This window comes from Actinospongiicola halichondriae (assembly GCF_049103745.1).
Classification (GTDB): Bacteria; Actinomycetota; Acidimicrobiia; order Acidimicrobiales; family Salinilacustritrichaceae; genus Salinilacustrithrix; species Salinilacustrithrix halichondriae.
Map to the genome: position 1 here is coordinate 3959055 of NZ_CP171622.1, position 57483 is coordinate 4016537.

Here is a 57483-nt window from a genome sequence, read left to right on the forward strand (position 1 = left end):
ACCGAGTTCCGGCTGCTGCGGTACCTGTTGTTGAACGCAGACCGCGTGTTGTCGAAGGCGCAGATCCTCGACCACGTCTGGCAGTACGACTACGATGGAAACGCCAGCGTGGTGGAGACCTACATCTCGTACCTCCGAGCGAAGGTCGATGCCCACGAGCCGAGGCTCATCCGGACCGTGCGCGGCGTCGGCTACACGTTGCGCGACTCGGACTGACCGATGTCGACAGCTCGGAGAATCCAACTCGGGATCCTGCTCACGGTCTTCATCGTGATGGTGACCTGCGGCGTCGGCATCCTGGTCACCGTGCGGTCGGAGTTGGTGGACCAGATCGACGACCAACTCGAGACGGGAGCGGAGACGCTCGGTCGCCTCGACGACCCGATCGACGCGCTGGGACTCGTCGAGACCGTGGCCATGCAGCCCGATCGCGAGAGCGCGTTGCTGGTGTTCGGTCCGAGTGGGGATCTCGTTGCGAGCGTGTCGAGTGGGACCGGAGAGGGCGACGCGCTTCCCGACATCGGTCGTGTGGGCATCACCGGTCTGCAGGAGCGGGAAGGGCGGACGATCCAACTCCCCGCGGTCGACGACTCCGTGGAGTACCGGGTCGTGGCGGTCGAGGTCGGCGACTCGGTTCTCGTCATCGCATCGCCGCTCGACGAGGTCCACGACACGATGGGCCGGGTGACGGTCGCGCTGATGGTGGCCGCAGGGTTCGCCGTCGCCGCCATCGGCGTGGTGACGACGATCGTGATCCGGCGAGCGATCAGTCCCATCGACGACATGATCGACACCGCCGCAGCGATCGGTGATGGCGACCTCTCCCACCGAATCGACACGTCGTCGCACGATCCCGAGGTCCTGCGCCTCAGTGGAGCGCTCAATGACATGCTCCACCAGATCGAGGACGCGTTCGCCGAGAAGGAGACCTCGGAGCGGCGACTGCGTCAGTTCGTCGCTGATGCATCGCATGAGTTGCGGACACCGTTGTCGTCGATCCGCGGATACTCGGAGTTGTACCTGACCGGTGCGGCGACCGACGAGCACGCAGTCGGCCGAGCGATGACCCGCATCCAGTCCGAGGCGATCCGGACCGGTGGGCTCGTGGAGGACCTCCTCCTGTTGGCGCGCCTCGACCAGGGTCGCGAGATCCAGCGCGAGGAGGTCGATCTCACCCGCGTTGTCTCCGACGCCGTCGCCGATGCCAAGGCGATCGAACCGGAGCGTGACCTGGCTCTCGCGCTGCCGGATCAGTCCGTGTCGTTGCTCGGTGACGAGGGGCGGCTGCGTCAGGTCGTCACCAACCTCCTGGCCAACACCCGAGCGCATGCGCCGGGGACCAGGGTCGAGGTGCAGTTGATGCAGGACGGAGGCGTCGTGACGCTCGTCGTGCGGGACGAAGGGCCGGGACTCGACGACGATCAGGCTGCGCGCGTGTTCGACCGGTTCTGGCGGGCCGACGAGACGAGAAACCGCCGGACAGGCGGGAGTGGGCTGGGGCTGTCGATCATCGAGTCGATCGTCGAGGCGCACGGTGGCACTATCGAACTGGAGACGGCTCCGGGCCAAGGGGCGACCTTCTCGGTATGGCTACCGATCCGGGGCGGCGTTCCCGAGCCGTGAAGTCGCGGCCCGTCGACATGGATGCGAACCGTAGATTGGCGCCATGAAGGAACTCGTGTACCACCGCATGCTCCTCCCGGCGATCGCCGACTACCCCGACAAGGTGGGATTCATCGACGGCGAGCGGCGGTTCACCTACCGAGAGCACGGCGACCGGGTGTTCCGCCTGGTGCATGCGCTGCGCAACCAGCTGGGCATCGAGCCCGGCGACCGCTTCGCCGTGATGTCGGCGAACTGCCACGAGTTCCTCGAGCTCTACCACGCCGCGTTCCTGGGTGGCGGTGTGATCAACCCGCTGAACCTCCGTCTCGCCGGCAAGGAGCTCGACTACATCCTGCGCGACTCGGGCACCGAGGTCGTGTTCGTCGACCCCCTCTTCGCCGGCCACCTGGCCCAGGCGTTGGCGAGCTCCGGCGAACCGAGCCCGGTCAAGCACGTGGTGCTGATCGGTGATCCGGCGATCATGGGCGGCGCCGAGGTGCCCCACGATCTCCGCTACGACGACGTGCTGGCTGCCGCCGAACCGGTCGAACCGCCGGAGCCCGACGAGGACGATCCCGCCGTGCTCATGTACACGGGCGGGACCACGGGACTGCCCAAGGGCGTGCTGGTCGAGCACCGGGCCGAGATGCTGAACCTCTACCACATCGCCATGGTGATCTCGTTCGACGACTCGAGCGTCTACCTGCACCAGACACCCATGTTCCACGCCGCATCGATGGGCGGGATCATGGGCACGCCGGCCAGCGGCGGGACGACCGTGTACCAACCGATGTTCGATCCGGGCGGGGCGCTCGCGCTCATCGAGGAGCACTCGGTGACCCAGACGATGATGGTCCCGACGATGATCGCGATGGCGCTCGACCATCCCGACTTCGCGCCCGAGAAGCTGTCGTCCCTCACGCAGCTGACCTACGGCGCGTCGCCGATGCCGGCGGCGCTGCTCGACCGCCTCATCGCGCTGTACCCCGATCTCGACATCTCGCAGGGTTACGGCATGACCGAGTGCTCGTCGCTGCTGACCTGGCTCGATCCCGGCGACCACCGCGCCGGCGGACCGCGCCTGCGGTCGGCGGGCAAGCCCGTTGCCGGCGTCCGTCTGAGCATCCAGGACGAGTCGGGCAACATCCTCCCCCGGGGCGAGACCGGCGAGGTCTGCGCACGGGCCGGCAACTTCATGCGGGAGTACTGGAACAAGCCCGACGCCACCGACGAGGCGTTCCGCGACGGCTGGTATCACACCGGTGACGCCGGCTATCTCGACGAGGGCGGCTACCTCTTCCTCGTCGACCGGGTGAAGGACATGATCGTCACCGGTGGCGAGAACGTGTACTCGGCCGAGGTCGAGTCGGCGATCTCGCGCCACCCGGCGGTGGCCCAGGTCGCGGTCATCGGGATCCCGCACGACACGTGGGGCGAACAGGTCCATGCCGTGGTCGTGTTGCACGACGGGGCGACGGCGACCGAGGAGGAGATCCAGGAGCAGGCGCGCGGCGAGATCGCCGGCTACAAGGTCCCGAAGTCGGTCGAGTTCCGGACCGAGCCGCTCCCGTTGTCCGGTGCGATGAAGGTCCTCAAGAAGGACCTGCGCGCGCCGTACTGGGATGGGCAGGACCGCGCCGTCAACTGACGTTCCGCGCGACGGCACCAACAGGGGGACGCGGCCGTGCGGCTGCTGTACATCGACATCGACACCCTCCGCCCAGACCACCTGGGCTGCTACGGGTACCACCGCGACACGTCGCCCAACATCGACGCGGTGGCGGCTCGTGGGGTGCGCTTCGACGGGGTCTACGCGTCGGACACCCCGTGTCTGCCGTCGCGCTCGGCGTTGATCTCCGGTCAGTTCGGCATCCACAACGGGGTCGTCGGCCACGGCGGTTCGGCGGCCGAGCCGTTCCGCGAGGGCGTATCACGTGGGTTCTGGTCGAAGCTGGCGATGACGTCGTGGGCACGTCAGCTGCGCAATGCGGGGATCCGCACGACGACCATCTCGACCTTCGCCGAGCGGCACGCCGCCTATCACTGGCTGGCGGGGTTCAGCGAGAACATCAACGTCGGCCTCGGAGGTCTCGAGACCGCCGACCAGGTTTCGACCGAGTTCCTGTCGTGGGCCGACCGCCATGCCCGTGAGGACGACTGGTTCTGCCATGTCCACGTGTGGGACCCCCACACGCCCTATCGGTCGCCGGCCGAGTACGGCGACCCGTTCGCCGACGAGCCGATTCCGTCCTGGCTCACCGAGGAGGTCCGTGCCGAGCACTGGGACCTGCCGGGTCCGCATTCTGCCCAGGAGATGATCGGGTTCGGCGGCGGTCGGGGCCACGACCGGTTCCCACGCCAGCCGTTGGAGGCGACCGACCTGTCACAGGTCCGTCGGATGTTCGACGGCTACGACACCGGCATCCGCTACGCCGACGACCACGTCGGCCGGTGGCTCAACGCGCTCGCCGACGCGGGCGTCCTCGACGACACCGCGGTCATGATCTCGGCCGATCACGGCGAGACCCTCGGCGAACTGGGCACGTACTGCGACCACCACTTCGCCGACGAGCACACCAGCCACCTTCCGATGATCCTGCACTGGCCCGGCGTCGCTGGTGCCGAGGGCGGTCGCGTCGCCGGCGGCCTGCACTACCAACTCGACGTCGCCGCGTCGGTCGTCGAGTTGGCCGGTGGTCGTGTGGCGCCGGGATGGGACGGCGAGTCGTTCGCCGACGCGCTGCGCGCCGGAGACGCGCCGACCGGCCGGGAGCACCTGGTGCTGTCGCACGGGGCGTGGACGGCGCAGCGCGGGGTCCGCACCACCGACCACCTCTACCTGCGGACGTTCCACGACGGGTTCCACGGGTTCGCCGACCAGATGCTCTTCGACCTCTCGACCGACCCGCACGAGCAACACGACCTGGCCGATGCCGATCCGGCGCAGTGCCGTGCGCTCGACGATCTGTTGGCGTCGTGGCGTGACGACTGCCTCGCGTCGTCCTCGACCGGCATCGATCCCCTCGACACCGTCCTCGACGAGGGCGGGCCGTGGCACGTCCGTGGCCGCCTGCTCGAGTACGCGGACCGACTCCGGTCCACGGGCCGAGGGGCGTGGGCCGACACCCTCCTCGCCCGCCATCCCCGAGAGGCGTCGGGCGAACTTCCCCGGTCGGGCTTCTGAACGCAGTCGTAGGCTCGGCGCATGGCCCTCGATCGTCGTCAGTTCCTGCTCGCCACGATCGCGACCGCAGCGGTGGGGGCGTGCTCGTCCGACGACGATGACAGTGGCGCGAGAGCGTCGTCGTCCACGACGACGACCGAGGCCGGCCCCTCGCTGGCCTCCGACCCGTTCACGCTCGGCGTCGCGTCGGGTGATCCGCTCCCGGGCGGGGTGATCCTCTGGACGCGGCTGGTGATGGACGCCACCGAAGCCGACGGAGCCATGCCGACCGACGACGTGCCGGTCGCCTGGCAGGTCGCCACCGACGCCGCCTTCGAGTCCATCGCGGCCGAGGGGTCCGCGACGGCGCTCGCAGCCCTCGGGCACTCCGTGCACGTCGACGCCGACGGTCTCGACCCCGACACCGAGTACCACTACCGATTCACCGCCGGTGGCCACACCAGCCCGGTCGGCGTCACCCGGACGTTCCCGGCCGACGACGCCTCGCCCGGCCGGTTCCGGTTCGCCGTCGCCACGTGCCAGGACCTGCAGTTCGGTCGCTATGGCGCCTGGGCCCACGCCGCCGCCGACGGTGACTTCGACGCCGTGCTCTTCATGGGCGACTACGTCTACGAGTTGCCGCCCTTCGACGTGTCACCCGAACAGGACGGCAGTCGGATGTGGCGGGTCGACACCGCGGTCAGCGTCGACGACTTCCGCATCCGCTACGCCCAGGTGCGTGAGGACCCGGCGCTCCAGGCTGCCCACGCCATGGCCCCGTGGATCGTGATGTGGGACGACCACGAGGTCACCGACAACTACACCGGCGACACGTCGTACACCGATCCCGATCCTGACGACCTCCGCGCCGCGAGGGCCGCGGCGTACCAGGTCTGGTACGAGCACATGCCGGTCCGCCTGCCCGCACCCGCCGACATCACCGACGGGGAGACGTACCCCGTCTACCGGGCCTACCGCTACGGCGACCTCGTCGACCTGGCCACCCTCGACTCGCGCCAGTACGCCGACCCGACCCCGTGTCGTGAGACCTCGTCGGGTGACCGGGGCCCTGGGTGCGAGGAGCGACTGGACCCGGACCGGACGCTGCTCGGCGCAGAGCAGTTCGCCTGGCTCGCCGACCGACTCGGAGCGAGCACGGCGCGTTGGTCGGTGCTGGGCAACCCGGTCATGTTGTCGGGGTTCGACGCCAACGCCGGCGAGGGCGAACCCGAGTACTACCTCGAGTCGTGGGACGGCTACGTCGCCGAGCGCGATCGGCTGCTCGCGTTGCTGGCCGACGTCGAGTCACCGATCGTGCTGACCGGCGACTTCCACGCCAGCTTCGTGCTCGACGCCAGGGACGCCTCGGGCGTCGACGTGGCGCCGGAGTTCCTGGTCACCGGGATCTCGTCGTTGCCCTTCGACGCGCCGACGGCGGGCAACCCGCAGGTCCGCTATGCCGAGGCCGGCAACGGCTACCTGGTCTGCGAGGTCACGCCGGAGCGCTGGACCACCGAGTTCCGCCATGTCGTCGACGTCTGGGATCCGGCGTCTGCGGTCGACGCCGGTCCCGTGTGGACCGTCGAACACGGCCAGCGGGTGGCGACCGAGGCGTAGCCCGCCCGCCGCAGCGCTAGCTCCAGTGGCTGCGACCAGCGTCGGCCATCTCGGGTGCCGGCTCGGTCGGGTCGAGGACACGGATCACCTCGCTCGCGGCGAAGAACACCCCGCCGAGGATCAACAGGACCGCGCCGACGCCAGCCCAGATCAGGTACGGGGTGGTGTTGATCACCTCGAACTCGGAGGAGGAGCCGGCGGTCATCGCGGCGACCGACAGCGTCAGCGCGCACAGGACGCCACCGCCCACGAGGAGCCAGGTTCCGGTCCGACGCATGTTCATCCCCCTGCCGTTCAGGACTCGTGCGGCCGTGACCGGCGCCGAGCCGACGCCGCACTGCTGGCGATGCTGACGGAATCGACGGTGCTTGTCCACCGTTCCGGCATTCGCACGGAGGTGTCGCCCGATGGTGGTGCCCGGAGTGCAGTGTCGGAGCGACAACCGCCGCCCGCGATTCCCAGAAGCGAGGCCGGGTCCGCCGTCCCGGAGGGACGGTGGCGGAGGGAGTGGGATTCGAACCCACGGAACCCGCGAGGGGCTCGACGGTTTTCAAGACCGTTCCATTCGTCCGCTCTGGCATCCCTCCAGCGGCCATCCGGGCCGGCCGGTCGAACTCGCTCGGGAGCGAACTCGAAGCCGGCCAACCCGTCTGGACTGGCGGAGAGAGAGGGATTTGAACCCTCGGAGGACTTGCGCCCTCACTTCCTTAGCAGGGAAGCACCATCGGCCTGACTCGGTCATCTCTCCGTGCGATCGGCGAGCCTAGCGGGCGCCTCCCGACAGTCGGCAGCCCAGTTCGCGAAGGCCCCGCGACCATCCACCACGCATCATCCGTCATGCGGTATGTGCAACTGCAGCAAGCGTTCGTGACGAATATCACAAGCTCGAATGTTGCGTTTGGTTTACGAACCGTCCAGGCTTTGTCACATCACACCAGATGAATAGCGACGGTCGCGCACTTCGCGGCATCCCCCACTGAGGGATGTGCAGTGTGCGATCGGGTCCGGATTCGGCACTCCCCCCGGCTGGCTCCACCACCTGCGTCTCCATCCCCTCCGACGCGTTGCTTTCTCCCCAACACCGGCTCAGCGGCTTCGTCGCGTCTGGTGGAAAGGACACGCACCACAATGCGCAACAAACTGATCCCCGCACTGGCCGGTCTCGGCCTCGCACTCCTCCTGGCGGTCACCGCGACCGTCGGCGCAGGAGCCACCGACGCCCCCGAGGGCGGAGACAACGAGGAGGTGGTCGCAGCGAGCGTCTTCGGTGCCGCCATCACCGTCCCCCTCGTCGAGGCGCCCGCACCGTCGATGGACGACGTCGACGCCTTCCGCCCCGCTCCCGGCCCCACCGCCGAGGAGATGGACGCCTACTTCGCCGGCATCGAGCGAGCGAAGGCCGAGGCTGCCGCCGCAGAAGCGGCCGCTGCCGCCGAGGCCGCCGAGGCGAAGGCCGCTGCCGCGGTCGTGCCCGCCGCGGCGCCCGGTTCCGTCCAGGACATCATCGCTCGCTACTTCGGGTCACAGACCCAGAAGGCGCTCGCCGTCGCTCGCTGTGAGTCGGGTCTCAACCCCGGCGCCATGAGCCCCGGTGGCGGCAACCACGGCCTGTTCCAGATCAACAACGTCCACAGCGGTCACTTCCAGTCGGTCACGGGTGCCCCGTGGTCGGCCCGCTACGACGCCGAGATGAACACCCGGTTCGCCCACTGGCTCTACAGCCAGCAGGGCTGGGGACCGTGGGCCTGCGCCTGACACCCCGCAACGCACGGGAGTCCTGAGGACCCCGGCGAAGAACGGAGACCATCGGCCACGTCGCGCGAGCATGCGACGTGGCCGATGGTCGTTTTGCCCCCAGCCCGACCGGTCCCCTCCACGTCGGGAACCTGCGCACCGCGTTGCTGGCATGGCTCTTCGCGCGGGTCGACGGCGGCCGGTTCCTCGTCCGGGTCGAGGATCTCGATCCGGTGGCGAGCCGCGAGGCACACGTCGAGTCACATCTCGCCGACCTCGTTGCGCTCGGCCTCGATCACGACGGCGACATCATCCGCCAGTCCGACCCTGCGGTCCGGGAGCGGCACGAGGCGGCGGTGCAACGACTCGACGACGACGGACTCCTCTATCCGTGCTTCTGCTCGCGCCGTGAGGTGGCCGAGGCCGTCGCCGCAGCGCACGGCCCGCTCCCGGAAGGCGCGTACCCGGGGACGTGTCGCGACCTGACCGACGACGAGCGCGCCGGACGGGCGGAGCGACGGACGGATCGCGGACCTGCGTTGCGGGTCCGAGCCGACCTGGCCGAGATCACGATCGTCGACCGCCTCCACGGCAGCCACACGGGTCTGGTCGACGACTTCGTGGTCCGTCGTGGCGACGGCGTGCCGGCGTACAACGTCGCGGTCGTCGTCGACGACGCTGCGCAGGGGATCGCCGAGGTCGTGCGCGGCGACGACCTGCTCGAGGGCACGCCTCGCCAGGTGTGGCTCCACGGCGTGCTCGGTCTCCCGACCCCGGCCTACGCCCACGTTCCGCTGGTGCTCGGACCCGACGGGGAACGACTCGCGAAGCGCCACGGCTCCGTGACCCGGGCCGAGCTCGAAGCCGAGGGGTGGTCGGCGGCTCGTCTGCTCGGTGTCCTCGGTGCGTCCATCGGCCTGGCGGGGGATCGCGACGAGGTCACGGCAGCGACGCTGCTCGAACGCTTCGACCCCGACGCCGTGCCGACCCAGCCGTGGGTGTTCGACCCGACCAGCGGCTGACCGGGATCAGAGCGTGCGCAGGCCGTCGACGATGAGTCCGGCGCCGACGATGATCGTCCCCGCGCCGATGAGACGGACACCGGCCGTCGCCAACGCGACGGGGACCGAGCGACGCAGGTAGACGCCGGTCGCTCCCAGCACGATCGAGATGCCGGCCGCCACGAGCACCGTGAGCGTGCCCTCCTCGGCGCCGGCGGAGATCGCGAGCACGGCTGCCGCCGGGGTGAACAGGGTGGGGAACGCCACGAAGCCGGCGAGGCGCAGGTCGGTCTCGGGTTCGATGGCATCGCGGGGCGCTCCGGCGAAGAGCCAGCGGAGGCCGGCGGCCACGAGGACGGCACCGGCACCCACGCGGAAGGTGCCGAGGTTCACGTCGAGCGCGTCGAGGATCGACTGCGAGGCGGCGGCGGCGAGGACGAGCGTCGTCAGCGCGGCGGTGGCGCCGGCGATCACGGGGAGCGGTCGGTCGGTGCGGCGGTCGTGGGCCAGGGCGACCAGCGCGGCGGCCGGGTTGCACGCGGCGACGAAGGCGATGATGGCAGCGATCAACGAGAACTCAACTCCGGGAGGGCTTCGGGGGGCGGGCGATCATCGCAGGACGGATCATGGCAGCACGGGCTCGGCGCCGAGCATCCCCGACGCAGCGTGTTGTTGGTCGTCCATGCGGGTGAAGTCGTCGTAGAACCACGCACCGGCCTCCTGTGGTGGGGTCGACGACGTGGCCGGGACCTGATCGGCGGCGAGGCGGGCGGCGCCACAGGCCAGTGCCTCGCCGGCGCCGTCGGACAGGTCGGCCATGCGAGCATCGACCTCGGTCATGGTCTGCAGCGCGGCCAGGCCTTCGATCCACGTGCCGAACCCCGACCCGCGCGGCGCAGGTCCGTGGGTCAACGATCCGTACGACGTCCCGCGTTGGGCGTCGAAGCGGACGAACGAGGCGTAGCGGTGGAGGAGACCACGGGCGTAGTCGATGTGGTGGTCCTCGAGGCCCCACTCGACCATCTCGGCCAGCGAGTACGCGGCCCACTGGTCGGGCCAGGGCTGGGGGAAGAAGTCCTCGTCGACGTCGCGCTGTGTCGTGAGGTAGTCGAGGGTCGAGATGGCCGGCGCCCGGTAGCCCTCGAGCGGGAACGCCTCGTGCACCAAGGCCATCGCCCAGAGCGCTTCGCCCGTCGCGTACACCGAGGTCTCGTCGGGGACGGGTGCCTGCTGCTCGATGTCGTAGCGGTTGAGCATCGAGCCGTCGGAGCGTTGCTGGCCGGCGAGGAACCGGGTCACGGCCAGCAGCGTCTCGTCGTACGAGGTGTCGTCGGTGGCGAGTCGCCGCTGCGCGAGCGAGACCGCGAGCAGCGCGCTCGCTCCGAGCTTGGCGCTGGCGCTCTCGGTGAACGCCAGGCCGTCGCCCGCCGGTTCGAGACGGTCGAGCATCCACTCCAGGCCGCGGTCGGCCGGGTCGAGGTAGTCGATCTCTCCGGCCCGCGTGAGTTGGTAGAGGCTCATGGTGACACCGGCGTGACGGACCAGGTTGTAGTCGTCGGCCGAGGTCGCGTCGTCACGGTTCCACCCGTAGAGGTAGTGGCCGCTCGGCTCCTGGTTGGCGACGATCCAGTCGCCGGCGGCGACCGCCGTCGCCCGTGCACCGGTCGATGTCAGCGGTGGACACACCTCTGGTGCCCAGAAGGTCACGCGGAGCACGGCGGCACCGACCGTCCACGCCAACAGCGAGCGCCGAAGCCGTCTCGACGCGCTCATCGCGACCGGTTCCGGACGAACGCGACCGGTGCCGCGACGAAGAACGTCAGCGGCAGACGGGTCCAGACCATCCGGAGAGCATCGCGCCCCGAGCGCGTGCTGCCGTCGCGCTCGGTCAATCGCTCGGTCGTACCGGGCTGTACCCGGACGTCGAAGCGGGCCAACCAGTCCAGTCGACGGATCCGTCGCGCCGTGCGTTCGTCGGGGACGACCACCACCCGGTCGCGGGTCGACGGCGTCGCCCAGATCGCGAGCGCGGCGATCGCCGCCAGGCTGAAGACCTCGACCGAGGCGGAGAGTTCGATGGAGAGATGGAACAACACCGCCACCCAGACCGCGGGGATGCGGGTGCGGCCGAACCACAGGCCGACGCCGATGAACAGCTCCATCGCCACGGCCATGGGCGAGGTGACGGTGTGGACCCAGCGCTGGGTGACGACGTCGACGACCCATCCGGCGATCGGCTCGGGAACGCGCGTCGCCACGAGGTGTTGGTGACGCACGGCCCGGTCCCAGAGGACGAGGCCGCCCGACCAGTCGGGGTCGATCAGCTTGGAGAAGCCGGACGCCAGGTACACCGATGACGCCACGATCCGGACCAGCCACAGGGGCCACAGCGTGGAGCGGTCGTCGCGGGGAGGATCACGGCGCGCGTCGAGTGACAAGACCCGTCCGCTGTCGGAGAGCGCGACGGCGGTCAGCAGGATGAGCAGGAACGCCCGGTTGTGGCGGAAGTGGGTCTGCGACAGGAAGAAGTTGGCGGCCACGCAGAACGTGGTGAGGGGCGCCGCGAGGCGGACGTGCCAGCCGACGCCCATCGCCACCGCAGCGATCGCTCCGACCCACACGAGGACCACCTGCACCACGCCGGGGACCTGGGGGAGGAACGTGAACCACGGTTCGTTGAAGTGGTCGAGGTAGGTCTCGCCGGTCACGGCGTCGACGAGGAACGGCCACAGGTGCACGACCACGACCGGCGCGAGGACGATGCGCAGGACGGCCATCGACCGGATCGAGCCGGGCTCGTCGAACACGTCGTCGACGGTCGTCGGCGCGATGAGCGTCACCGCGCCTCCTCTCGGTCGTCGCTGCGCAGCGTGCGTCGCTCGGGGCCGCGGGTGTTGCGGAAGCCGGTCACGTCGGCCTCGAGATAGAGCGTCTCGGTGTCGCCGGGCGTGTGGTCGGCGACCCAGTCGAGCGATTCGGCGAAGAAGTCGAGTGAGGCGTCGAGGCCGGAGTACGCGTGCTTGGTGCGTTCCGGGTGCTGGACGACGCCCCACCCCACGAGCTCGTCCCAGTCGTAGCCGCCCGGCCACGGTTCGTCGATGGGGATGCGTCGGCCGTCGACGGTGACCCGCACGACGTCGGCCTGCCAGGTCGACGACTCGTTGAAGGGCTGGAACCCGAAGAAGTTGTGCGGGTCGTCGTAGCTGCGCACCAGCAGGACCGCTTGCGCGAGCAGCACCGCGGCGAACACGCCGCGGACGAGCCTGGCTCGCCAACGCGGACGCTCGATCCTCGGTGCCCCGGTCACCTCCACCTCCGCAGTGTGACGCGCGACGCAGTGGATAGGTTCCCGCTGTGCCGACCTCCGACCAGCCATGGTGGAAGACCGCGGTCTTCTACCAGATCTATCCCCGATCCTTCGCCGACGGGAACGGCGACGGCGTGGGCGATCTGGCGGGCATCGCGTCGCACCTCGACCATCTCGTCGATCTCGGGATCGACGCCGTCTGGTTGTCGCCGTTCTACGAGTCGCCGATGCGTGACTACGGCTACGACATCAGCGATCACTGCGCGGTCGATCCGGTCTTCGGCGACCTCGACGACTTCGATCGGGTCCTCGTCGGACTCCACGACCGCGGCATCAAGGTGATCGTCGACTTCGTGCCCAACCACGTGTCGAGCGATCACCCGTGGTTCGTCGAGGCTCGTTCGGACCGAGCGTCCGCGAAGCGCGACTGGTTCATCTGGGCCGACCCGAAGCCCGACGGCGGACCGCCGACCAACTGGACGGCGTCGTTCACCGACGAGTCGGCCTGGGAGTTCGACGAGTCGACCGGGCAGTACTACCTGCACCTGTTCCTGCCTGAACAGCCCGACGTCAACTGGGAGAACCCCGACGCCGAGGCGGCGCAGCACGACGTGCTCCGCTTCTGGCTCGACCGTGGCGTCGACGGATTCCGCATGGACGTGCTGAACGCGATCGGCAAGGACCCCGAGCCGCGCGACGTCCCCGACTCGATCGTCGGGTTGCCGCACGTCGTGCTGACCCATCACGAGACCGCCATGCCGCTGATCCGCCGGATCCGCGACACCGTCGACGCAGCCGGCGACACGTTCGTCATCGGCGAGATCGTCACCGGCGACGTCGAACTGCAGGCGTCGTACCAGGGCGACGGCGACGGGGTGCACTGCAGCGTCAACTTCGCGTCGGTGTGGGCGCCCTGGGAACGCTCGGCCTGGTTCGACCTGATCACGTCGACCGAGGCGGCCTATCCCCACGACGGTCCACGATGGCCGTCGTACGTGCTCTCGAACCACGACAACCCTCGGCACCGGACCCGCTTCGGGGGCTACGAATCCCGTGCCCGGGCCGCCGCCGTCCTGCTGTTGACGTTGCGGGGGACACCGTTCCTCTACGCAGGCGAGGAGCTCGGGCTCGAGGACGCCGAGATCCCCGAGGACCGCGTGGTCGACCCCGGCGGCCGCGACGGTTGTCGCGCGCCGATCCCCTGGGTGGGCGACCCTGGTCACGGCTGGGGGCCGGATGCGTGGTTGCCGTTCCCACCTGATGCCGGCATCCGCAACGCCGAGGCCCAGAAGGCCGGAGAGGTCACGATGTTCGACCTGTACCGCTCGGTCCTCGCTGCCCGGCGTGCCTCCCCGGCTCTGCAGGCCGGCTCCCTCGAACTCCTGGATCTCCACCCGGAGGTGTTGTCGTTCCGGCGCGTGTCGGACGACGACCAGCGGATGGTGCACGTCAACTTCAGCGACGACGTGGCCGAGATCGAGGCGTCGGGCGAGCTCGTCGTGTCGGCAGCCGGAGCGACGTCCGGGACGTTCGACGGTCACCTTCCTGGCGGAGCGGCCCTGGTGGTCCGGCCATGAGCGTCACGGTCACGACCGAAGGGCCGGTGGTCACGCTGACCCTGGACCGACCCGAGAAGCTCAATGCGCTCGACGAGTCGGTGCGCCTCGGGCTCGCCGACGCGCTGACGGCGTTGGAGGACGACCCCGACACGCGTGTGGTCGTGCTCGAAGGGGCGGGGCGGGCGTTCTCGGCCGGCGCCGACCTCGGGGGCGGCGCCTACGCCGACCTCGACGTCGACTGGGCCACGCGCCGCCACCGGACCGGCAACTGGCAGCGTCTGCTCGACCAGTTCGGCCGGATCCCGCAGGCCACGGTCGCTCGGCTGCACAGCCACGTGATCGGTGGCGCGGCGTTGTTGGCTGCCGCGTGCGACATCCGTGTCGCGTCCGACGACACCGTCGTGAAGATCCCCGAGCTGGCCATCGGCATCCCGCTGACGTGGGCCGGCGTCCCCCTCCTCGTCCGCGAGATCGGCCTGCCGCTCACACGTGACTGGGTCATGACCGGGCGTTCGGTCGCAGCCGACGAACTCCTTCGGTCGGGGTTCGCCCAGCGGGTCGTCGCGCGGGAGGAACTGGACGGGGCGGTCGCGCAGTGCGTCGCCGAGCTGACCGACATGCCGGCGGGACCGCTGGCCATGACCCGAGCACTCACCGCGGCGATCGGCCGCACCACGCCGGCGATGGTGGCGGGTTGGGCCGACCCCGACGCCCTCCAGTGGTCGTTCCGCGAACCCGAGGGTCGTAGCGCTGCCGCCGACTACGACCAGCGGCGTCGCTCGTAGTCGTCCCCGGTCGTCAATCGGTGGCGGTGACGGGGACGTTCTGTTCTTCGATGTCGTGCAGCTCGTCCTCGACCGCTCGTGGAGTCGACTCCACGAAGCTGGCGAACACGAGGGCGGCGACGCCGAGGCCGGCACCCACCAGGTAGGCGGTGAAGAAGTCGGCCGCCTTCTCCGTCCCGCCGTAGATCGACGTCAGCACGGTGATGCCCATCGCCGATCCGACCTGGAACGTCATGCGCTGGGCCGCAGCGGCGATCCCGAGGTCGGCTTCGTCCACGGAGTTCGACAGCGTCGCGGTGATGGTCGGTTGAGCGGTGCCGTTGCCGATGCCCTGGAGGACGAGGGCGAAGACGACGAGCAGCACCATCTCGGCCCGGGCGCCCACACCGAGGAGGAGCAGCGCGACCGCGATCGCGAGGGAGCCGAACATGGCCACGGGCCGCTCGCCGATGCGCGTCGCGACGGACCCTCCGACGGGCGACGTGGCCGAGAACGACAGAGGGCGAACCAGCATCACCAACGACGTGGTCGACACCGAGAACGCGAAGACCGACTGCAACAGCAGGGGAGCGAGGATGAAACCGCCCATGTACGCCGCGCCAGAGAACAGGGCAGCGAGCAACGAGGCCGTGAAGTTGCGGCGCCGGAAGAACGACAGCGGCAGCAGTGGGAAGGCCACGCGCGACTCGACGTAGACGAAGGCCGCGAGGCCGAGCACGCCGACCGTGATCGCCGTGACGACGAACCCATCGAGTCCGCGGTCGGGGGCCTGGTTGAGTGCGAGCATCAGTCCGCCGGCGCCGAGAGCGAGGGTCAGCGCACCGAGTACGTCGAAACCGACGTCGGTCCGACGGGTCGTCTCGCGCAGCACGAGGAACGCGGTGATCACCGGCACGATCGACAGGGCCGCCTGGATGCCGAACATGGGTCGCCACCCGACGGCATCGATGAGCGGTCCGCCGATGACGAGACCGATGGCGGGGGAGCCTGCGGCCACGAGCGACCACCAGCCCATGGCCTTGGCCCGCTCGGTGGGTGCGTGGACGCTGTTGATGAGCGCCATCGACGACGGGATGGTGGCGGCACCGATCACGACCGCCAGGCCGCGCATGGCGATGAGCGAGTACGGGTCCCAGGCGACGACGGTGAACGCGGTGACGATGGTCGAGATGGTGAAGCCGGTCAGGAACACGCGGCGATGGCCGTAGAGATCGCCGAGCTTGCCGAGGATCGGGAGTGCCACGGCGCTGGCGAGCAGCGGTCCCGAGATGACCCACGCGATCAGCGTCTCGCTGGCGTCGAAGTCGTCGGCGATGGTCGGCAGGCTGACCGCGAGCAGCGTCACCGGGAAGGTGGTGGCGAACATGCCGGTCAGGGCGGTGAGGAGCACCCAGCGGGGATAGCGGCCGGAAGCGGTCAGTCGCTCCTGGACGTCGTGCCGCTTGGCGGCGATGGCGCTGGTGGCGTCGGGCACCGGATCGACCATACCGGCGTGGCCGTAACGTTCATTATCCGACGGACGGATGTCACGTCGTCGGCCCCGTTCTGCCGGTCGCGCTGGCCGGATTCTGCGGTAGAAACGCCCCATGGCACAGACCGCACTCCGTGGAAACCCCATCAACACCAGTGGCGACCTGCCGGCACCCGGCTCCAAGGCGCCCGAGTTCGACCTGGTGAAGTCCGACCTCTCGCCGGTGACGTCCGGCGACCTGTCCGGCCAACGGGTCATCCTCAACATCTTCCCGAGCGTCGACACCCCGACGTGCGCCACCTCGGTCCGGACGTTCAACGAACGCGCCGCCGGCCTCGACAACACGTCGGTCCTCTGCGTGTCCGCAGACCTTCCCTTCGCCGCCGGTCGCTTCTGCGGCGCCGAGGGCATCGACAACGTGATGACCGGCTCGACGTTCCGGGGCAGCTTCCTCGACGACTACGGCGTGCGGATGACTGACGGACCCCTCGCCGGTGTCGCAGCGCGAGCGGTGGTGGTCGTCGACGGCGACGGCACCGTCCTCCACACCGAACTCGTCCCCGAGATCGCCGACGAACCCGACTACGACGCTGCCATCAGCGCCCTGGCGTAGTCCATGGCCCGCGCGTCGAGGTCGTCCAGGCGTTCGATCGGGCTCGTCCTCGGCGCGGGTGGGATCGCCGGGGCGGCCTGGCACGCCGCCGCCCTCACCGCGTTGGCCGACCTCGGGTGGGACGCCCGCGTCTCGGATCTGATCGTCGGCACGTCGGCGGGTTCGGGAACCGCCAGCATCCTCCGCCTCGGCGTCCCGTCACACGACCTCCTGGCCGGGACGCTGGGCGAACCGATGAGCCCGATCGGCGCCGGCTACGCGGCGAAGGCCGGGCCGCCGGCCGACATCCCGATGCCCGAGATCGGTGGGCGCATCCCGATCCCGGCGTCGCCGGCGATGGCGCTGCGTTCGCTCGCGGCGCCATGGCGGCTCCGCCCGATGAAGCTGGCCGCCGGGCTGCTCCCTGCCGGGCGCGCGTCGACCGCGTTCATCGGTGACCGCATCCGCAACACCCACGACCTCCCCTGGCCCGAGCGACCGACCTGGGTCTGCGCTGTCCGACTCTCCGACGGCGAGCGTGTCGTGTTCGGCCGTGATGTCGACGACGCGCACATCGCCACTGCGGTCGAGGCGTCGTCGGCCATCCCCGCGTTCTTCGCCCCGGTCGAACACGACGGCGATCTCTACGTCGACGGTGGCGCACACTCGCCGACCAACGCCGACCTCGTCGCCGGACTCGGCTTCGACGCCGTCGTGGTCTCCAGTCCGATGTCGGGCACGACCGAGGCCCTCCGCCGACCCAAGTGGACCGGAGGACGAGCACTCCACCGACAGACCCTCGAACGCGAGCTGCGAGCGATCCGAGCCGACGGGACCCCGGTGCTGGTCCTCCAACCCGACGCCGCCGTGGTCGACGCCATCGGCCCCAACTCGATGGACCCGTCCCGGCGGGCCGACATCGGTCGCATCGCCCACGAGTCGGTGTCGGCCTACCTGGCGACCGATGGCGTGGCCGACCGTCTCGCCGCCCTCGGGATCGCCTGACCCCACCCAACCCCGAAACTCGACGTCCTCGTCGTTGGGGGCCGACGCTCAGGACGTCGAGTTCGTGGTGGGCCTAGGGTCCGGACCATGAGCACGGCATCGATGGACGGCCTCCTCGCCGAGGCGAACGAACTGCTTCCCGAGACGGTCGAGTACCGCCGGCGCATGCACCGCCGCCCCGAGCTGGGGTTGCACCTCCCGGAGACGCAGGCCACGGTGCTCGAGGCCATCGACGGTCTCGATCTCGAGATCGAGACCGGCGACGAGTGCTCGTGGGTCGTCGCCACCCTGGACTCCGGCACGCCGGGCCCGACGATGCTCCTGCGCGGCGACATGGACGCGCTGCCGATGCCCGAGGACACGGGACTCCCGTACGCGTCGGAGATCGACGGCGCCATGCATGCCTGTGGACACGACGCGCACACTGCGATGCTCGCCAGTTCGGCCAAGGTCCTGGCCGGCCGCCGCGACGAGCTCACCGGCAAGGTCGTCTTCATGTTCCAGCCGGGCGAGGAAGGATTCGCCGGCGCCAAGGTCATGATCGACGAAGGTCTGCTCGATGGCCGCAACGTCACCCGGGCCTTCGCCATCCACCAGTCGACATCGGCGCCGTCGGGCTTCGTCGGCACCAAGCCCGGACCGCTGCTCGCATCGGCCGACTTCTTCGAGCTCACGGTCACCGGCAAGGGCGGCCACGCCTCGATGCCGCACTTCGCCGTCGACCCCATCCCGATCGCATGCGAGATGGTCGGTGCTTTCCAGACGATGATCACGCGCAAGGTCGAGGCGTTCAATCCCGCAGTCGTGACCGTGGCCAAGATCCGGGCCGGTACGACGACGAACGTCATCCCGGAGACGGCGATGATGGCGGGCACCATCCGTTCGGTGTCGGAGAAGAGCCGAGCGTTGGTCATCGCCGAGATGGAGCGCATCGCCACGCACATCGCCCTCGCACACGGCGCGACGGCGACGCTCGACGTCCAGACCGACGGCTACCCCGTGACCATCAACGACGCCGATGCGGCGGCATGGGTGCTCGACGTCGCGGGACGGCTCGTGGGCGACCAGGCGATGGAGATGCCCGACCCGGTGATGGGGGCTGAGGACTGGAGCTACGTCCTCCAGCAGGTCCCCGGTGCCATGGCGTTCCTCGGCACCTGCCCACCCGACATCCCGCTGGCCGAGTCGGCGCCCAACCACTCGAACCGCATGATCATCCATGAAGACGCGATGGCGGTCGGGACGGCGTTGTACGCGGCCGTTGCGCTCGACGAGTGCGCCGCCCCCTGATCCGTCCGGCGGGCTCGGGCGGAGACGCACCCTCCTTCCCTTTCGCGGCTTTCCGGTCGGTTGTGTGAGCAGTTTCGGTACCGTTGACCCCGGAAAGGGGTTGGCGTGGCGACAGAGTTCGCGGGGTCGGCAACAGCGGGAATCGATCTCCGTCCCTTCGTCCCGCGCCTGACTCTCGACTGGGTGAGCGACACCCCGGGCGTTGCGCACCGTCGCATCGACTCGTCGATGGTCTTCGTCGACATCTCCGGCTTCACGGCGCTGTCCGAACGCCTCGCCGCGTTCGGGCGCGTCGGTGCCGAAGCGATCACGGACCTGCTGCAGGAGGTCTTCGCCCGTCTGCTCGCCGTCGCGTACGACAACGATGGAAGCCTGCTGAAGTTCGGTGGCGACGCACTGCTGCTCCTCTTCGTCGGTCCGGGCCACGAGGCACGCGCGGCGAACTCGGCCGACGGCATGCGTCGGGAGCTCCTCGGTCTGGGTGAACTCGAGTCGATGGCGGGCAAGGTCCGGCTCGGGATGACGGTGGGCGCCCACTGCGGGGCGTTCGACTTCTTCCTCGTCGGCGACAGCCACCAGGAGCTCCTCGTGGCCGGGCCGGAAGCGAGTCGCGTGGTCGAGCTCGAAGGTACGGCAGAGAGCGGTGAGGTCATGATCTCGCGCGAACTGGCCGCGCACCTCGATCCGGATCTCGTCGTGCCCGGCCGCTCCGGCGGGTGCCTGCTCACGGGGACGCCCGCCGCCGCCGGCGTGTCGGCGAGCTCGTTCGGTGACAAGGATCGGTCGCGGGCTTCGCGCGCCCTGCCGACGGCCGTACGCCGCTTCCTCGAGGCCGGTGGCGAGGGAGCAGAGCACCGACAGGCCGTGGTGGCGTTCCTCGCCTTCGACGGCACCGACGATCTGCTCGAGCGAAACGGTGCGGACGCTTGCGCAGCGGCCCTCGACGACCTCGTGACCCGGACCGCCACCGTGTGCGACGAGCACGACATCGCGTTCCTCGGCTCCGACGTCGCCCCCAACGGGGGAAAGCTGATCCTCGTCGCCGGAGCTCCGGTCGGCCACGACGACGACGGCGAGCGGATCCTGCGGGTCGCTCGGGCGGTCACCGCGGAGCCCTCGGCGTTGGCGGTGCGGGTCGGTGTGAACCCGGGCCCGTTGTTCGCCGGCGTGGTCGGTCCCCCGTACCGGCTGACCTACACCGTCATGGGCGACACGGTGAACCTGGCGGCGCGGCTGGCCTACCAGGCAGGCGACGGCGAGGTCCTCGCGACGCTCGAACTCCTCGAGCGAACCCGATCCCGCTTCGATTCGTCTCCCGTCGTGCCGTTCCTGGTCAAGGGCAAGTCGCAGCCGATCGAGGCGGCCGTGGTGGGTCAGCCCCGTGGGCAGCAGTTCACCGACGGTCTCCGGCTTCCCTTGGCGGGTCGACAGCGAGAACTCTCCCTGCTCGAAGAACTGCTCGAGGCAACCCGGGAGCGCGGGCGTGTGGTCGAGGTGACCGGGCCGCCGGGCATCGGCAAGTCGCGTCTGCTCGAGGAGCTCCGCGAGCGGCACCCGCAGCGCCGTCTGCGGTACGGAGGATGCACCACCTACGAGTCGGGAACGCCGTACTTCCCGTTCCGCGGGCTGTTGCGGTTCGTGCTCGACCTCGACCCCGACGCCGACGCCGACGTCGTGCTGGCTCGTCTGCGAGACCGTGCCCCGGAGTCGGTGCCCTGGGCTTCGTTGATCGGGACGGTCGTCGACATCGACATCGAACCCTCGCCGGCCGAGCGCGACCTCGATCCGCGCTACCGCGGGCGGCGCCTGCGGACGGCGGTGGGCGATCTGCTGGTGGACCTCCTTCCCGATGAGGCGATCCTGCGGATCGAGGACGTCCACTGGATCGACGACGCCTCACGTGGGTTGGTCGAGCACCTCGCATCGGTGGTCGTGCCATCGACCGGGTGGATGATGGTCCTGACGTCTCGTTCAACGACGTTCGGCAGCGTCGCCGACGAGGTGATCGACCTCGCCCCGCTGGGAGATGATGCCGTCGAATCGCTGGCCCACCAGGCCGCAGCGCGCGGGTTGGTGACGCTCGACGTGGCGCGCGACCTCGCGGACCGCTCGCAGGGGAACCCGCTGTTCCTGGAGGAGCTGCTCGCGTACGCGCACACCGGCGACGAGGTCCCGGACTCCGTCGAGCGGTTGATCGCCGCTCGTATCGACCGGCTCGACCCTCGGCACCGAGACCTCCTCCGCCGAGCGGCGCTGCTCGGTTCGTCGTTCGACCTGGAGCTGTTGCGTTCGATCACCGGCGAGGAGATCACCGACGCCGACGTCGACGTGCTCGAGGCCTTCGTCGCACGCGACCCCTCGGGTCAATACGTCTTCGAGCACGACCTGTATCGCGAGGTGGCCTACACGGGACTGCCGTACCGTCGCCGTCGCGAGCTGCACGAGGTCGCTGGACGAGTGATCGAGACCCGTCACGCGGGCCGCACCGAGGAGGTCGCGGAGCTCCTCGCCCTCCACTACCACCGAGCGGGGATGCATCGTCGATCGTGGGAGCACAACCGTGTCGCCGCCGCTCGCGCCAAGGGGAGCCACGCGCTCGCCGACGCAGCGAGGTTCCTGCGGTGGGGGCTGGAGGACGCCCGTCACGACCAGACGATCGCGCCGACCGATCGTGCGATCGCCTGGGCCGAACTCGGTGACGTCCTCGAGGTGCTGGGCAACTACCCCGCCGCCGCCGATGCGTACGAGCGGGCGCGCCGCCTCACCCCTGACGCAGACGCTCCCTCGCTGTGGCATCGAACGGGCATCGTGCGCGAGCGCGCGGGACGTCTGACACAGGCACTGCGCTGGTACGGCCGTGCGGAGCGGGCGTTGACCGGTCGCCCCGATCCCGACGACCAACTCCTCGCAGTTCGCGTGCGGCTGCGCAAGGCCGAGGTGCGGCTCCTCCAGGGCCGCAGTCGTTCGGTCGTCGAACTCATCCGAGAGCTGGTCGAACAGGCCGACCACCTCGGTGCGCCCGAACTGCGCGCCCGTGCGAACTTCGCGCTCGCGTGGGCGCTCGGGAACGATCCCGAGGCAGCGGGACCGCGCGCCCGTGCACTCGAGCTCTATGCCCAGACCGGTGACCTGATCGGCCAGGCCAACGTGCATCTCGATGCCGGCGTCTGGCTGCACTACGCGTCGCGTGACTGGTCCGATGTCGTGCGCCACTACGCATCGGCGCGCGAGCTGAAAGCCGCAGCCGGCGACGAGGTCGGTGCCGCCATCGCGTCGGCGAACCTGGGTGAGGTCCTGTCCGACCAGGGTCGCTTCGACGCTGGACGCGAGGCGCTCGAGCGCGGCCTCGTCGTCTTCGAGGCCTCCAGCTTCCTGGTGGGTGTGGCCAACACTGCCTGCTACCTGGCCCGACTCCATGCTCGGGCGGGAGCGTTCGACGAGTCGCATCGGGTCTTCGCGCTCGCCACCGATGCGGCGAACGAGGCGCAACTCGGGGGCGTTCGGCTCGAGATCCTGGCGCGCCAGGCCGAGTTGGCGTTGTTCGAGCGTCGACTCGACGATGCAGTCGAGCTCGCGGGTCAGGTCCTCGGTGAGTCCGATGGCTCCCCGAAGACCGTCGGGGCTGCTCGCACACGCGGCTCGGCCTTGGGTCTGTCCGGCGACACGACATCGGCCGAGCACGAACTCCGCGCCGCGCGAACGCAGGCGGACCGTTCCGGTGTCGGCTACGAGGTGGCGCTGATCGACGCAGCCCGCGCGTGGTTCCTCGAAGCGGCTGATCCGTCGATGGCATCGACGCTGCGCGCCGGTGTCGACGAGGTCCGGGAGCGTCTCGCCCTCGAGGTCGACCCCCTGGTTCTCGCGCTGGGGAGCGTCAGCTCCGCTTCGCCGGAGCCTTGACCACGAACTGGAAGTAGGCGTGGTGGATCGTCCCGTCGACCAGGGTCAGATCGAACCGATGACAGGACGAGTAGAACGAGTCGGGCACGGCCGCGTTGTACCCCTGCAGCCGGTAGCGCGACCAGGTCCAGACGCCGCCTCCGTCCCACGACGCGGCGTGCACTGGCGATGAGCCGTCCGGGATCGCGTCCTCCTGGCGGACCGCACAGGTCACGCGCTGCCACTCGGTGTCCGCGATGAGACCGGGATCCGACTGCCACACGCCATCGCGGTAGAGCCGCCAGACGAAGGGAACGACACGACCCCATGGATCGTCGGCGTCACGATCCGACTCGACCTCGACGCGGTTCCATGCGGTGTTGTCGACCGGCCAGTAGAACCCGACGAAGTCGATGGGCGCCTCCTCGACCGTGAACGACACGGATGCCGATCCGGTGTTGCCGGCACTGTCGGTCGTCGTGACCGAGAACGTGTGGGTGCCGGGCCCGGGCTCCAGCGTCGCACCGGCGTCGGCGTCGCCAGCGCACGTCGCGAGACCCGAGGGTCCGCGGTCGGCGCACACGAAGTCGGCGACGATCTCGGCGTCGTGGGCGTAGGTGGCGCCGTCGACCGGGCTCTCGATGACGATCTCGGGTGCCGCCGTGTCGATGGCGACGACGATCCCCGTCGCGGTCTGGGCCCCGTCGCTCGTACGCACCTCGAAGCGGTGGATGCCGTCGGTGTCGACGGTGAACGAGTTGCCGGGGAAGGGCTCGAACGGCGAGTCCGGGCCGCTCCGCCGCTCGTAGTCGGGACCGTCGGGGAACTCGACGGTCACCGGCCCACGGAACCAACCGTTCTCGCCCACGGCGTCGCTGTGCAGCTCGTGCGAGAGCTCGGACGGGTTCACGATCGGGACGAGGTCGCCCTTGTTGGCGCTGTGGGCATGGTTGCCGCTGGCAGTCCAGACGTCGATCGCAACCTCGATCGGAGTGTCGTCGGTTCCCGGGAGCGGTCCGACGCCTGCCCAGGTGGTTCCGCCGTCGCCAGTGACAAGGTCCGATCGTCGCCAGGTCCCGAACTGGTCGCGGTACAAGGCACTCACACCGACGGCCGGTTCACCGTCGCCGGGCCGGACGGCCACGTCGAACGCCACGCCCGAGCCCTGGCGGCGCGCCGACCAGGTCTCCACGCCAGGCCGGGCGAACCCGTCGTCGGTGGAGGTCATCAGGCGGATCGTCAGTTCGCTGTCGAGGCGGAGGTTGCCGACGATCCTCCCCGCGTCGTCCTCACCGGTCGCGCGGAACGCCCATGGCAGCACCGTCAGGTAGGTGCGACCCGATGTCACATCGGTGTCGACCTCGACCGTGCGGAGCGGGTACACGGTGTCCGAGGCCTGGGGTTCGGTGGAGCCGGCATGGTCTCGCAGTGCCGGCGACGCGAACACGGGATCGAAGTCGGCCAGGTCGACGCCGGTCGTCCGACTGCGGACCGTGGCGCCGTGGGCGCGATGCCCCGGTGGGACCAGGTGGCTGACGTCGATCGACAGCCGCGGTCCGATGGGTTCACCTGCCGCCGTGACCGTCCCGAAGCTGTCGGGCCCCTCGGCCGTGTAGTACTCGCCGTCACCGCGACCGGAGGCCACCCGCCGCAAGCACGTCTCGCCTGGCGGGCAACTCTGCGTGCCCTCCAGCACCGTGAGATGGACGTCGAGGTCGGCGGTCGCCGCCGTGTCTGTCGTGGCCGGCGCCGACTCCGGGATCGTGGGGGCAGTTGCCTCGTCGGACGTGTGGATGCGGTACATCGGGAGGCCATAGGTCACGACACCCTGGATCGACTTGAAGACCTCGCTGCTCTGGCCCTTGTCCCGGGCGAAGAGCTCGGTGACGGTCGCCGAGGCGGCTTCGCCGACCGAGCTGGTGCCGTCGAGATGCTGGGCGAACACCTGCATGTACAGCTCGCCGGCGCCGACGGTCTCGGTGTCGCCGTAGTTGTAGCCGGTGTCGGCGAGCAGGATGCCCTGGTTGGCCGCCACTGCGTCGGCCCAGTCGACGATCTCGCCGTTGGCCGGGGTCGGCAGGTCGAGGCCGAAGTGGCAGCCCATCGACAGCACGAGGCTGCCCAACGGGAGCCCGCCGAGGTCGGTCGCCTCGAGCAGGTCGTCCTGCTCGCCAGTGCTGTTGCCCAGCGCCGGCAGGAAGCGTGACTGGTCGGAGTGGCCGTTGAGGCTGACCACGGCATCGCGGTCGTCGGCATCGAACGTGAGCAGGTCCTCGATGTCGCTGCGGCTGTGGTCCTCGGAGATGAGCCTGCGAGCCGACGGGGTCAGGTTCGCATCCAGGGCATCGGCGACGGCTTCGGCACCATCGGCCAAGTGGTCGTAGCCCGTGACCGCAGTGGCCGTCGGGTCGAGCACTGTGGGATCGAGTTCGCCGTCGCTCTCGATGAACTGCTGCATTGCTTCGACCATGGTCTCGGGTTCGCCGACCAGTCGGCCGATCGCCGCGTCGGGGAGCCAGTAGGCGGCGTCGAGCCACTCCGCGGCCTGCGACGAGGCCATCGGCGTGTCGGCCAGGAACAGACCTTGGAGGAGCGCAGACGTCAACGGCGTCCCGTTCGCGGGCTGGAGACCGTTGCTCGGATCGCCGTCGACGTCTGCGATCCCCATCTCGGCGACGATGGCCGAGACGAAGGTGCGCTCGTTCCCGATGGCGGCGTCGTCGCGCAGGCGGGTGAAGGGGATCTGGTCGTCGTCGCCGATGACCACGATGTGGTCGATGTCGACCTGATCCCGGTAGTCCATCACCAGGTCGCGGATCTCGAACGCCACTCGGTTGGCCGCGGCGGGACTGCACCGATCTGCATCCCATGCCGCGTAGGCCGCAGCGACCTCGGGGTCGGCGCCGACGGGGACGACGAGTCCGTTGACGTCGACGTCGGCGGCGTCCACCGCGTCGATCTGATCGAGGACCGACTGTGTCCCGGCACCGTCGAAGCGTGCGTCCATGCGCTCGGGGGCCATGAGATACAACGTGTTCGTCGACGGATCGATCGCCTCCGGATCAGGGAGTTCTCCTGCGTCCGCCGGGTCGGCCGTGAACGGCGCGGCCTGGCACTCGCCGAGGTGGACCTGTTCGGGGTGGACGACGTGATAGCGCAACACGAAGGGATCGGGACCGGCGTCGCCGTTGAAGCCCGAGACCTGCACGAAGTAGAAGCCCGATTCGCCTTCGCGGGAGACGAGATCGATCGACTCGGTGGTGCCGGCGCCTCGCTCGATGCTGACCGCTCGAAGCCCGTGTTCGCGGAGGACGGGGGTGTCGAGCGGAACGTCCTGGAGGGGCTGTGGCGACGAGTTCGAAGCGCCGTTCGCTTCCCACTGAGCGCTCTCCGACGGGATCGCCGGGTTGTGCTGGAACCCGTTGTGTTGGAATCCGTTGTGTTGGAATCCGTTGTGCTGGAACCCGTTGTGTTGGAAACCGCTGGAAGCGATGGCATCGACGGTGGCGCCACTCACCGCCAGGTCGTAGTCGCCTTCCATCTGGCTGAGGACGAGGCGGACTTCCGAACCCGGCTGCGTGGGCACCGGGATCTTCACGACGTCGACGTCGCCTGGTTCGGCGATGTGCGACACGAACAGGCTGTCCTCGACCAAGGTCGGGTAGTCGGCGTCGGGGTCGGCGGAGCCGTCGGGCTCGTGGGCTTGCTCGAGCGCGACGGGTGCCGTCGGCTCGGTTGATGCCGTGTGGACGCCCACCAGGTCGGTGCCGTCGACACGGCCGATGGCCCGGTGCAGGCCGATGGTTCGTGCGTTGACGGCCTCGACCGTCAGGGTGACCGAATCGCCGTGCGGTACATGGAGATCGGTGGACCAGCGCACGATCTGTTGGCGGAACCCGTCGGCCACGCCGGTGTCGATCGTCGGGGTTCCGAGGACGGCGAGTTCGTCGCCGGCATCCAGCGTCGCGGTCTCGGCGACCACGGCGAAGTCGGGTGGGAGGGTGATCGACAGTGTGGGGTCGACGAGCGACGCATGGAGGTCATCAGCGGTGACGGTCAGCGCGTAGGTCGTTCGGGGCCCGTCCTGCGCGATCGAGCCGAGCAGGACACTGTCGAGGTCCGCAGACTCGAGCGGGAGCGACCCGATGGTGTGGACCATGCCGAGGATCGCGGTGCCGAGATCGGCGGCGGCGAGGACGTCGGTGGGGAGGGCGGCCACCAGGTCGCGGAAGTGGGCGCCGGGTTCGAAGGCGTTTGCGGCAGAGACCTCGGCCAACGTGGCAGTGCCGTCGCAGAGTCCGGTGTCGCAACGGACGACACCCCCGAAGCCGTCGCTGCCGACGGCGACGTCGGCCCAACTGGTGCGTCGTGCGTCGAAGCCCGGCAGCGTCGAGCCGGTGTACAGCGGGGCAGCGGCCAGGGGCGAGTCCGGATGCAGCGCGACCCGATCGAGCGTCAGTTCGCCGAACGGCACGCGGTCCATGTCGAGGCCGAGCAGGTTCACGGTGACGAGCGTGTCGACCGAGGTGTCGATGTCGTTGGTTGCGCAGTCGATGCCGTTGGCTGCGAGGAGATCGCACCACGGCATGCCGATCGGGAGGCCGTCGAGCGGTGTCGCGCCGGTCGCGACGGAGGCCCAGGTGAGGGCGGCGAGTCCGCTGTCGGCGATGTCGAGTTCGGCGAAGGTGATCGCGGGAACGGGCGCAGGGTCCAACGTCATCGCGTCGAGGAGCGACAGATCGTTGAGCGGCACGTGGTCGAGCGGCGTGCTCCCGCCCTGGGCGCGGACCACGTCGCCATGGGTTCGGAAGACGGCCGTCCAGCCGCCCTCGCGGATGAGGTCGACGCTCGTGAGGTCGATGTCGTCGAGCACCGAGAGTGGCGCGCCGTAGAGGAACGAGGTGGTGTTCGCCGCACCGGTGTGCCGCTGGTTGGGATCGGCGGGGTTGTGCTGGAACCCGTTCTCGGAGAGCGTCCCTCCGAGCAACGGATTGTGTTGGAACCCGTTGTGCTGGAACCCGTTGTGTTGGAACCCGTTGTGTTGGAAGCCGTTGGCCTCGATCCCGGTCGTTCCGAACGACATCGTCGCGAACGGCAGGTCGTGGATCGGGACCTGGTCCACCCCGGTGGTTCCCACCGGCGATGCTGCAGCCAGGTCGATCGCGCTGATCGACGCCTCGTCGCATCCGGTGAGCTTGGCCGCAGTGTCCGCGGTGTTGTCGCTCTCGTCGGTCTCGACCACGACGTCGGTGTCGTCGACGGTGAGCCGGAGGACGACCCGGCCATCGTGGTCACCCAGGTCATCGGCGTCGAGGAGGAGCGAGATGGGGATCCGGGTGCTCGCACCGGGGCCGAGCGGTGGGATCTCGACCGGACCGGTTGCGTCCGCCGTGGAACTGCCGCCGATCACGTCGACGTGCGCGGTCGATGCGCGGACCGAGGCGGTGCCGTCGTTGGTCACTCGGATGGCTGCGTCGAACGGACGGGTGCGGCACAGATGGCGCGGAGCATCGAGCAGCGAGCCCTCGAGGTCCGCCGTCGTCGACGTCCAGGTGCGGAAGGCGAAGTCGGTGCGTGCCGGATAGCCGATGGCGTTCCCGTCGGGATACTGGTCGACGGGCGAGTCGGCTGCGCAGCCTCCGAAGATCGGCTGGGCCGTGCAGGTGGCGCGCCACTGCATCACCAGTACAGACGGCCGACCGGAGCCACCGGGCCCTTCGAGTTGGAGTACGTAGCGCTCGCCGGGCGTCAACCCGAGATCGGTCCCGAACGAGACCGTTTCGAAGCGGCTCTCGCTGCCTGCGTCTCGGGTGGCGGTTCCTTCGCCGCGTCCGATCGCATCGCCCTCGGGGACCCCGTTGTCGTCGGATGCGTAGATGGCGACGCTGAAGGAGCTGGTGAAGTTGGCGGTCAGGCAGACATCGATCTCGACCAGATCACTTCGCGATGCGCGGAACGTCTGGCTCTCGGGGGTGCCGCCGAGCAGGGATCGCCGCCCGGGATACTCGGTCGTGCTGCACGTCTGGCGTTCGCCGTCGGCGGGGTACGCGTCGTTGGCCAGTTGTTGGTCGAGGTGGCGTCCGGGTGCTTCCTGCGCCGCCACTGGCGTTGCCGCGGGCACGACCGCGAGGGCCGTGCTCAGGAGCGCCAGCACCCACAGGTGCCCCGTCCACACACTTCTGGCCCGATTCCTGCGTTGCGACATCGGTTGTTCCCCCCTGCCCGTCTGCATCGGGCGCGAGGCTCCGACGTTCCCAGCTGTCGACTCGACCACGACGACCCCATGTGTCATGGCAATTGGTGCGAATCGGACTCCAGTATCCCCCAGATCGCGGCGGCATGGGGCGTGACAGTTGTCTCGGTGCCGCTCTCCACCCGCAACCCGAACTCGACGTCCTCAGCGTCGGCCCCCGACGCTCGGAGCGTCGAGTTCGGGTTGCGGGGTACGGTGCATCGTTCATCAACGGCGAAGACCGGGCGGACCGGCGGAAACAGGAGTGACAATGCGGGCAAGAACCAGGCGACTGGTCGGTATCGGCGCGACTGCGGCGGCATCGATGGCGACGATCTCGATGATCGTGCCGATGCACACGGCGGGAGCCGGTGTGCCGGCGACCATCAACGTCGACACCACGGACGACGAGGTCAACGACGACGGGGACTGCTCGCTGCGCGAAGCCGTGATCTCGGCCAACGACAACGTTGCGATCGACGACTGCGAGAAGGGCGAAGACGCCGACATCATCGTCATCCCGGCCGGTACCTATGTCTTGGGGATCACCCAGGACTCCGACGGAGACGACGACGTGAAGGGCGACCTCGACGTCTACGACGCCGTCACCCTGCAGGGTGCCGGCGCGGCATCGACGGTCATCGACGCCAACGGCATCGACCGGGTCATCGAAACCAATGGTGACGGCATCATCGAGGTCGTCATCGATGGTCTGACCATCACCGGCGGCGACACCACCGAGTTCGGCGGCGGAAGCGGCGGCGGTATCGCCGCCAACGACACGGCGCTGACCGTGCGTGATTCGGTGGTGACCGAGAACGAGGCCAATGGGGGCGGCGGTGGCATCGACAGCGACAACGACGACAGCGGCCTGCTACTCGAACGATCGGTCGTGAGCAACAACACCGCGAGCTCCGAGGGCGGAGGCATCCGCCAGGACAACGACGACACGTCGTTGACCGTCGTCGACAGCACGATCAGCGGGAACACGGCCGCTCGGGGTGGCGGCGTCCATGTCGACAACTTCGCAGTCGTGTCGATCGAGGGTTCCACGATCTCCGGCAACTCGGCGACGGGGGACTTCGGCGACACCCAGAGATTCCGCGGCGACGGACCCGAGTGCGGCTACGGCGGCGGGTTCAGCCAGGACGACGGCGACTCCGAGGGCAACACCATCGTGAACTCGACGTTCAGTGGCAACGTCGCAGACTGCGGCGGCGGCGGCCTGCACATGGTCGCCACGACCCAACTGACCAACGTCACGATCTTCGGAAACTCCTCGCCCGATGCTGGCAACGTGCTCTTCGAGCCGTGGGACGACGCAAAGGCGACGTTCGTCAACTCGATCGTGGCCGAGCCCCTGCTCGGCGACGACTGTCTCACCATGGACGATGCCATCGTCTCGGCTGGCGGCAACATCCAGTCCGACGACACGTGCGGGTTCGATGAAGCGTCGGATCAGACCGTCGCCGACGTGATGCTCGGCGCCCTCGCCGACAACGGCGGCGCCACGATGACGCACCTCCCCCTCGAGGGTTCGGCCGCCATCGACGGAGCGCTCGACGATCCGTGCCCCGAGGTCGACCAGCGCGACCTCTCCCGTCCGATCGACGGTGATGCCGACGGCACGACGGCCTGTGACGTCGGCGCGGTCGAGGTGCGGACTCCGGTCCCGGACACCACGCCGACCACCGAGCCCGACGGCGACGTCGGCGCCAACGCAGAGACGCCGGCCGCCCAGCCGACCGTGGCATCGCCCGTCTACACCGGCTGATGTCGTGACCTGAGCCCGGCGGCGGAGTCGCCGCCGGGCCCTCAGGTCGATCCAGGTCAGATACGGAGGGTGACGGTGGTCTCGACCGGTTCGGCGTCACCGTCCGGCGCCTCGTCGGCGTCGGACGTCTCCGCTCGTTCCGCCTGTCGCAGCAGACGCCAGATGCCTCGACCCAACAGGTCGAGTTCGGTCGAGGTGTAGCGCTCGCCCCCGAAGCGTCGAGCAGTCGCCGTCTGGGCGGCGAGCATGTCTGCGTCCTGGCGCATGATCTTGGGACCGCGGGCCCGTACGACGGCCCCGGCGATCGATGCGGGGAGTGGCGACGAGTAGTCGAGGACGAACCACGCTCGCGTCCGGAACGGGGCCATGGGTAGATGCAGGATCGTGTTGAAGATCCGGATCCAGCCGTCGACGCCGTACTCGATCTGCGCGATGCCCGGCAGGAAGAAGCGGTCCCAATGATCGAAGGTCTTCTCGGTCTGCGAGCGGTCGAGTGTCAGGGGACCGAAGCCGAGCGGTTCGCCGACGTATTGGACCTCGAGTCCGTCGGGCAGTTCCCGCCGGATCGCCGTGATCTCCCGTGGCTCCTTGCGGCCCCGGAAGATCCCGCCGTGCAGGAACGCGGTGTGGGGGACGTCGAGTGCGTTCTCGATCGAGGCGTGCATGGTCGACTCGACATCGCACACGAACACCGTCCGGCCCACGCGCCGATCGTCGAGGGCGGGGAGGGCGAACGGCCGTCCGGCGGGTTCGCCACCCGGCTCGCCCCAGATCCAGACGAAGCCATCCGACTCGGTCACCGCGAAGGACGGAACCGCACGGTTGGGTGCGGCGGCGTCGGCATCGAGACCCGGCACGTCGGTGCACGTCCCGGCACCGTCGAAGCACCACCCGTGGTAGCCGCACTGGAGTGAACCGTCGCTCGCGACGCGACCGAGGCTGAGCGGTGCGTTGCGGTGCGGGCATCGGTCGACGAGCGCGTGCGGCGCGCCGGCGCCGTCGCGGAACACGACGACCGGCGTCTCCATCAACTCGACGGCGAGCGGCTTCGACCCGAGATCCGACGACTGGCACGCGGGGTACCAGTGCCGACGCGGGAAGGCGACGGAGTAGCGACCCTCAGCATCCATGGGTGACCATTGTGGAGCACACCGGCCGACAACGTCACGGGAGACCGCCATGTCCGCAGTCAAGGACGCCATCGCCAAGGGCTTCAACGTCTTCCACCGCACCCTCTACGACCTGTCGAAGGGCAAGGTCGGCGGCACCGGGTTGGGCATGCCGGTCCTCAAGCTGACCACCACGGGTGCGAAGTCGGGCCAGAAGCGCACGGTCATGCTCACCAGCCCGATCGAGGTCGACGGGAACCCGGTCATCGTCGCCAGTTACGGCGGCGACGACCGCAGCCCCGCCTGGTTCCACAACCTCAAGGCCGACCCGGCGTGCGAGGTGACGATCCACGGCCAGACCACGACGATGACGGCCCGCATCCCGGACTCCGTCGAGCGCGACGACCTCTGGATGCGGTTGACGGAGAAGCACGACAACTACGCCGGCTACCAGACCAAGACCGACCGTACGATCCCGGTGGTCGTCCTCGAGTCGTGATGCTCCTAGCCTCGTCGAGATGACGGGCACCAAGACCACCCCCTCCGGCATCGAGTTCCTCCGGACCCCCGACGAACGGTTCGCCGAACTCCCGGGCTACCCGTTCCCGGCCAACTTCGTCAGCGTCGACGGACTCCGCATGCACTTCGTCGACGAGGGCCCGTCCGACGGTCCGGTGGTGTTGCTGCTCCACGGCGAGCCGTCGTGGTCGTATCTCTACCGCCACATGATCCCGGTGTTGACCGCAGCGGGCTACCACTGCATCGCTCCCGACCTCATCGGCTTCGGCAAATCGGACAAGCCGGTCGACCGGTCGGCGTACACGTACGACGGACACGTCGCCTGGTTGCGGTCCTTCGTCGAGGCTCTCGATCTCCGCGAGATCACGCTGTTCTGCCAGGACTGGGGCGGGCTCCTCGGTCTGCGACTGGTGGCGGAGACCGACCGCTTCGCGCGTGTGGTCGCCGCCAACACCACGCTGCCGGTCCTGCGTGGGGTCGAGTTCCCACCGTTCGACCCGGACCCCGATGCAATGGTCGACTTCTCGGGTTTCCTCGAGTGGGTCGCCTACAGTCAGTCGGCCGTCGAGCTCGACGTCGGCGCCGTGATCCAGGCGGGCACCGCCACCGACCTGTCGCCCGCAGTGATGGCGGCCTACGACGCCCCGTTCCCCGACGAGTCGTACCGCGCCGGCGCACGTCAGTTCCCCTTGCTGGTGCCGACCGCACCCGATGCCAACGAGGCGGCCTGGGCGGTGCTCGACGAGTTCGACGGGCCCTTCCTCACGATCTGGGCGACGGCCGATCCGGTCGTGCCGAGCGACCTCGCCGCCCAACTCGTCGAGCGCATCCCCGGAGCGAAGGGACAGCCGCACTCGACGGTCGACGACGCGTTCCACTTCCTGCAGGAGGACCAGGGCGCCGAGATCGCCCGGCGGATGGTCGACTGGCTCAGATGACGGGGGAGCGGCCGCCGCTGGCTCGTTCGGCGGCTGCCAGCAGATCGTCACGGAAGTCGGGGTGGGCGATCGCGGCGAGGGCCTCGCCACGTTGGTGAACCGTGAGGCCCTGGAGTTCGGCGACGCCGTATTCGGTGACGATCGCGTCGACCTGGTGGCGCGGTGTCGTGATCACGGTGCCGGCCTCGAACCACGGCACGATCCGTGAATGAACGGCCTCGCCCGCTCGGTAGGTCGACGGCAGACACAGGATCGATCGGTCGCTGAGCTGGAGCCCGGCCCCGGCCACGAAGTCCTCGTGGCCACCGATCCCCGAGAATTGCTCACCGCTCCGCGTGTCGGCGACGACCTGGCCGTGGATGTCGATGGCGAGGGCGGCGTTGATGCTGATCATGGTGTCGTTCTTGCTGATGATCTCGGGCGAGTTCACGACGTCGACCGGCAAGAACGCGACATCGCGGTTCTCGTGTAGCCAGTCGTAGAGCTCCCGCGTGCCGCCGGCGAACGTCGTGACCGACACTCCGGAGAACTGCCCCTTGTCGGTGTTGGAGACCTTGCCCGCCTCGTGGAGGCGCATGAGTCCGTTGGTGAACATCTCGGAGTGGACGCCGTAGCCGCCGCCGTCGCCTTCCGCGAGGAGCGTGGCGACGACGTTGGGCACCGCGCCGATGCCGGTCTGGAGCGTGGCACCGTCGGGGATCATCTCCGAGACGAAGCGTGCGATCGCCTCCTCGGTCGGGCCTGCGGGTGCGTCCTCGAGCTCGTACGGCATGGCCTCGGACTCGATCAGCACGTCGATCTCGTCGACGTGGAGACGGTGGTGGTGCTCGCCGAACCCGTACGTGACGGGATAGTTGTCGTTGACCTCGACCACGAGGAGCCGATCGGGGTCGGCGCCGGCAGCGTGGTGTTCGGCGACGTTGGCGCCGGCGTGGATCGACAGCGAGCAGTAGCCGTCGGCATCGGGAGGCGCCGCCGCGGTGGCCATCACCCGGGGGGCGATCGATGCCAGCAGCGGCGCGAATCGACGGAAGTCGGCGGGCGCGAACCCGACGTTGGCACCGGCGTCACGCAGCAGTCGTTCGAGCGGCCCGAAGAACCCCGACAGGTAGTGGACGTTGGGATGGTTGAAGAGCTCGGAGAGCACCGTCACCAACGCGCCGAACACGCGGAGGTCTTCCCAGTCCTTCCTCGTCCCCATCGCCTCGAGGAGACCCGCTGGCTGCGCCGGACCGAGCGGCAGCCCGAGACTGTCGGTGGGTCGGAAGAGCTCGATGGCTTCGATGGGCGTGGCTCGGCGCATGGCATCCGGTCTACCCGAACCAGGCCGTCCGGAGTTCTCGTCACCCCTGGTCGACATGATGGGCTGATGGCGATGACGACGGATCCGGCCACCGGCCCAGCCGACGGCGTGCTGCACAAGGTGCGGTCGTTGTTGGCCAAGGCCGAGTCCACCACGTTTCCCGACGAGGCCGAGGCGCTCACCGCCAAGGCCCAGGAGTTGATGGATCGACACGCCATCGATCAGGCGATGGTGTCGGCGGCCGGTGGCGACTCGTCGGCACCGGAGGGTCGCAGGGTGACCATCGAGTCGCCGTACGCACGCGAGAAGTTCCTGCTGCTGGGGGCCACGGCCCGGGCCAACCGGAGCCGAGCTGTGTTCACGCAGCACGAGGGCGTGGCCACGGTCATCGGGTACCCCGAGGACCAGGAGACGATCGAACTGCTCTACACGTCGCTGCTCCTGCAGGCGACCTCCGCGATGTTGCACCGCGGCGACCGCCCGGCAACCCGCACTCGTCGCTACCGCCAGTCGTTCCTCGTGGCGTTCGCGACCCGAGTCGGCCAGCGTCTGGCCGAGGCCGACGCCTCGGTGGTGGCCGATGCCGACCGTGACCACGGAGGGTCGGTGCTCCCGGTGCTCGCCAGCCGCGAGTCGGCGGTCGAGCAACACCTCGCCCGCGAGTTCCCCGACCTGCGCCATCGACAGGTGGTCGTACGTGATGCGGTCGGATGGGGACACGGCACCGCTGCGGCCGAACGCGCCAGCCTGGGCCGCGATGCGCCGTTGCGGGGCAACCGGCGTCGCCGACTCCGACGCGGCTGACCCGCAATGCGTGGCGGTCAGCACGAGCGCGATCGCGTCGACCTCCGGCACGGTCGAAAGCTCGGGTGGCAACATGGCAGCAGATGGATGACTTCCGAGGCTTCCCCGTCGACGAATTGATCGACGATTTCCGCCTGGCCTGCACGTCTCGCGCCATCGACGACCGCGAGATGGCCCTCCAGAAGCACAGCAAGGTCTTCTTCCAGATCTCCGGTGCTGGCCACGAGGCGTTGCTGTTGGCCCTGGCCCGCATGCTGCGTCCGGGGTCGGACTGGTTCTTCCCGTACTACCGCGACCTCGCGCTGGTCCTCGGCCTGGGGGTCACACCGACCGAGGTCCTGATGCAGGCCGTCGGTTCGGCCGACGACCCGGCATCGGGTGGCCGGCAGATGCCCGCCCACTGGGGGCATCGCGACAAGCACATCGTCACGCAGTCGAGCCCCACCGGGAGCCAGTGCATCCCCGCCGTCGGGTGTGCCGAAGCAGGTCGCTACATCGGGCGCACGCCGGACCTCGGCCACCTGGCAGCGGTCGGCGACGAGGTCACCTATGTCTCGCTCGGTGAGGGCGCCACCTCGGAGGGCGAGTTCTGGGAGTCGTTGAACACGGCGTGCACGTTGCACCTCCCGGTCGTCTACGTCGTCGCCGACAACGGGTTCGCGATCTCGGTCCCGGTCTCGGACCAGTCGCCGGCGCCGGTGTCGGAGATGGTCCGGGGGATGCGAGGACTCGAGGTCCTGCGTCTCGACGGCACCGACTACTTCGAGGTGCGCGAGCGCGCGGCCGACGGCATCGCCCACGTCCGGGCCGGCGTCGGGCCGTTGCTGATCCACGCCGACGTGACCCGGCCCTACTCCCACTCCGCCGCCGACACGCAGTCCAAGTACCGCTCCGAACGCGAACTCGCCGACGAGGCCGAGCGCGACCCGATCGGCCGACTCGAGCACGCGCTGGTCCACGGCGGCGTCCTCAGCCCGACCGAAGCGTCCGACATCCGGACCGAGGCTCGCGACACGGTCGCCGCTGCTGCGAAGGAAGCGCTCGCCGCGGCACGTCCCGACCCGGCGACGATCACCGACCACGTGGTCGCCATGCCCGAGATCCCCGTCCCGGCCGACCCGCCGGCGGAGGGTGAGCCGGTGGCGATGGGCGCGGCCATCGGCGCGGTGCTCCACGAGCAGATGGCATCGAACTCCCGCATCCGGGTGTTCGGTGAAGACGTCGCCGACGCCCGCGAGGTCGTGCTGGCCAACGTCGAGGGCAAGGGCGGCGTGTTCGGCACGACGCACGGCCTCCAGCGGGAGTTCGGCATGGCCCGCTGCTACAACACGCCGCTCGCCGAGGCGAACATCATCGGGCGTGCCGTCGGCCAGGCCGTGCGTGGACTCCACCCCGCCCCGGAGATCCAGTTCTTCGACTACATCTGGCCCGCCATGCAACAGATCAAGAGCGAAGCGGCCACGGTCCGCTGGCGCTCGAATGGTGCGTGGTCGGCCCCGATGGTGATCCGGGTCCCCATCGGCGGCTACCTCACCGGCGGATCGATCTGGCACAGCCAGTGCGGCGAGTCGATCTTCGCCCACGTCCCCGGGCTGCTCATCGCGTTCCCGTCACGAGCGCGGGATGCTGCCGGCCTGTTGCGCGGAGCGTTCCTCCACGACGACCCCGTCCTCTTCCTCGAACACAAGCATCTTCTCCGCCAGCCCTACGCCAAGGACCCCCTGCCGCCGGTCGACTACGTCCTGCCGTTCGGCAAGGGCGACATCCGGCGCGCCGGCGACGACCTGACGATCATCTCGTGGGGAGCGACCGTCCAGAAGTCGCTCGTCGCCGCGGCGCAGGTGACCGAGGAGACGGGTCGCACGATCGAGGTCATCGACCTGCGCACCATCACCCCCTGGGATCAGGAGTTGGTCGCCGAGTCGATCGCCAAGACCAGCCGGGCGTTGGTCGTCCACGAAGACGTGATGACGGCCGGCTTCGGCGCCGAGATCGCTGCATGGATCGGCAGCGAGTGCTTCTGGTCGCTCGACGCCCCGGTCCGCCGCGTCGCCGCCCTCGACACCCACGTGCCCTACGAGCCCTCGCTCGAGGCCGCGGTCCTCCCGCAGGTCGACGACATCGCCGCGGCTGCGGCCGCGCTGCTCGCCACCTGATCCGACGGTCAGTGCGCCCTGACGGCGGGGATGACCTCGTCGAGGTAGGCGTCGAGCGCTTCGGCATCCCACGGGGCACGGAGGGCGACGTTGACGCCGGTGGCGCCGGCAGCCTGGTACTCGAGGATCCGCTCCACGGCCTGGTCCGGGGTGCCGTTGAGTCCGCCGCCGAGCACGCGGGGGAGGATGTCCGGTCCCCACTGCGCTTCGAGGCGGTCACGGGCGGCAGCGGCAGCGGCCTCGTCGGCCCCCAGGTTGAACGTCAGGTTGATGACCCGCTTGACCTCGCCAGGGTCCCGGTCGATCCGCTCGCATGCCGCATCGAGGATGCCGTTGAGTCGCTGGAACTCCTCCGGCGGCACGTAGGCGGCGTTCCACCCGTCGGCGTGGGCCGCGACGATTGGGAGCGTGCGCTTCTCGCCGACACCACCGATCCAGATCGGGAGGTGGTCCTGCACCGGTGCCGGGAGGCACGAGGCGTCGACGGTCTCGAACCATTCGCCCTTGTGGGTGGTGCGTGCCTCGTTCGGGTCGAGCAGCCGTCGGATGAGCGGCGCCGCCTCCTCGAGCATGTCGAGGCGCTTGCCGTCACGGGGGAAGTCGTAGCCGAACGCCTTGGCCTCCGGCGCGTGCCACCCGGCTCCGAGCCCGAGTTCGAACCGACCGCCCGAGATGTGGTCAAGCGTCGTGGCGGCCTTCGCGATGACGCCGGGGTTGCGATAGCCGACGTAGAAGACCAGGCAGCCGATGCGGGCATGCGTGGTCTCGGCGCAGAGCGCACCGAGCGTCGCGATCGCCTCGAAGTGGTCGACGGTCCCGCCTTCGGGCGGTGCCTCGTAGAGGTGGTCCCACACCGAGATCCAGTCGACGCGGGCTTCATCGAGCCGCCGCCACGTCGTCCGGAGTTCGTCCATGGTCATGTTCTGCTGTCCGACGTGGGCGCCGAGTGCGATCGAGGTCATGGCCGCAGTTCAGCACGCGAACGCCCGGTCGGTGGCGGAGATGGCTGCGGAGACGCCGGGGTAGGGAGTCGGCCGAACGACGAAGGGCGATTCTCATGGGCACCGACCAGCTCACCGACACCGACGAAGAAGACGTTGCCGAACGGGCGGGGCAGGCCGGTCTGGCGGTGCGCGGCGTGCTCTACCTGGTGTCAGCGCTCCTGACGGTCCGCATCGCGTTCGGCTCGTCGTCGGACGAGGAGGGGCCCGGCAAGAAGGGCGCGCTCGAGTCGGTCGCGCAGCAGTCGTTCGGTCGGATCGCGCTCGTCGTCCTCGCCGTGGGACTCGCCGGCTACGCGGTGTGGCGCTTCATCGCCGCATGGAAGTACGACGGCGACGGCGACGACTCCGAGCTGAAGGTGTGGAGGAAGCGGATCGCCTACGTGGGTCGTGGCCTGGTCTACGTCGCGGCCTTCACCACCGCGGTCTCCTTGATCCTCGACAGCGACACCGGGTCGGAGCAGTCGAACAAGGGCGAGAGCGGCGACGACATCGAACGGGTCTTCGATCTCCCGGCCGGTCGATGGATCGTCCTCGCCATCGGACTCGGTGTGCTCGCCGCCGCCGTCTACAACGGCTATCGAGCGCTCAGCGGCAAGTACCGCGAGAAGTGGGAGGACGACATGTCGCGCACCGAGCGCCGTTGGGCGATCGTCGTCTCCGAGATGGGACTCGTCGGCCACATGGCCGTCTTCGGCCTGATCGGCTTCTTCCTCACCCGGGCAGCGATCGAGTACGACCCCGACGAGCCCGAGAGCCTCGATCAGGCGGTCCGGGCCCTCGCCGACACGTCGTTCGGAACGACGGCGTTGCTTGCGCTGGCGGCAGGCATGGTCGCCTACGCCGCCTTCAGCTTCGTCGAGGCTCGGTGGCGGGTCCTGGTCGAATGACGCTCGTCCGGCGACTCGCCGTCGCTGCCCTCGTCGTCTCCGGTCTCGGCCTGCTGCTGTCGTTGGTGGTCCGGATCGGCAGCGTCGCAGATGCCGACCGGGCCGCGACCCGATGGCTCCACGATCGGGCGATCGAGAGCGATGCGGTCTCGCGGTTCGCGCTCGACGTGACCGCGATCGGGAATCCGTTGACCCTGACGGCGTTCGTGGTGATCACTGCGGGCTGGCTGCTCTTCCACCGACGCGGTCGCGCCGCGGTCTGGTTGGTCGCGGTCACCCTGGTCGCCTCGGTGGTCGAGTCGTTGCTGAAGGTCGTCGTCGGTCGGGCACGACCCGACTTCGACTCGGTCTTCCTCGAACCGGTCACCCGCAGCTTTCCGTCCGGCCACGCCATGAACACCACCGTCGTGCTCGGTGCGATCGCCGTCGCCGTGGTGACCTCGGCGACGTCGCGCCGGTCGGGAGTGGTCCCGCTCGCAGCCGCGGTGGCAGCGATCGTCGCCTTCGCGGTCGGGACGAGTCGCCCGATCCTCGGCGTCCACTTCGTCAGCGACGTGGTCGCCGGCTGGGCCCTCGGAGTGATCTGGCTGCTCGTCACCAGGCCACGAGCCGATGACGACGTCGACCGCGAGGTCAGCGCTGAGCAGGTACCCGCTTCGGCGTGAGCTGGAAGTCGTCGAGGCGAGCGTGGTTGGTGCGCCGGCGGTACTCGGTCGTGCGCCCGACCCAGTTGTTGGTGACCTTGCCGCCCTGCAGGTACCAACTGTCCTCGATCAGGACCCATGCCGAGTCGGCGAGTCGCTCGGCGAGTTCGTCGTTGTAGGCCTGCTGGACGTCAGCTCGGACCTCGACGGCCTGGATCGAGTCGCGCGCCATCTGGTGGAACAGCGACAGCAGGTAGCGCGCCTGCGACTCGATCATGAGGACGATCGACGAGTGGCCGAGGTTCGTGTTCGGTCCGTACATGAAGAACAGGTTCGGGAATCCGTTGACGCTGATCCCGAGGTGGGCCTGGGGGCCGTCGGCCCATTCGTCGTTCAGGTCGCGACCGTCCGTACCGGTGACCCGCATCGGCGTCAGGAAGTCCTGGGTGTGGAAGCCGGTCCCGACCACGATGACGTCGACCGGGTGTTCGGTGACCTCGCCGTCGGCCGACGTGGTGACGATCGCGTCGCCGGTCACCTTGGTGATGGGCGCGGCCTCGATGGCGATGTCGTACTCCTCGATCGACTCGTAGAAGTCGTCGGAGAACAGGATGCGCTTCGCCCCCATCGGGTAGTCGGGGGTCAGCAGCGCTCGCTTGGCCGGATCGGACACCGTGTCGTGCAGATGTTTGCTCGACAGCTTCTGGCCGAGCTCCCGGATGCGCGAGTCCTTGCGCATGAGCGAGAACGAGACGATGTCGGAGCGGAACCACAAGGAGAAGCGGCGAAGGTTGCGGGCGACCCGGCTGCGCCGGATCAGAGACTTCTCGAAGTCGGAGTAGTCGCGGTCGTTCTTCGGGACGATCCAGTTCGGCGTCCGCTGGAAGATCGTGACCTGCTCGGCCTCCTTGGCGACCTGGGGCACGTACTGGATGGCGCTGGCCCCGCAACCGATCGTGGCCACGTGCTTGCCGGTGAGGTCGACGTCGTGATCCCACTCGGCCGAATGGAAGACCGGCCCACCGAACGAGTCGAGGCCGTCGATCGCCGGCCAGCGAGGTCGGCTGAGCTGGCCGGTCGCGGAGACGACGGCGTCGAAGCGGTGGGTCTCGCCGCCGGCGTCGGCGCCCCCGTTGACGTCGACGTCCCATGCGCCGGCATCGTCGTCGTAGCGCGCCTCGGTGACGGTCGAATCGAAGCGGAGATGTGGCCGGAGGTGATACGTGTCGACGCAGTGTTCGAGATACGACTTGATGACCGGCTGGTGCGACCACTTGTTGGGCCAGTCGAAGTTCTCGAACGAGTACGAGTAGAGCGCCGAGGGGATGTCGCACTCGGCGCCGGGGTAGGTGTTGGCCCGCCACGTGCCCCCGACCTCGTCGGCCTTCTCGAAGATCGTGAAGGTGTCGATGCCCTGCCGCTTCAGCTGGATCCCGAGCCCGAGGCCGGCGAAGCCCGACCCGATGATGGCGATCCGTGGCACGAGTTTCTCCCGAGGGTGTGGCGATACGACTTGGCAACGACCGTATCCTGAATTGGCGCTCAGACGCATTCGCGCACGTGTCCGAAGACACACGAGACTTCCCGCGACGGCAGTAGGAGGTGCGGGCTCCGCCGTCGAAACGTCTGATGTGTCTGGGATGTCCGATTCGGACGAAGTCGTGCTCGAGAACGGGCCGGAATCGCGGTTCGTCGTGCAAGCGATCGATGCGATCCTGCGCGCCGACATCGTGTCGGCGCGTCTCGCGCTGATCGACGCCGCCGATCTGGTCGGTTGGGCGGCCGTGGCCCATCGCCTCGACGTCGTCGGCCATGCGCTGGCCGCCGATGCAGGGATGACCGAGGGGTCGGTTCCCGACGAGATCGACCTCGTCCCCGAGGTGATCGCCTCGACGCTCGCGTCGTCGACCACGGGGACCCACGATCTGCTGGCCCGTTGGTGTCACGGTGTCGACGATGTCGACGCGCTCCCACTCGACGAGGTCTGGCCGTCGTTGGCGCTCGTGGCGTGGATGGTCGACCGGGCGGGATACCCGGCCGAAGTCGTGGTCTGAGCCCGCTGGCGCCGATCCAGGGCAGGGGCCGACATCGAGGGAGATCGACCGGTACTCTCCATCGGCGTGAGCACCGACGAGGGCAGTGGTCAGGTCGGCCTCGAGAACCCGTTCCGGGGGACGGCACGCCGCCTCGCCGTGGTTGCCGAGGACGAACCAGGCATCCGATCGCTGATCGTCTCCCTGTTGACCATCGACGGGTGGGAGGTGCACGCCACCGACACCGGTGCCAACGTCGCCGACCTCCTGGACGAGTTCAGCCCCGTGCTGTGTCTCCTCGACGTGATGATGCCGGGCAAGGACGGCGTCGAGGCGATGGAGGAGGGACGCCGACGGGGCCACGGGGCCGAAGACGGCACCGTCTACGTGATGCTCACCGCGCTCGGCGGACCCGACGACGTGATGCGCGGTGTGATCTCGGGCGCCGACGACTACATCACCAAGCCCTTCGACGTCGACGATCTGTCCGATCGCGTCGTCCGCTGGTGTGAAGCGACCGGGTGGGAACTGATCGACGCTGAGCATCCCGGCACCGTCCACGAGCACCTGCAGTACTGATGCGATGACCGAGTCGACGCGAACGCCCCGGCGCCGACGCGGCACCCCGCTGACGGCGACGCGGACCGACGACTCGTTGGTGGCGTCGTTCCAGGAGAGTCGCGATCGCGACGCGGTGAACGAGCTGCTCCGTCGACACGAAGGCCTCGTCCTCTCGGTCGCGAGGAAGTACTTCGTGCCGGGTGGCGACCACGAAGACGTGCGCCAGCAGGCGATGATCGGCTTCTGGAAGGCGGTCCGCGACTACTCCGAGACCGCTGGCGCGGCGTTTCCCAGCTTCGCCCGGACGTGCATGCAGCGCCAGGTGATCACCGCGGTCAAGGCGGCCAACCGGATGAAACATGCCCCGCTCACCGAGTCGGATCGGATCGCGCACCACGACACCGAACACGACGAGGACCGTGGGGCCGTGACCCAACTCCCGTCGGTGAGCCACGAGGACGCGGCGCTCGACCGGATGAGCATGGACGACAGCGGCGGGATGCCGTTCGGTCTGTCGGAGATCGAGGGACTGCTCGAGGCGTACGGCCATGACGCGGTGCACGAGATCCTCCGCGTGCACTTCGAGGGCAAGAGTGCTCGGCGCAAGAAGAACGAGCCGGACCGGCTCTCGGAGAACGAGGCCCACGTTCTCGTCGGGATGCTGAGCGGCAAGAAGTACCGCGAGATCGCCGATCAGATGGGCCGTACCGAGAAGTTCGTCGACAACACCGTCCAGCGTCTGCGATCGAAGCTCCGCCACCTGCTCGAGGAGCAGTGAGTCGCTGGCCGATCCCTCAGGGACGGCTGGACCACCACGAATAGCCGAGGATCCCGATCGTCGCGACGATGCCGGCGAGCCAGATCTTGATGATCCCGCCGAGGTCGGGGGTGTCCTGCTCGATGAGCCCAGCGGCGATCGGCGTCGACGTCGTCGAGGGGAGGGACGGCACGGTGGGAGGAGCGGTCGTCGTCGTGGGGAGGCGGGTGGTCGTCGTCGACGGCTGCGACGTGGACGTCGACGTCACGATGGTCGCCGGGGGAGCGGTGGTCGGCGCCGCGGTGGTGGTCGTTGCCGGCGCCTCGGTCGTCGTCGGTGCCGACGTGGTCGGCGCAACCGTGGTCGACACGAGGGTCGTCGGTGGTGCCTCGGTGGTGGTCGGGGTGCCCTGCGCCAGCGCGGCCGCGGTCGGGATCGACAACGAGGCGCAGATCGCGACGATCGTCACGATCAGGGTCGCGGTGGCGCGCACCCGCGTGGTCACAGGCAGTCTCGGCACCAGTCGCCGCCGTCCTCGAACAGTTCAGCCGGTTTGGAGACGAAGCAGCCCATGCACCGACGTTCGGGGGTCGTGGCCTTCGGCGGTCGTGGTGGTGTGCGGGTACGCGGACTCCGTGATGCCGAGCGCACGGGCGGCGACTTCCGGATGTGGGGATCGTCGCCGAGTTCGCCGGCGCAGCACTGTGTCGCCAGCGCGCGGAGGCGTCCGTCGGCGACGTCGTCGAGCGGCTTGCGCTGCTTGGGGATCTGCTCGAGGCGTTCGGGGAGTTGGCTGACGGGGAGTCGGCGACGCCACTCGACCGCGCGCCGGTGGCGTGGCTGCGGTGCGGCGGGGTCGTCGCGGTACTCGTAGTCGCCCGAGACGACGCCACATACGAGGCCCTTCTCCTGCGGATCGGGCATGACGACGATGTCGCCGATCTCGATGCGTCGGACGAAGCTGAGGAACATCGCAGCCTCGGCTTCGTGCGGGGCGGCCTCGGGGTCGGTGGTCATCAAGCGGATGGCCTTGGCACGGTCGACGGTGCGGCCGTCGGGAAGATCGGGGAACTCGACGCCGATGGTCCCGTCGGCGAGGAACGACGCGACTCTGCGGTCTCGATCGCCGCCGCGGATCACCCACACGGTGGCCATCTCCTTGGGGTGGATCATCGTTCGCCCCGCATCACGGGTGAGCGTAGGCGGGCGGTCCGACCGGGGACAGTGTGTGCGCGACTTCACAAGTCGGGCCCCGCACGCCAGGCTGGGCGTGTGCACGTGTGGATCGACCAGGACCTGTGCACGGGCGACGGCCTGTGCACCGACCACTGTCCGGAGATCTTCGTGATCCTCGAGGACGGCATCGCCTACGTGCGCGACGGCATGGACATCGGCAACGACCCGGGTGGTTCCGGCTCGATGGTGCCGGTGGCTCCCGACTTCCAGTCCGACGTGATCGCCTCGGCCGACGACTGCCCGGGCGAGTGCATCTTCATCGAACTCGACAGCACCGACTTCGCCGGAACCGTCGTCTGACCAATCGGCCTCCCCGATCAGCCCGACCCCTTCGCTGTTCTGGGTGCATGTTCGGGACGCGTGGAGTACCGATCGCGCACCCAGAACGAGCTGGTCGAACGCCCCGGAGCTTCTGGGTGCGCGATCGGTAGGTCTGGAGTCCCGATCGCGCACCCAGAACGAGATCGTTGGATGGCGTTCGGACGGACGGTCGGAGCGAGCCGACCCGCCGGTGGTCGTCAGTCGTCGACGACGGTGATGGCGAACTCCGGGCAGTTGTCGGCGCAGAGTTGGGCGTCGGCCTCCTGCGCCGTGGGGATCTCGCCCTCGACCAGCAGCACCGCGAAGCCCTCGTCGTCGGCGTCGAAGAGATCGGGGGCCAGCGCGAAGCAGCGGCCGTGGCCCTGACACGCGTCGTTGTCGAGCTTCAGCTTCACGAGGGGCTCCCGTCGGTGAGGATGCGGATGGGCAGGTTGCGGGGCCCGCGCACCTGGCCGGTCGACCAACGCACGGCGTCGGCATCGGACAGCTCGAAGTCGGGGAAGCGGTCCATCCACTCCTCGATCGCCACGGTGAGTTCCATGCGGGCGAGGTTCGATCCGAGGCAGCGGTGGATGCCGAGGCCGAACGCCGAGTGACGGTTGCGGGCTCGGTCGATGACGAACTCGTCGGCTCGGTCGAACATCTCCGGGTCCCGGTTGGCGGACGGGAACGGCAGGAGAACCCAGTCGTCGACCTTGACCGGGCAGCCACCGATCTCGGTGTCCTCGGCGACGATGCGCGCCATGGTCACCGGACCGTAGAAGCGGAGGAACTCCTCGATGGCGAAGGTGCGGACCGCTGGATCGTCGGTCCAGCGCCGGCGATCGTCGGGGTTCTGCGCCAGGTGCCAGAGGCTCGCGCCGATGGCCGACCACGTGGTGTCGATGCCGGCGATGATCAACAGAGCGATCGTCCCGCGGATGTGGTCGGTGGTGAGCGGCTCGCCTTCCATCTCGGCCGTGAGGAGGAACGAGATGAGGTCGTCGCCGGGTTCCTCGCCTGTGTCGAGCACCGCGCGGCGTGACTCGATGGCGGTCGTCAGGTAGTGGTCGAGCGTCTCGCTCGGGTCCACGGGCGGTGCCTGACCCGGTGCCTCGATGATGCGATGGATGAACCCGCGGAACTTGTCGCCGTCGGTCTCGGGCAGACCGAGCATGGCGGCGATGGCGTGGACGGGGATGTGCTGCGTGTAGGCGACGGCGGCGTCGACGATGTCGGTGCCGGCCTCCACCGCGGCCTCGATCTCGTCCAGCAGCGCACGGCAGTGGGCTCGGGTCCGGGGCTCGAACTCCTTGATCGCCTTCGGAGCGAACGGTGGGAGCAGGAGTCGCCGGGCCTGGTTGTGGAACGGGGGATCGGAGGTGATCGGTGGCGCGTAGCCGACCGGCTTGGGGATGAATGGACGCCAGTCGGTGACGATGATTCCCTGACTCGAGAAGCGATCGGTGTCGTTGGCGATCGCGGCCACGTCCTCGTGACGGGTCGGCAACCAGGCACCACCGAAGCGGTCGGTGTGAGCCACGGGGCACGTCTCGCGCAGCTCGTTCCAGATCTCGGGCGCAGCGGCCGCGTAGTCCGGGTGCGTGTGGTCGAAGTCGGTGGCCCAGTCGGCGACGGGAGGCCGCCCCGTCGCCTCGGCAACCTCGTCGGTGGCGGCGGTTCCAGTGTCAGCGGTGTCGGTCATTGATAACGAACGTTATCGGACGAGTCCGCTGCCGGGCACGTCGGCGTGGCGACAGCCAGAGTGTCGCCGCGCCGGGTTGGCGTCAGCCGGTGAACGTGGGGTTGGCTCGCGTCGCGGTCGCCGGAGCGGCCTGGCCCGTCGGGGTGGTCGTCGGGGTGGTCGGCGTCGAGCCCGTGGTGGTGGTCGTCTCCTCGCACCCGTCTTCGGCGGGGTCGTAGCTGATCACCACGCCGCCGTCGCCGTCGTTGCCGCCGGTCTGGAAGACCGTGCCGGCCGGGCCGAAGCTCGAGCCGCCGCCGCCACCGGCGGCTGCACCGCCGCCGTCGACCACTGCGCCGCCGCCGCCACCACCGAAGTACCCGGCGCCGCCGCCACCCCCGCCACCGTTGTAGTGATCCGGTTCGTTGTCGACGGCTCCGCTACCGCCGTCGCCGCCGGTGAGCGACGCTCCGGCGGTGGCAGTCACGCCGCCGTCGTGGTCGACGCCGGCGGCTCCGCCGGCGGTGTCGGTGCCGCCACCACCACCAGAGGTGCTGGCATCGCTGCCGTCGACGCCGGCGATCCCGACCTCGCCGCCGTTGCCGCCGCTTCCGCCGTCGCCGGCAAATCCTCCGACGCCGCCTCCACCACCGGCGACGAGAAGTGCGGTGGACCCATCGAGAAGCCCGGACATGCCACCGCCTCCGCCGCCGGGTGACTCCTGTTCCTGTGTGAGTCCGCCCTCGCCGCCTCCGCCGATGCCTCCTTCACCGGCAACGCCGTCACCAGCGTCGCCGCCTCGGCCACCGACGAGCACGATCAGTTCGTCGCCAGGGGTGACAGTCACCGTGCCGAACGCGACGGCACCGAGACCGGGGATCGCATCACCTTCGGAGGTGCCTCGGAACAGTCGAGCGCCCCCGGCGTTGCCGTTGTCGCCGCCAGATGCCCCGGCGGCCTCGACGGTGACGGTGCAGATCCCGTCCGGGACCGTCCAGTCGAGGGCGCCGGGGACGTCCCACGTCAACTCGACGGGTTCGTCCGCCTGCCCGCTCGCGACGCCAGGCAGCACGAGCACCGCTGCTGCCGCCGTCGTACCGATTCCCACGATGATCTTGCTGCGTCGCATGTCGTTCTCCTGGGTCCCGCGCTCTGGTCGCGACCGATCTTATGGACGCTCGGCGTCCGGCGCGTCCGATGTCGGCCGGGCAGGCAGAATCGTCGGATGGAGCCGACGCCTCGACTGCGTGTCGGCTGCGCGATGTGGGCCAATCGCGCGTGGGTCGGCCGCACGCTTCCCCGAGCGCTCGCGAGTGGAGACGAACTCGGGGCGTATGCGCGGCTGTGCACGGCGGTCGAGGGCAACACGACGTTCTATGCCGTACCGCCGGCGTCGTCAGTCCGGCGTTGGGACGAGCAGGCGCCGCCGGAGTTCCGGTTCGTCTGCAAGCTCCCGCGCACCATCACCCACGACCAACGACTCCGTGAAGCGGGCGACCTCGTCCGCGAGTTCTGCGAACGGCTCGCACCGCTGGGCGACCGTCTCGGGCCGATCTCGGTCCAACTCCCACCGTCGCTCGGACCCGACGAGTTCGACGTGCTCGAACGGTTCCTCCGTGCCCTCCCTCGTGACTTCCCGTGGGGCGTCGAGCCGCGGCATCCCGACTTCGCCGCCACCGGTGCGGCCGAGGTGGCACTCGACACGCTGCTCCGCGACCTGGGCTTCGACCGGATCATCATCGACACGCGGGCCGTGTTCGCCGGACCGCGGGAGACCCCGGCCGAGATCGAGGCGTTCGAACGGAAGCCGCGCCTGAAGATCCGTCCGGTCGCCACCGCCGGGCAGCCGGTCGTCCGCTTCATCGGCCAGACCGATCCGGAGGCCAACCCGGAGTTCTGGGCGCCGTGGGTCGACCACGTCGTGCGCTGGCTCGACGACGGGTGCGATCCGATCGTCTTTCTCCACACCCCGGACAACGTCGATGCGCCCCTGCTCGCACGACGGTTCCACGACGAGGTGCGGGCCCACGTCCCGACCCTCCCACCGCTCCCCGAACCACTGCCGATCGACCCGCAACTCGACCTCTTCCCCTGACCGCCCGTCACCTCCATCGTCCATCGGTCGTTCTGGGTGCGCGATCGGGAGCCGAGGAGGTCGATTCGTGCACCCAGAAGCGCTTGGGGCGGGTTCTGGGTGCACGATCGGGACGCTCAGTGGCGATTCGCGCACCCAGAACGAGAGATGGCGGGGCGGGCTGGCGGGGGAGGGTCAGGCGAGGGCGTCGCGGAAGAAGGCCACGATGCGGTCCTCCATGAACGAGCGGTCGGCCTCGGAGCGGGGGACGTGTCGCTCGTCGGGGAACAGGAACAGCTCGTGGTCGATCCCGGCGCGGATCAGCGCGTTGAGGAGTCGTGCGGTGTGGCGGAAGTGCACGTTCTCGTCGATGAGTCCGTGGATCAGCAAGAGGCGCCTGTCACGCAGCCCCTCGACGTGGGTCATGACCGAACCCTCTCGGTAGCCGTCGGGATTCGACTGCGGCGTCCCCATGTAGCGCTCGGTGTAGTGGGTGTCGTAGCCGTCCCAGTCGGTGACGGGGGCGCCGGCGCAGGCAGCGGCGAACACCTCGGGGCGGCGGGCGAGGCACATGGCGCTCATGTAGCCGCCGTAGCTCCAGCCGTAGATGCCGACGCGGTCGGGGTCGGTGATGCCGTCCTCGACCAGCGACCGGACGAGCGCGACCTGGTCATCGACCTCGACCGTGCCCATCCGGTGGCGGAGCGCCCCCTCGAACGCCAGCCCCCGATCGGTCGATCCGCGGTTGTCGACGACAGCGACGCAGAACCCCTCCTGTCGCAGGTACTGGGAGCGCAACGCGACGGTCGGTCCCCACGAGTGGGTGAGCATCTGGGCGTGGGGCCCGCCGTAGACCGAGACGACGGTCGGGTGCGGTGCCGGACCGTCGGGGAGATAGACCGCGGCATGCAGCAGCGTGCCGTCGGCAGCGGTGACGATCCGGTCGACCGGCGGCGCCAGTCCGAGTTCGGCGACCCGCACGTCGGTCGACGCGTCGTGGAGCACGGCGGTCGACCCGTCGCCACGGGTCAGGACGACCTGTGGGGGCGTGGTCGGTGACGACGACGTGTCGATCCGGTGGCCGGTGCCGGGATGCACGATCGACGCGTGGACGCCGGGCGTCGCGGTGATCCGTTCCGCACCACCCGAGCCGTCGAGCGCGACACGGTGGAGGTGGCGCTCGAGCGCCGTGGGCCCGGTGCTGGTGAACCAGACCGTCTCCGCGTCGACGGCGACGACGCGCGTGACGACGGACTCGCCGGTCGTCAGGACCCGCACCAGCGATCCGTCGGCCGCGCGCAGTTCGAGGTGGCAGAAGCCGCTCCGCTCGCTGGCCCAGACGAACGATCCGTCGGCGAGGAAGCGGAGATGGTCGTGCAGGTTGATCCAGACGTCGGACGTCTCGCTCAGCAGCAGATGCCCTTCACCCGTGGTGATGTCGTACCGGACGAGGTCGAGTCGGCTCTGCTCGCGGTTCTCGACCTGGACGACCACGGCGCCGTCGGGCGTCCAGTCGACTCGCGCCACATAACGGTCGGATCCGATGCCGGTGGCGTCGAGGTCGAGCCAGACCGGCCGATCGCTCCCGCTCCCGTCCGTGGGCACCACGCCGACCCGGACGACGGCATTGGCCGCGCCGGCGAAGGGATATGCATGGTCTTCCTGGGCGCCGGGACCGACCTCGTCGCTTCCCTGATGGACGATCCGGTAGGTCGGGACGTGTCGCTCGTCGACCTCGCAGAACGCGATGTGGGTGCCGTCGTCGGAGAACCAGAACCCGTAGGACCGTCCCATCTCCTCCTGGGCCATGAACTCTGCGAGCCCGTTGGTGCGCCCCGTCCCCGCCGCGCCGCTGGTGACCTGGACGACGTCGCCGGCCTCGACGTCGGCGACGTGGACTTCGTCGCCGCGCACGAAGCCGACGAGCGTTCCGTCGTCACTCAACCGGGCATCGAGGAGCGGTGTCCCCGGGCCCGACTCGACGATCCGCCGAGGTTCGGCGTCGAGATCGTCGAGCACCCAGAGGCCGTCGGCCATCGGCACGAGCACCCGTCCGCCGGAGCCCGCCCACTGGTAGCGGGTGACGCCGACGGCCAGCTCTCGTGCTCGCTCCCGGCGCAGCTTCTCCTCCAGGGGGAGGTCGTCCTCGGCGACGACCACGCCCGGGGTGGGGATCACCCGGCGTTCGAGGCCGGCGACGTCGACGGCCACGAGGCGTTGGTCGAGGCTGCCGTCCTCGGCCGCGAGGAAGGTGACGGTCGACCCGTCGGGGGAGAACCGGATCGCGGTCGGGACGACGGTCCCCGGCAGCGGTCGACGGGCGACATCGGTGGTCGTGAGGGCTCGCACGGTCGGACCCTAGAACCCAGGCGGCACTACGGTTCGGGGAGTGTTGGAGGGACGCCGCATCGCCGGCCTGATCGTGGTCGGCGTGCTCGCCGCCGCATGCGCCAGCGCCGACGCGACGCTGGCCGTCGAGCGCAGTCCCGACAAGGTCACGACGTCCGCGCCGTCGACGACGGCACCGGCCACCACGTCGTCGACCACCGTGCCGGCGACGACCACGTCGACGACCGTCGCCCCCACCACCACGGCGGCGCCGACGACGACCCGGCCCTTCGTCGAGCGGGTGGTCGTCGACACCGGGTTCGCTCCCTACGCCGTGGTCGAGGGCCTCGTCCTGCTCCACCCGGCGGCCGGCGTCGAGCGCATCGGGTTCCACGAGTCGGGACACGACGGAGCACGCCAACAGGACGCGGTCACCACGGCCGCTCGTCCGATGACGCTCGAGTCGCGAGACCGTGGCACGCCGGATCGGACCGCAGCCGACATCGTCGTCGTGCCCGACACCGAGGTCCGATCGCCGGTGACGGGCACGGTGATCCGGGCCGGCGCCTACACGCTCTACTGCGACCACGTCGACGAGTACGCGGTGATCGAACCCGACGACCGCCCCGGCTGGGAGGTCAAGATGTTCCACATCGTCGGCCTCCAGGTCGCCACCGGGTCGCGTGTCGAGGCCGGAGTCACGCGTGTCGCCCTCCATTCGCGGATCCTGCCGTTCGAGTCGCAGGTGGACGAGTTCACGGGCGAACCGTCGTGGCCCCACGTCCACGTCGAGGTCGTCGACCCCAGCATCCCCGACCGACCGAACCCCGGCGGCGGCTGCTCGTAGCGGGGGGTTCACGTGTCGGGCACCACGATGTCGTCGCCCGGTCACCGCGACGATGCCCGACCGGCGGCCGGGTCGGATAGAACCGAGTCATGCGAATCCTGGTGACGAACGACGACGGCATCGACTCGACCGGCCTCCACGTGCTCGCCCGCCACCTGCGTCCGCTGGGCGACGTGGTGATCGTCGCTCCGGACCGGGAGTATTCCGGTTTCGGCGCAGCGCTCGGGACGCTCCACACGATGGCGCCCGAGGTCCACCGCGAGACCGTCGAGGGAATCGACGAGGCGTGGTCGGTCGGAGCCCCTCCGGCGATGTGTGTGTTCTTCGCCCGCCTCGGCGTCTTCGGTCCCGTCGACCTGGTCGTGTCCGGCATCAACCCGGGCATCAACGTCGGGCGCGCGGTCTACCACTCGGGAACCGTCGGCGCGGTGCTCACCGCACGCAACGGTGGGATGTCGGGGATCGCCGTGAGCCAGTCGGTGATCGGGTTCGGTGTCGAGGGCCAGGGCTGGGACGAGATGCTGGTCGGTCAGCAGTGGGAGAGCGCGGCGCAGGTCGCGGCGTCCGCAGCGGCCGGCCTCCTGGCCGACCTGCCCGAGGACCCGGTCGTGGTCAACATCAACGTGCCCAACGTGCCGGTCGAGGAGATCGCCGGTTGGCGTCACGCCGACATCGGCCACGCCCCGCCGCGCACGATCGAGTCGGCAACGCTGGTGCCTCGCGAGGGCTACCACGACTCGTTCGAGGTCGAGATGGCGTGGGGTGAGGCGCAGTCGCTGGACCCGGTCACCGACGGCGGCACCGTCGAGGAGGGCTCGGTGGCGGTCACCTACATCAGCCGCTTCCAGTCGGAACCGCGCAACGACATGGACGCGGTCGAGAAGCATCTGGGCGCGCTGCTCGGCCCCTGATCCCCGCGAGCAGTGGTGGACATGCATCGATCTGCAGTCCAATCACTTGACAATCGTCTGAGAGTTGTAAAGATGGACGCATGGTCTCGTCCACGTCGCCCGCTCCCGTCATCACCTGGACCGACCCCAAGCGTCGGGCCTACCTCCAGGCACTGATCGTGCCGGCCCTCCCGTTCGCGGCGGGTGGTCTCGTGGCGCTCACCGGTTGGAACCTGTTCTGGTGGTTCGGCCCGATGCTGGTCTTCGGGCTGATGCCGCTCCTCGACCAGGTCTTCGGCCTCGACACCGCCAACCCGCCGGAAGCGCTGACGAAGCAACTCGACGACGACCGCTGGTACCGCTGGTGTACCTATCTGTACATCCCGCTGCAGTTCGCCTCGCTGGTGTGGGCAGCGCGGCTCTGGGGCCAGGGCGACCTGTCGCTCCTGTCGTCGCTGGGGTTGGCGATCACCGTCGGCTGCGTGGCCGGGATCGCGATCAACACTGCCCACGAACTCGGCCACAAGCGCCCGACGCTCGAGCAGTGGTTGGCCAAGGTCTCGCTCGCACAGACCGCCTACGGCCACTTCTTCATCGAGCACAACCGTGGTCACCACCAGAAGGTCTCGACGCCGGAGGATCCCGCGTCGTCGCGCTTCGGTGAGTCGTTCTGGGCGTTCCTGCCCCGGACCGTCGTCGGCAGCCTCCGCTCCGGCCTCCATCTCGAGCGGGAGCGTGCCGGGCGGGCCGGTCGGTCGTTCTGGTCGATCCGCAACGACGTCCTCAACGCCTGGGCCATGACCGTGGTCCTCTTCGGTGCGCTGATCGTGGCCTTCGGGGTCTCGATCGTGCCGTGGCTCGTCATCCAGGCGGTCTTCGGGTTCAGCCTCCTCGAGGTCGTGAACTACATCGAGCACTACGGCCTGCTCCGAGCGCAGAAGGACAACGGCCGATACGAGCGATGCCAGCCCGAGCACTCGTGGAACGCCAGCAACGTGGCATCGAACCTGGTGCTCTACCAACTGCAGCGCCACAGCGACCACCACGCGTTCCCGACCCGGCGCTACCAGACGCTGCGCCATTTCGACGACGTCCCGCAGTTGCCCACCGGCTACGCCGGCATGATCGTCGTCGCCACGATCCCCCCGTTGTGGCGCCGCATCATGGACCAGCGGGTGCTCGACCACTACGACGGCGATCTCTCACGCATCAACGTCCACCCGCGGGCGCGACGTCGCATCGAGTCGCGCGCCCAGGCGGCCGCCTGATGGCCGAGGGACGCTACGCCGCCGCCGCCGAGGGACTCCTCCGGTCGACGGTGCTCGACTCGGTGTCCGACCTGTTGGTCGAGCGTGACTGGGACAAGCTGTCGATGTCGGCGATCGCCACGGTCGCGGGCGTGTCGCGCCAGACGCTCTACAACGAGTTCGGCGGACGCGACGGGTTGGCCGAGGCCTACGTGATCCGCGAAGCCGGTCGGTTCCTCGACGCCGTCGAGGACGCGGTGGTCGCGCATCGCGACTCGCTGGTCGACGCCATGGAGTCTGCGATGCGGACGGTGTTGGTCATCGCCGACACGCACCCGGTCCTGCGGACGATCGTCGCCGGAACGGCGTCGCCCGAGTTGCTCGACCCACTCGTCAGCTCGCCCGACGGCCCCGTCGTCGACCTGGCCGCTGGACGCCTGTGCGCGATCCTCGAGGCCAACTGGCCCGACGTCGACCCCGACGACTTCGAGATCCTCAGCGACGGGGTCGTGCGTCTGGCGCTGAGCCACCTCACCCAACCGCGCCTCGACATCGATGCTGCCGTCGCCGCGATGGTGCGGGTCCTCTCCCCCTACCTGCGAACGCTCACCACGACCTGAGCCGGGGGCACGGTGTGACCGAGGGGCCACCCGAGGTTCTGCGGCGTCTGGGTTGCACCGACGCAACGGAGACGACGAAGCAGCCAGGTTCGCCGATGTGTCGCTGGTGGGCAGTCGCTCAGCGCCACGTTGTTGCCACTTTGAACCGCCCTGGGTCTGATGGAGGCTCGGGCTATTGGTTTCCAACCCCTGTCGGGGAAGGCTTGGGGGCAGCGTAGAACGCTGCTTCGAACTCCGCAGGTGGCACGTCGTCGCAGTGGCCGTGGAGGCGTTGCTCGTTGAACCAGTGCACCCAGCTGAGGGTCTCGAGCTCGAGTTGGTCGACGTAGTCCCACACAACCGGCGCGTCCGACCCGCACAAGGCCAGTCACACAGCGGTGGCCATCGCCGCCGAGCTGGTTCTCGTATCAGATTCCGGGTTGCGATTCCCCTCATGCGTGCGCGGATTCGCAACCCAGAATCCCACGGTGCACCGACTGCCGGTGCTTCAGCGGCCTCGCAACCGGCTCAGCCTGCTACCAGCGCGTCCTGTCGCTCGTCATCGGTGGACGTTGTCGCTCCGACACTGCACCAGGCGCCACCGACGGTTGGCACTTCGGTTCGAACAGAAGCCCCCAGCGCTGCGCCCTCGATCTGCAGCTGGCGCGGAATTCACGTCCCCGGGAGGGGCTCCTCGCCCTCGATGGTGAGGCGCCACATCTCTCGTCGGGTGCCCGCGTAATCGCTCATCGGGTTGTGGAGCGTGCAACGGTTGTCCCACACGGCGATCGAACCGGGCTGCCAGCGGAACCGGCACGTGTAGACGGGGTTGGTCGACACGTCGTAGAGCTGCGCCAGCAGGGCCTCGCTCTCGTTGGGCCACCAGCCGTCGATCGACTCGGTGTAGCCCCAGTTCACGTAGAGCGCGGTCCGGTCCGAGTCGGGGTGCCGTCGCAGGATCGGTTGGGCGCGGCGTTGGTGCGCGGCCTCGCCGTAGAGGATGTCCATGTTCTCGACCAGCTCGTTGTGGGTCGCCTGCGCCCCGTAGGCCTTCTGCGGCGAGTGCACGGCGCGCAGTCCGGCCAGTGTCGAGCGCAGCCCGGGGGAGAGGTGGTCGGCGGCCAGGTACATGTTCGACCAGATGGTGTCGCCGCCGTGGTCGGGGACGTCGTGCCCGTAGAGGATCGTGTACGACGGCGGCCGTTCCTGGAACGACCAGTCCGAGTGCCAGGCACCACCGAACACCAGCGGGTGCTTCTCGTCGGCCTCCTTGCAGACCTTCACCACGTTGGGGTGCGACTCGAGGCCGGCGACGAACGGGTCGTCACCGAAGTCGCCCCACCGGGCGCCGAAGTCGACGAACGCGTCCAGGTCGAACGACTGGTCTCGGAAGAAGACGACGAGATGCTCGACGCTGGCCCGACGGATCTCGGCGAACACCTCGTCGCCGAGGCCGTTCACGTCGAGGGCGGCGCCGCCCGGTCCGGCGATCTCCGCCCCGAGCGCGCCGGTCAGCGGGGTGACCGAGATGTGGTCGTAGGTACCGGCGGCGTTGTTGGCGGAGTCGGTCGCGAAGAACATGCCCGCATGCTCGCGCAGGGCGCCACGGCCCGTCGCCGCCCGCCGCGGTGGATTCAGACGCGCTCGAGCGCGAAGACCGGGATCTCACGGCCCTCGGTCGTCTTCTCGTACTCGGCGAACTGTGGGGCGGCGGCCTTCTGGGCTTCCCACACCCGGGTGCGCTCCTCGCTTTCGAGGACGCGCGCCCGGACGGTCAGTGTCTCGGAGCCGACCTCGATGGTGGTCTCGGGATTGGCGACCAGGTTGTGGAACCAGTCGGGGTTGTCGGTGGCGCCGGCCTTCGAAGCGAAGATGTAGCGACGGTCGTCCGACTCGGGCTGGTAGACGAGCGGGGTCACCCGTTCGATGCCCGACTTCGCACCGGTGTGGTGCACGAGAACCATCGGAGCACCCTCGAACGGCCCGCCCACGACGCCGTCGTTGGCGCGGAACTCGTCGATGATCTGTTGGTTGAAGTCGTTCAGCGGGGTGTCGGTCATCCCATGACGCTATCGACGCAACTCGGACTCGCATCGGGGACAAAGGCCCGAGATCGCCGTCGACAACTCGACCTCGCAGTTCCAACAGAGGCGTGTGTAGACGTCGCCGTCGAGCTTGTCGAGCATGGCGTTGAGTCGTGGGGTGCGCTCGTCTCGCCGTCGCTCGGAGAGTTGTCGTCGGCATGCCGAGCCCAGCGTCCCCTCGATCGCGGGCTCCGCTCCACACCCCCAGCAGTCGTCGCCGGGAACGTGTGGGAGAACACCGTCGGCAGGGGGCACGGATCGAAACCGTAGCGACCTACTCTGGGAGCCAGCAGCGAACGCAGGAGCATTCCGTGACCGAGGTCCAGACGTCGAGCGTCGAGCGATCGTCCGTCGAGGGACGATCCGAGTTCGTGGTGGTTGCCAACCGTCTCCCGGTACGGATCGACGAGGACGGCTCGTGGTCGCTCAGCCCGGGCGGCCTGGTCTCGGCGATGCTGCCCGTGA

At 69.3% G+C, this 57483-nt stretch carries 50 protein-coding genes, 2 tRNA genes and 1 pseudogene (2 of these 53 running past the window's edge); 30 read left to right on the forward strand and 23 right to left on the reverse strand.

All coding sequences use genetic code 11. The annotated features are described in order from the left end of the window. The 5 genes in view from AB8619_RS19615 to AB8619_RS19635 are tightly spaced (at most 43 nt apart) and all read left to right on the forward strand, a layout consistent with a single transcriptional unit that may run on beyond the window. Window positions 1-216: the final stretch of a response regulator transcription factor gene (locus tag AB8619_RS19615; protein ID WP_436796415.1), read on the forward strand. It extends 507 nt beyond the left edge of the window; only the last 216 of its 723 coding nucleotides appear in the window; its start codon lies off the left edge, out of view; its stop codon occupies window positions 214-216. 3 nt (window positions 217-219) lie between these two features. Further along, the gene (locus AB8619_RS19620) at window positions 220-1623 is read left to right on the forward strand and encodes a sensor histidine kinase (protein ID WP_436794315.1); all 1404 of its coding nucleotides are present in this window, start codon (window positions 220-222) and stop codon (window positions 1621-1623) included. A 43-nt stretch (window positions 1624-1666) separates the two neighbouring features. Next, window positions 1667-3253 carry a long-chain-fatty-acid--CoA ligase gene (locus tag AB8619_RS19625; RefSeq protein WP_436794316.1) on the forward strand — a complete coding sequence of 529 codons (1587 nt, stop codon included), beginning with the start codon at window positions 1667-1669 and terminating at the stop codon, window positions 3251-3253. A 36-nt stretch (window positions 3254-3289) separates the two neighbouring features. Beyond that, window positions 3290-4789: a sulfatase family protein gene (locus tag AB8619_RS19630; RefSeq protein WP_436794317.1), complete on the forward strand. Its 1500-nt coding sequence runs from the start codon at window positions 3290-3292 to the stop codon at window positions 4787-4789. Between the two features lie 21 nt (window positions 4790-4810). Further along, window positions 4811-6385 (forward strand): alkaline phosphatase D family protein, encoded by a 1575-nt coding sequence (locus tag AB8619_RS19635; RefSeq protein ID WP_436794318.1) that lies wholly within the window; start codon window positions 4811-4813, stop codon window positions 6383-6385. A 16-nt stretch (window positions 6386-6401) separates the two neighbouring features. Here AB8619_RS19635 and AB8619_RS19640 read toward each other — a convergent pair whose 3' ends face one another. The 3 genes from AB8619_RS19640 to AB8619_RS19650 all read right to left on the reverse strand — a co-directional run bounded on the left by AB8619_RS19640 (window position 6402) and on the right by AB8619_RS19650 (window position 7133). Beyond that, complete coding sequence (locus AB8619_RS19640) at window positions 6402-6662, reverse strand: hypothetical protein (protein WP_436794319.1); 261 nt, start codon at window positions 6660-6662, stop codon at window positions 6402-6404. 219 nt (window positions 6663-6881) lie between these two features. Beyond that, a tRNA-Ser gene (locus AB8619_RS19645) sits at window positions 6882-6972 on the reverse strand. Between the two features lie 69 nt (window positions 6973-7041). Next, window positions 7042-7133 (reverse strand) — tRNA-Ser (locus AB8619_RS19650). Window positions 7134-7513: 380 nt separating this feature from the next. Between AB8619_RS19650 and AB8619_RS19655 the strand changes: the two genes are divergently transcribed. Beyond that, window positions 7514-8140 carry a transglycosylase SLT domain-containing protein gene (locus AB8619_RS19655; RefSeq protein ID WP_436794320.1) on the forward strand — a complete coding sequence of 209 codons (627 nt, stop codon included), beginning with the start codon at window positions 7514-7516 and terminating at the stop codon, window positions 8138-8140. A 77-nt stretch (window positions 8141-8217) separates the two neighbouring features. Further along, window positions 8218-9141: a tRNA glutamyl-Q(34) synthetase GluQRS gene (gluQRS, locus tag AB8619_RS19660; protein ID WP_436794321.1), complete on the forward strand. Its 924-nt coding sequence runs from the start codon at window positions 8218-8220 to the stop codon at window positions 9139-9141. 6 nt (window positions 9142-9147) lie between these two features. On the opposite strand, the gene AB8619_RS19665 is transcribed toward gluQRS, so the two are convergent. Genes AB8619_RS19665 through AB8619_RS19680 form a run of 4 tightly spaced genes read right to left on the reverse strand, consistent with a single transcriptional unit; the run spans window position 9148 to window position 12433 of the window. Then, window positions 9148-9690 carry a hypothetical protein gene (locus AB8619_RS19665; RefSeq protein WP_436794322.1) on the reverse strand — a complete coding sequence of 181 codons (543 nt, stop codon included), beginning with the start codon at window positions 9688-9690 and terminating at the stop codon, window positions 9148-9150. Between the two features lie 54 nt (window positions 9691-9744). Continuing rightward, entirely contained in the window at window positions 9745-10893 is a 1149-nt protein-coding gene (locus tag AB8619_RS19670; protein ID WP_436794323.1) for a hypothetical protein, read from the reverse strand. Further along, window positions 10890-11960 (reverse strand): HTTM domain-containing protein, encoded by a 1071-nt coding sequence (locus tag AB8619_RS19675; protein ID WP_436794324.1) that lies wholly within the window; start codon window positions 11958-11960, stop codon window positions 10890-10892. Before AB8619_RS19675 ends, AB8619_RS19670 begins: the two co-directional genes overlap by 4 nt. Further along, window positions 11957-12433, reverse strand: coding sequence for a hypothetical protein (locus AB8619_RS19680; protein ID WP_436794325.1), 477 nt, complete (start codon window positions 12431-12433; stop codon window positions 11957-11959). The genes AB8619_RS19675 and AB8619_RS19680 overlap by 4 nt, the downstream gene beginning before the upstream one ends. Window positions 12434-12474: 41 nt before the next feature. Here AB8619_RS19680 and AB8619_RS19685 point away from each other — a divergent pair, with 41 nt between their 5' ends. Further along, window positions 12475-14004: an alpha-amylase family glycosyl hydrolase gene (locus tag AB8619_RS19685; protein WP_436794326.1), complete on the forward strand. Its 1530-nt coding sequence runs from the start codon at window positions 12475-12477 to the stop codon at window positions 14002-14004. Continuing rightward, the gene (locus AB8619_RS19690) at window positions 14001-14771 is read left to right on the forward strand and encodes an enoyl-CoA hydratase/isomerase family protein (protein WP_436794327.1); all 771 of its coding nucleotides are present in this window, start codon (window positions 14001-14003) and stop codon (window positions 14769-14771) included. Before AB8619_RS19685 ends, AB8619_RS19690 begins: the two co-directional genes overlap by 4 nt. Before the next feature lie 13 nt (window positions 14772-14784). Here the strand turns inward: AB8619_RS19690 and AB8619_RS19695 are convergent, their stop codons facing one another. Beyond that, window positions 14785-16245 (reverse strand): MFS transporter, encoded by a 1461-nt coding sequence (locus AB8619_RS19695; RefSeq protein WP_436794328.1) that lies wholly within the window; start codon window positions 16243-16245, stop codon window positions 14785-14787. A gap of 112 nt (window positions 16246-16357) precedes the next feature. Here AB8619_RS19695 and tpx point away from each other — a divergent pair, with 112 nt between their 5' ends. From tpx to AB8619_RS19715, 4 genes are all read left to right on the forward strand, one after another. Next, a complete protein-coding gene (tpx, locus tag AB8619_RS19700) occupies window positions 16358-16855 on the forward strand; it encodes a thiol peroxidase (protein WP_436794329.1) in 498 nt (165 codons plus the stop codon). A 3-nt stretch (window positions 16856-16858) separates the two neighbouring features. Continuing rightward, complete coding sequence (locus tag AB8619_RS19705; protein WP_436794330.1) at window positions 16859-17839, forward strand: patatin-like phospholipase family protein; 981 nt, start codon at window positions 16859-16861, stop codon at window positions 17837-17839. Window positions 17840-17926: 87 nt separating this feature from the next. After that, window positions 17927-19129: a M20 metallopeptidase family protein gene (locus AB8619_RS19710; protein ID WP_436794331.1), complete on the forward strand. Its 1203-nt coding sequence runs from the start codon at window positions 17927-17929 to the stop codon at window positions 19127-19129. Between the two features lie 183 nt (window positions 19130-19312). Beyond that, entirely contained in the window at window positions 19313-23029 is a 3717-nt protein-coding gene (locus AB8619_RS19715) for an AAA family ATPase (protein ID WP_436794332.1), read from the forward strand. On the opposite strand, the gene AB8619_RS19720 is transcribed toward AB8619_RS19715, so the two are convergent. After that, window positions 23004-29213 (reverse strand): CARDB domain-containing protein, encoded by a 6210-nt coding sequence (locus tag AB8619_RS19720; protein WP_436794333.1) that lies wholly within the window; start codon window positions 29211-29213, stop codon window positions 23004-23006. The two genes, AB8619_RS19715 and AB8619_RS19720, sit on opposite strands and share 26 nt — an antisense overlap. 352 nt (window positions 29214-29565) lie before the next feature. Here AB8619_RS19720 and AB8619_RS19725 point away from each other — a divergent pair, with 352 nt between their 5' ends. Further along, on the forward strand, window positions 29566-31014 hold the full coding sequence (locus AB8619_RS19725; protein ID WP_436794334.1) for a choice-of-anchor Q domain-containing protein: 1449 nt from the start codon (window positions 29566-29568) through the stop codon (window positions 31012-31014). A 56-nt stretch (window positions 31015-31070) separates the two neighbouring features. Here AB8619_RS19725 and AB8619_RS19730 read toward each other — a convergent pair whose 3' ends face one another. Then, window positions 31071-32144, reverse strand: coding sequence for a Rieske 2Fe-2S domain-containing protein (locus tag AB8619_RS19730; RefSeq protein ID WP_436794335.1), 1074 nt, complete (start codon window positions 32142-32144; stop codon window positions 31071-31073). Between the two features lie 49 nt (window positions 32145-32193). Between AB8619_RS19730 and AB8619_RS19735 the strand changes: the two genes are divergently transcribed. Continuing rightward, on the forward strand, window positions 32194-32622 hold the full coding sequence (locus AB8619_RS19735; RefSeq protein WP_436794336.1) for a nitroreductase family deazaflavin-dependent oxidoreductase: 429 nt from the start codon (window positions 32194-32196) through the stop codon (window positions 32620-32622). Between the two features lie 49 nt (window positions 32623-32671). Then, window positions 32672-33580, forward strand: coding sequence for a haloalkane dehalogenase (locus AB8619_RS19740; RefSeq protein ID WP_436796416.1), 909 nt, complete (start codon window positions 32672-32674; stop codon window positions 33578-33580). Here AB8619_RS19740 and AB8619_RS19745 read toward each other — a convergent pair. Next, window positions 33573-34883 carry an acetyl-CoA hydrolase/transferase family protein gene (locus tag AB8619_RS19745; protein ID WP_436794337.1) on the reverse strand — a complete coding sequence of 437 codons (1311 nt, stop codon included), beginning with the start codon at window positions 34881-34883 and terminating at the stop codon, window positions 33573-33575. The two genes, AB8619_RS19740 and AB8619_RS19745, sit on opposite strands and share 8 nt — an antisense overlap. Before the next feature lie 66 nt (window positions 34884-34949). Here AB8619_RS19745 and AB8619_RS19750 point away from each other — a divergent pair, with 66 nt between their 5' ends. Then, entirely contained in the window at window positions 34950-35687 is a 738-nt protein-coding gene (locus AB8619_RS19750) for a DUF2786 domain-containing protein (protein WP_436794338.1), read from the forward strand. A gap of 83 nt (window positions 35688-35770) precedes the next feature. Then, complete coding sequence (locus AB8619_RS19755) at window positions 35771-37843, forward strand: alpha-ketoacid dehydrogenase subunit alpha/beta (RefSeq protein ID WP_436794339.1); 2073 nt, start codon at window positions 35771-35773, stop codon at window positions 37841-37843. 8 nt (window positions 37844-37851) lie between these two features. Here AB8619_RS19755 and AB8619_RS19760 read toward each other — a convergent pair whose 3' ends face one another. Next, window positions 37852-38805 (reverse strand): LLM class flavin-dependent oxidoreductase, encoded by a 954-nt coding sequence (locus AB8619_RS19760; protein ID WP_436794340.1) that lies wholly within the window; start codon window positions 38803-38805, stop codon window positions 37852-37854. A gap of 95 nt (window positions 38806-38900) precedes the next feature. On the opposite strand from AB8619_RS19760, the gene AB8619_RS19765 reads away from it, so the two are divergent. Both AB8619_RS19765 and AB8619_RS19770 read left to right on the forward strand, forming a co-directional pair. Further along, window positions 38901-39734: a DUF1206 domain-containing protein gene (locus tag AB8619_RS19765; protein ID WP_436794341.1), complete on the forward strand. Its 834-nt coding sequence runs from the start codon at window positions 38901-38903 to the stop codon at window positions 39732-39734. Beyond that, window positions 39731-40399, forward strand: coding sequence for a phosphatase PAP2 family protein (locus tag AB8619_RS19770; protein WP_436794342.1), 669 nt, complete (start codon window positions 39731-39733; stop codon window positions 40397-40399). Before AB8619_RS19765 ends, AB8619_RS19770 begins: the two co-directional genes overlap by 4 nt. Here AB8619_RS19770 and AB8619_RS19775 read toward each other — a convergent pair. Continuing rightward, on the reverse strand, window positions 40368-41861 hold the full coding sequence (locus AB8619_RS19775; RefSeq protein WP_436794343.1) for a flavin-containing monooxygenase: 1494 nt from the start codon (window positions 41859-41861) through the stop codon (window positions 40368-40370). The two genes, AB8619_RS19770 and AB8619_RS19775, sit on opposite strands and share 32 nt — an antisense overlap. 157 nt (window positions 41862-42018) lie before the next feature. On the opposite strand from AB8619_RS19775, the gene AB8619_RS19780 reads away from it, so the two are divergent. The 3 genes from AB8619_RS19780 (at window position 42019) to AB8619_RS19790 (ending at window position 43750) form a co-directional block, all read left to right on the forward strand. Continuing rightward, window positions 42019-42432 (forward strand): hypothetical protein, encoded by a 414-nt coding sequence (locus tag AB8619_RS19780; RefSeq protein WP_436794344.1) that lies wholly within the window; start codon window positions 42019-42021, stop codon window positions 42430-42432. Window positions 42433-42498: 66 nt separating this feature from the next. Then, entirely contained in the window at window positions 42499-42990 is a 492-nt protein-coding gene (locus AB8619_RS19785; RefSeq protein WP_436794345.1) for a response regulator transcription factor, read from the forward strand. Window positions 42991-42994: 4 nt separating this feature from the next. Then, entirely contained in the window at window positions 42995-43750 is a 756-nt protein-coding gene (locus tag AB8619_RS19790) for a sigma-70 family RNA polymerase sigma factor (RefSeq protein WP_436794346.1), read from the forward strand. A gap of 16 nt (window positions 43751-43766) precedes the next feature. On the opposite strand, the gene AB8619_RS19795 is transcribed toward AB8619_RS19790, so the two are convergent. Both AB8619_RS19795 and AB8619_RS19800 read right to left on the reverse strand, forming a co-directional pair. Continuing rightward, window positions 43767-44249, reverse strand: a complete 483-nt coding sequence (locus AB8619_RS19795; RefSeq protein WP_436794347.1) for a hypothetical protein — start codon at window positions 44247-44249, stop codon at window positions 43767-43769. After that, window positions 44231-44902 carry a hypothetical protein gene (locus AB8619_RS19800; RefSeq protein ID WP_436794348.1) on the reverse strand — a complete coding sequence of 224 codons (672 nt, stop codon included), beginning with the start codon at window positions 44900-44902 and terminating at the stop codon, window positions 44231-44233. Before AB8619_RS19800 ends, AB8619_RS19795 begins: the two co-directional genes overlap by 19 nt. A gap of 99 nt (window positions 44903-45001) precedes the next feature. On the opposite strand from AB8619_RS19800, the gene AB8619_RS19805 reads away from it, so the two are divergent. Continuing rightward, on the forward strand, window positions 45002-45265 hold the full coding sequence (locus tag AB8619_RS19805; protein WP_436794349.1) for a ferredoxin: 264 nt from the start codon (window positions 45002-45004) through the stop codon (window positions 45263-45265). A gap of 218 nt (window positions 45266-45483) precedes the next feature. Here the strand turns inward: AB8619_RS19805 and AB8619_RS19810 are convergent, their stop codons facing one another. From AB8619_RS19810 to AB8619_RS19820, 3 genes are all read right to left on the reverse strand, one after another. Further along, window positions 45484-45681: a ferredoxin gene (locus AB8619_RS19810; protein ID WP_436794350.1), complete on the reverse strand. Its 198-nt coding sequence runs from the start codon at window positions 45679-45681 to the stop codon at window positions 45484-45486. Beyond that, complete coding sequence (locus tag AB8619_RS19815) at window positions 45678-46970, reverse strand: cytochrome P450 (protein WP_436794351.1); 1293 nt, start codon at window positions 46968-46970, stop codon at window positions 45678-45680. The genes AB8619_RS19810 and AB8619_RS19815 overlap by 4 nt, the downstream gene beginning before the upstream one ends. An 82-nt stretch (window positions 46971-47052) precedes the next feature. Then, entirely contained in the window at window positions 47053-48078 is a 1026-nt protein-coding gene (locus tag AB8619_RS19820; protein ID WP_436794352.1) for a hypothetical protein, read from the reverse strand. 96 nt (window positions 48079-48174) lie between these two features. Between AB8619_RS19820 and AB8619_RS19825 the strand changes: the two genes are divergently transcribed. Continuing rightward, entirely contained in the window at window positions 48175-49044 is an 870-nt protein-coding gene (locus AB8619_RS19825; RefSeq protein ID WP_436794353.1) for a DUF72 domain-containing protein, read from the forward strand. Between the two features lie 174 nt (window positions 49045-49218). On the opposite strand, the gene AB8619_RS19830 is transcribed toward AB8619_RS19825, so the two are convergent. Beyond that, window positions 49219-51372 carry a DPP IV N-terminal domain-containing protein gene (locus AB8619_RS19830; protein WP_436794354.1) on the reverse strand — a complete coding sequence of 718 codons (2154 nt, stop codon included), beginning with the start codon at window positions 51370-51372 and terminating at the stop codon, window positions 49219-49221. A 40-nt stretch (window positions 51373-51412) separates the two neighbouring features. On the opposite strand from AB8619_RS19830, the gene AB8619_RS19835 reads away from it, so the two are divergent. The 4 genes from AB8619_RS19835 to AB8619_RS19850 all read left to right on the forward strand — a co-directional run bounded on the left by AB8619_RS19835 (window position 51413) and on the right by AB8619_RS19850 (window position 54955). Then, complete coding sequence (locus AB8619_RS19835; protein ID WP_436794355.1) at window positions 51413-52198, forward strand: hypothetical protein; 786 nt, start codon at window positions 51413-51415, stop codon at window positions 52196-52198. A gap of 89 nt (window positions 52199-52287) precedes the next feature. Next, window positions 52288-53109: a 5'/3'-nucleotidase SurE gene (gene surE / locus AB8619_RS19840; RefSeq protein WP_436794356.1), complete on the forward strand. Its 822-nt coding sequence runs from the start codon at window positions 52288-52290 to the stop codon at window positions 53107-53109. A gap of 80 nt (window positions 53110-53189) precedes the next feature. After that, window positions 53190-54356: an alkane 1-monooxygenase gene (locus tag AB8619_RS19845; RefSeq protein WP_436794357.1), complete on the forward strand. Its 1167-nt coding sequence runs from the start codon at window positions 53190-53192 to the stop codon at window positions 54354-54356. Beyond that, window positions 54356-54955, forward strand: a complete 600-nt coding sequence (locus tag AB8619_RS19850) for a TetR/AcrR family transcriptional regulator (RefSeq protein ID WP_436794358.1) — start codon at window positions 54356-54358, stop codon at window positions 54953-54955. The genes AB8619_RS19845 and AB8619_RS19850 overlap by 1 nt, the downstream gene beginning before the upstream one ends. Window positions 54956-55127: 172 nt before the next feature. On the opposite strand, the pseudogene AB8619_RS19855 reads toward AB8619_RS19850, so the two are convergent. The 4 genes and pseudogenes from AB8619_RS19855 to AB8619_RS19870 all read right to left on the reverse strand — a co-directional run. Further along, window positions 55128-55289, reverse strand: a pseudogene (locus AB8619_RS19855) (IS3 family transposase); the annotation flags it as partial. A gap of 317 nt (window positions 55290-55606) precedes the next feature. Then, window positions 55607-56515 (reverse strand): TauD/TfdA dioxygenase family protein, encoded by a 909-nt coding sequence (locus AB8619_RS19860; protein WP_436794359.1) that lies wholly within the window; start codon window positions 56513-56515, stop codon window positions 55607-55609. Window positions 56516-56568: 53 nt separating this feature from the next. After that, a complete protein-coding gene (locus AB8619_RS19865; protein WP_436794360.1) occupies window positions 56569-56994 on the reverse strand; it encodes a nitroreductase/quinone reductase family protein in 426 nt (141 codons plus the stop codon). Between the two features lie 9 nt (window positions 56995-57003). After that, window positions 57004-57273: a hypothetical protein gene (locus AB8619_RS19870; protein ID WP_436794361.1), complete on the reverse strand. Its 270-nt coding sequence runs from the start codon at window positions 57271-57273 to the stop codon at window positions 57004-57006. Window positions 57274-57329: 56 nt separating this feature from the next. On the opposite strand from AB8619_RS19870, the gene AB8619_RS19875 reads away from it, so the two are divergent. After that, a protein-coding gene (locus AB8619_RS19875) for an alpha,alpha-trehalose-phosphate synthase (UDP-forming) (protein ID WP_436794362.1) crosses the window boundary here: on the forward strand, window positions 57330-57483 show its 5' portion. Its footprint extends 1277 nt past the window's final position; 154 of the gene's 1431 nt are visible here — the first part of the coding sequence; the start codon lies at window positions 57330-57332; its stop codon lies off the right edge, out of view.

Coding starts and splice junctions, on each gene's coding strand:
- AB8619_RS19640 (WP_436794319.1), bottom strand. CDS start 6,662: ATGCGTCGGACCGGAACCTGGCTCCTCGTGGGCGGTGGCGTCCTGTGC.
- tpx (WP_436794329.1), top strand. CDS start 16,358: ATGGCACAGACCGCACTCCGTGGAAACCCCATCAACACCAGTGGCGAC.
- AB8619_RS19865 (WP_436794360.1), bottom strand. CDS start 56,994: ATGACCGACACCCCGCTGAACGACTTCAACCAACAGATCATCGACGAG.
- AB8619_RS19655 (WP_436794320.1), top strand. CDS start 7,514: ATGCGCAACAAACTGATCCCCGCACTGGCCGGTCTCGGCCTCGCACTC.
- AB8619_RS19815 (WP_436794351.1), bottom strand. CDS start 46,970: ATGACCGACACCGCTGACACTGGAACCGCCGCCACCGACGAGGTTGCC.
- AB8619_RS19620 (WP_436794315.1), top strand. CDS start 220: ATGTCGACAGCTCGGAGAATCCAACTCGGGATCCTGCTCACGGTCTTC.
- AB8619_RS19735 (WP_436794336.1), top strand. CDS start 32,194: ATGTCCGCAGTCAAGGACGCCATCGCCAAGGGCTTCAACGTCTTCCAC.
- AB8619_RS19670 (WP_436794323.1), bottom strand. CDS start 10,893: ATGAGCGCGTCGAGACGGCTTCGGCGCTCGCTGTTGGCGTGGACGGTC.
- AB8619_RS19730 (WP_436794335.1), bottom strand. CDS start 32,144: ATGGATGCTGAGGGTCGCTACTCCGTCGCCTTCCCGCGTCGGCACTGG.
- AB8619_RS19625 (WP_436794316.1), top strand. CDS start 1,667: ATGAAGGAACTCGTGTACCACCGCATGCTCCTCCCGGCGATCGCCGAC.
- AB8619_RS19790 (WP_436794346.1), top strand. CDS start 42,995: ATGACCGAGTCGACGCGAACGCCCCGGCGCCGACGCGGCACCCCGCTG.
- AB8619_RS19820 (WP_436794352.1), bottom strand. CDS start 48,078: ATGCGACGCAGCAAGATCATCGTGGGAATCGGTACGACGGCGGCAGCA.
- AB8619_RS19800 (WP_436794348.1), bottom strand. CDS start 44,902: ATGATCCACCCCAAGGAGATGGCCACCGTGTGGGTGATCCGCGGCGGC.
- AB8619_RS19725 (WP_436794334.1), top strand. CDS start 29,566: ATGGCGACGATCTCGATGATCGTGCCGATGCACACGGCGGGAGCCGGT.
- AB8619_RS19745 (WP_436794337.1), bottom strand. CDS start 34,883: ATGCGCCGAGCCACGCCCATCGAAGCCATCGAGCTCTTCCGACCCACC.
- surE (WP_436794356.1), top strand. CDS start 52,288: ATGCGAATCCTGGTGACGAACGACGACGGCATCGACTCGACCGGCCTC.
- AB8619_RS19690 (WP_436794327.1), top strand. CDS start 14,001: ATGAGCGTCACGGTCACGACCGAAGGGCCGGTGGTCACGCTGACCCTG.
- AB8619_RS19710 (WP_436794331.1), top strand. CDS start 17,927: ATGAGCACGGCATCGATGGACGGCCTCCTCGCCGAGGCGAACGAACTG.
- AB8619_RS19860 (WP_436794359.1), bottom strand. CDS start 56,515: ATGTTCTTCGCGACCGACTCCGCCAACAACGCCGCCGGTACCTACGAC.
- AB8619_RS19850 (WP_436794358.1), top strand. CDS start 54,356: ATGGCCGAGGGACGCTACGCCGCCGCCGCCGAGGGACTCCTCCGGTCG.
- AB8619_RS19720 (WP_436794333.1), bottom strand. CDS start 29,213: ATGTCGCAACGCAGGAATCGGGCCAGAAGTGTGTGGACGGGGCACCTG.
- AB8619_RS19760 (WP_436794340.1), bottom strand. CDS start 38,805: ATGACCTCGATCGCACTCGGCGCCCACGTCGGACAGCAGAACATGACC.
- AB8619_RS19755 (WP_436794339.1), top strand. CDS start 35,771: ATGGATGACTTCCGAGGCTTCCCCGTCGACGAATTGATCGACGATTTC.
- AB8619_RS19845 (WP_436794357.1), top strand. CDS start 53,190: ATGGTCTCGTCCACGTCGCCCGCTCCCGTCATCACCTGGACCGACCCC.
- AB8619_RS19780 (WP_436794344.1), top strand. CDS start 42,019: ATGTCCGATTCGGACGAAGTCGTGCTCGAGAACGGGCCGGAATCGCGG.
- AB8619_RS19705 (WP_436794330.1), top strand. CDS start 16,859: ATGGCCCGCGCGTCGAGGTCGTCCAGGCGTTCGATCGGGCTCGTCCTC.
- AB8619_RS19765 (WP_436794341.1), top strand. CDS start 38,901: ATGGGCACCGACCAGCTCACCGACACCGACGAAGAAGACGTTGCCGAA.
- AB8619_RS19825 (WP_436794353.1), top strand. CDS start 48,175: ATGGAGCCGACGCCTCGACTGCGTGTCGGCTGCGCGATGTGGGCCAAT.
- AB8619_RS19770 (WP_436794342.1), top strand. CDS start 39,731: ATGACGCTCGTCCGGCGACTCGCCGTCGCTGCCCTCGTCGTCTCCGGT.
- AB8619_RS19750 (WP_436794338.1), top strand. CDS start 34,950: ATGGCGATGACGACGGATCCGGCCACCGGCCCAGCCGACGGCGTGCTG.
- AB8619_RS19635 (WP_436794318.1), top strand. CDS start 4,811: ATGGCCCTCGATCGTCGTCAGTTCCTGCTCGCCACGATCGCGACCGCA.